This is a genomic window from Corynebacterium sp. ACRQJ (assembly GCF_022346045.1).
Taxonomy (GTDB): domain Bacteria; phylum Actinomycetota; class Actinomycetes; order Mycobacteriales; family Mycobacteriaceae; genus Corynebacterium; species Corynebacterium evansiae.
In genome coordinates this window covers 115,344-173,014 of record NZ_JAKRMT010000002.1, presented here as the reverse complement: position 1 = coordinate 173,014, position 57,671 = coordinate 115,344, and the positions used below count along the sequence as shown (strand labels likewise).

Annotated in this window: 50 protein-coding genes (2 of these 50 cut by a window edge); 15 read left to right on the top strand and 35 right to left on the bottom strand. The window is 64.3% G+C overall.

The genetic code is table 11. The features are described from left to right. From MHX52_RS02175 to lysS, 3 genes are all read right to left on the bottom strand, one after another. Positions 1-1,186, bottom strand: partial view of an acyl-CoA dehydrogenase family protein gene (locus tag MHX52_RS02175; RefSeq protein WP_005296808.1) — the 5' portion only. Its footprint begins 23 nt before the window's first position; 1,186 of the gene's 1,209 nt are visible here — the first part of the coding sequence; its start codon is at positions 1,184-1,186; the stop codon falls past the left edge of the window. A 58-nt stretch (positions 1,187-1,244) separates the two neighbouring features. After that, complete coding sequence (locus tag MHX52_RS02170; protein WP_049049742.1) at positions 1,245-2,663, bottom strand: acyl-CoA dehydrogenase family protein; 1,419 nt, start codon at positions 2,661-2,663, stop codon at positions 1,245-1,247. Between the two features lie 301 nt (positions 2,664-2,964). Next, complete coding sequence (gene lysS, locus MHX52_RS02165; RefSeq protein ID WP_035004699.1) at positions 2,965-4,572, bottom strand: lysine--tRNA ligase; 1,608 nt, start codon at positions 4,570-4,572, stop codon at positions 2,965-2,967. 213 nt (positions 4,573-4,785) lie between these two features. Between lysS and MHX52_RS02160 the strand changes: the two genes are divergently transcribed. Then, positions 4,786-6,003, top strand: coding sequence for a hypothetical protein (locus tag MHX52_RS02160; RefSeq protein WP_080971935.1), 1,218 nt, complete (start codon positions 4,786-4,788; stop codon positions 6,001-6,003). On the opposite strand, the gene panD is transcribed toward MHX52_RS02160, so the two are convergent. The 18 genes from panD to dacB form a co-directional block, all read right to left on the bottom strand. Beyond that, positions 6,000-6,416: an aspartate 1-decarboxylase gene (gene panD, locus MHX52_RS02155; RefSeq protein WP_034965414.1), complete on the bottom strand. Its 417-nt coding sequence runs from the start codon at positions 6,414-6,416 to the stop codon at positions 6,000-6,002. The two genes, MHX52_RS02160 and panD, sit on opposite strands and share 4 nt — an antisense overlap. 134 nt (positions 6,417-6,550) lie before the next feature. Further along, positions 6,551-7,825, bottom strand: coding sequence for a galactokinase (gene galK, locus MHX52_RS02150; protein WP_239316356.1), 1,275 nt, complete (start codon positions 7,823-7,825; stop codon positions 6,551-6,553). Beyond that, positions 7,815-8,966, bottom strand: coding sequence for a galactose-1-phosphate uridylyltransferase (gene galT, locus MHX52_RS02145; protein WP_035004704.1), 1,152 nt, complete (start codon positions 8,964-8,966; stop codon positions 7,815-7,817). Before galT ends, galK begins: the two co-directional genes overlap by 11 nt. A 73-nt stretch (positions 8,967-9,039) precedes the next feature. Continuing rightward, entirely contained in the window at positions 9,040-9,357 is a 318-nt protein-coding gene (locus MHX52_RS02140; RefSeq protein ID WP_035004705.1) for a hypothetical protein, read from the bottom strand. Positions 9,358-9,394: 37 nt separating this feature from the next. Beyond that, the gene (locus MHX52_RS02135) at positions 9,395-11,050 is read right to left on the bottom strand and encodes a sodium:solute symporter family protein (RefSeq protein ID WP_035004706.1); all 1,656 of its coding nucleotides are present in this window, start codon (positions 11,048-11,050) and stop codon (positions 9,395-9,397) included. A gap of 160 nt (positions 11,051-11,210) precedes the next feature. Continuing rightward, positions 11,211-12,179 carry an aldose 1-epimerase family protein gene (locus MHX52_RS02130; protein WP_239316354.1) on the bottom strand — a complete coding sequence of 323 codons (969 nt, stop codon included), beginning with the start codon at positions 12,177-12,179 and terminating at the stop codon, positions 11,211-11,213. Between the two features lie 24 nt (positions 12,180-12,203). Beyond that, entirely contained in the window at positions 12,204-13,124 is a 921-nt protein-coding gene (gene panC / locus MHX52_RS02125; RefSeq protein WP_035004708.1) for a pantoate--beta-alanine ligase, read from the bottom strand. Positions 13,125-13,129: 5 nt separating this feature from the next. Next, complete coding sequence (locus MHX52_RS02120) at positions 13,130-14,035, bottom strand: Rossmann-like and DUF2520 domain-containing protein (protein ID WP_071055965.1); 906 nt, start codon at positions 14,033-14,035, stop codon at positions 13,130-13,132. Positions 14,036-14,044: 9 nt separating this feature from the next. Further along, positions 14,045-15,130 carry a DUF6779 domain-containing protein gene (locus MHX52_RS02115; protein ID WP_071055964.1) on the bottom strand — a complete coding sequence of 362 codons (1,086 nt, stop codon included), beginning with the start codon at positions 15,128-15,130 and terminating at the stop codon, positions 14,045-14,047. Between the two features lie 10 nt (positions 15,131-15,140). After that, positions 15,141-15,635, bottom strand: a complete 495-nt coding sequence (locus tag MHX52_RS02110) for a DUF3180 domain-containing protein (protein WP_035004713.1) — start codon at positions 15,633-15,635, stop codon at positions 15,141-15,143. A 24-nt stretch (positions 15,636-15,659) separates the two neighbouring features. Continuing rightward, the gene (gene folK / locus MHX52_RS02105) at positions 15,660-16,223 is read right to left on the bottom strand and encodes a 2-amino-4-hydroxy-6-hydroxymethyldihydropteridine diphosphokinase (RefSeq protein WP_239316352.1); all 564 of its coding nucleotides are present in this window, start codon (positions 16,221-16,223) and stop codon (positions 15,660-15,662) included. Beyond that, positions 16,220-16,585, bottom strand: a complete 366-nt coding sequence (folB, locus tag MHX52_RS02100) for a dihydroneopterin aldolase (RefSeq protein ID WP_035004717.1) — start codon at positions 16,583-16,585, stop codon at positions 16,220-16,222. Before folB ends, folK begins: the two co-directional genes overlap by 4 nt. Then, complete coding sequence (folP, locus tag MHX52_RS02095) at positions 16,578-17,516, bottom strand: dihydropteroate synthase (RefSeq protein ID WP_370642194.1); 939 nt, start codon at positions 17,514-17,516, stop codon at positions 16,578-16,580. The genes folB and folP overlap by 8 nt, the downstream gene beginning before the upstream one ends. Next, positions 17,513-18,109, bottom strand: coding sequence for a GTP cyclohydrolase I FolE (gene folE, locus MHX52_RS02090; RefSeq protein ID WP_049049731.1), 597 nt, complete (start codon positions 18,107-18,109; stop codon positions 17,513-17,515). Before folE ends, folP begins: the two co-directional genes overlap by 4 nt. Continuing rightward, a complete protein-coding gene (gene ftsH / locus MHX52_RS02085) occupies positions 18,109-20,499 on the bottom strand; it encodes an ATP-dependent zinc metalloprotease FtsH (protein ID WP_035004721.1) in 2,391 nt (796 codons plus the stop codon). Before ftsH ends, folE begins: the two co-directional genes overlap by 1 nt. A gap of 79 nt (positions 20,500-20,578) precedes the next feature. Next, positions 20,579-21,160 carry a hypoxanthine phosphoribosyltransferase gene (gene hpt, locus MHX52_RS02080; RefSeq protein ID WP_005296857.1) on the bottom strand — a complete coding sequence of 194 codons (582 nt, stop codon included), beginning with the start codon at positions 21,158-21,160 and terminating at the stop codon, positions 20,579-20,581. Between the two features lie 105 nt (positions 21,161-21,265). After that, positions 21,266-22,288 (bottom strand): tRNA lysidine(34) synthetase TilS, encoded by a 1,023-nt coding sequence (gene tilS / locus MHX52_RS02075; protein WP_239316350.1) that lies wholly within the window; start codon positions 22,286-22,288, stop codon positions 21,266-21,268. A gap of 3 nt (positions 22,289-22,291) precedes the next feature. Next, entirely contained in the window at positions 22,292-23,626 is a 1,335-nt protein-coding gene (gene dacB, locus MHX52_RS02070; RefSeq protein WP_239316348.1) for a D-alanyl-D-alanine carboxypeptidase/D-alanyl-D-alanine-endopeptidase, read from the bottom strand. A gap of 46 nt (positions 23,627-23,672) precedes the next feature. Between dacB and MHX52_RS02065 the strand changes: the two genes are divergently transcribed. Next, a complete protein-coding gene (locus MHX52_RS02065) occupies positions 23,673-24,155 on the top strand; it encodes an inorganic diphosphatase (RefSeq protein WP_049049743.1) in 483 nt (160 codons plus the stop codon). Here MHX52_RS02065 and MHX52_RS02060 read toward each other — a convergent pair. Further along, positions 24,152-26,584: an HAD-IC family P-type ATPase gene (locus MHX52_RS02060; RefSeq protein WP_239316346.1), complete on the bottom strand. Its 2,433-nt coding sequence runs from the start codon at positions 26,582-26,584 to the stop codon at positions 24,152-24,154. The genes MHX52_RS02065 and MHX52_RS02060 overlap by 4 nt on opposite strands. Positions 26,585-26,708: 124 nt before the next feature. Here MHX52_RS02060 and MHX52_RS02055 point away from each other — a divergent pair, with 124 nt between their 5' ends. Genes MHX52_RS02055 through MHX52_RS02045 form a run of 3 tightly spaced genes read left to right on the top strand, consistent with a single transcriptional unit; the run spans position 26,709 to position 31,406 of the window. Then, positions 26,709-27,020: a rhodanese-like domain-containing protein gene (locus MHX52_RS02055; protein WP_035004725.1), complete on the top strand. Its 312-nt coding sequence runs from the start codon at positions 26,709-26,711 to the stop codon at positions 27,018-27,020. Positions 27,021-27,052: 32 nt separating this feature from the next. Further along, on the top strand, positions 27,053-27,499 hold the full coding sequence (locus tag MHX52_RS02050; protein WP_035004727.1) for a MarR family winged helix-turn-helix transcriptional regulator: 447 nt from the start codon (positions 27,053-27,055) through the stop codon (positions 27,497-27,499). Positions 27,500-27,506: 7 nt separating this feature from the next. Then, the gene (locus MHX52_RS02045; protein WP_239316344.1) at positions 27,507-31,406 is read left to right on the top strand and encodes a Pls/PosA family non-ribosomal peptide synthetase; all 3,900 of its coding nucleotides are present in this window, start codon (positions 27,507-27,509) and stop codon (positions 31,404-31,406) included. Between the two features lie 90 nt (positions 31,407-31,496). On the opposite strand, the gene ppk2 is transcribed toward MHX52_RS02045, so the two are convergent. The 3 genes from ppk2 to groL form a co-directional block, all read right to left on the bottom strand. Next, a complete protein-coding gene (ppk2, locus tag MHX52_RS02040; protein WP_034987296.1) occupies positions 31,497-32,387 on the bottom strand; it encodes a polyphosphate kinase 2 in 891 nt (296 codons plus the stop codon). A 160-nt stretch (positions 32,388-32,547) separates the two neighbouring features. After that, on the bottom strand, positions 32,548-32,679 hold the full coding sequence (locus tag MHX52_RS02035; protein ID WP_161799464.1) for a PorACj family cell wall channel-forming small protein: 132 nt from the start codon (positions 32,677-32,679) through the stop codon (positions 32,548-32,550). Between the two features lie 269 nt (positions 32,680-32,948). Beyond that, positions 32,949-34,592 (bottom strand): chaperonin GroEL, encoded by a 1,644-nt coding sequence (gene groL / locus MHX52_RS02030; RefSeq protein ID WP_035004731.1) that lies wholly within the window; start codon positions 34,590-34,592, stop codon positions 32,949-32,951. Positions 34,593-34,824: 232 nt separating this feature from the next. On the opposite strand from groL, the gene MHX52_RS02025 reads away from it, so the two are divergent. Both MHX52_RS02025 and MHX52_RS02020 read left to right on the top strand, forming a co-directional pair. Further along, positions 34,825-36,252, top strand: a complete 1,428-nt coding sequence (locus tag MHX52_RS02025) for a dipeptidase (RefSeq protein ID WP_239316342.1) — start codon at positions 34,825-34,827, stop codon at positions 36,250-36,252. 169 nt (positions 36,253-36,421) lie between these two features. After that, positions 36,422-37,042 (top strand): hypothetical protein, encoded by a 621-nt coding sequence (locus MHX52_RS02020; protein WP_239316340.1) that lies wholly within the window; start codon positions 36,422-36,424, stop codon positions 37,040-37,042. Between the two features lie 7 nt (positions 37,043-37,049). Here MHX52_RS02020 and MHX52_RS02015 read toward each other — a convergent pair whose 3' ends face one another. The 3 genes from MHX52_RS02015 to MHX52_RS02005 form a co-directional block, all read right to left on the bottom strand. After that, a complete protein-coding gene (locus MHX52_RS02015) occupies positions 37,050-38,228 on the bottom strand; it encodes a glutamate--cysteine ligase (RefSeq protein WP_239316338.1) in 1,179 nt (392 codons plus the stop codon). A gap of 50 nt (positions 38,229-38,278) precedes the next feature. Next, positions 38,279-38,995 carry a LytR C-terminal domain-containing protein gene (locus MHX52_RS02010; RefSeq protein WP_239316336.1) on the bottom strand — a complete coding sequence of 239 codons (717 nt, stop codon included), beginning with the start codon at positions 38,993-38,995 and terminating at the stop codon, positions 38,279-38,281. Positions 38,996-39,059: 64 nt separating this feature from the next. Next, the gene (locus tag MHX52_RS02005) at positions 39,060-39,272 is read right to left on the bottom strand and encodes a DUF3263 domain-containing protein (RefSeq protein WP_035004749.1); all 213 of its coding nucleotides are present in this window, start codon (positions 39,270-39,272) and stop codon (positions 39,060-39,062) included. 25 nt (positions 39,273-39,297) lie between these two features. Between MHX52_RS02005 and MHX52_RS02000 the strand changes: the two genes are divergently transcribed. The 5 genes from MHX52_RS02000 to MHX52_RS01980 all read left to right on the top strand — a co-directional run bounded on the left by MHX52_RS02000 (position 39,298) and on the right by MHX52_RS01980 (position 43,983). Next, positions 39,298-39,879: a peptide deformylase gene (locus MHX52_RS02000; protein ID WP_035004751.1), complete on the top strand. Its 582-nt coding sequence runs from the start codon at positions 39,298-39,300 to the stop codon at positions 39,877-39,879. Continuing rightward, the gene (locus tag MHX52_RS01995) at positions 39,872-40,957 is read left to right on the top strand and encodes a GNAT family N-acetyltransferase (RefSeq protein ID WP_239316334.1); all 1,086 of its coding nucleotides are present in this window, start codon (positions 39,872-39,874) and stop codon (positions 40,955-40,957) included. Before MHX52_RS02000 ends, MHX52_RS01995 begins: the two co-directional genes overlap by 8 nt. A gap of 11 nt (positions 40,958-40,968) precedes the next feature. Beyond that, entirely contained in the window at positions 40,969-41,769 is an 801-nt protein-coding gene (locus MHX52_RS01990) for an exodeoxyribonuclease III (protein ID WP_239316332.1), read from the top strand. Between the two features lie 3 nt (positions 41,770-41,772). Continuing rightward, positions 41,773-43,284 carry a cardiolipin synthase gene (gene cls, locus MHX52_RS01985; RefSeq protein WP_049049719.1) on the top strand — a complete coding sequence of 504 codons (1,512 nt, stop codon included), beginning with the start codon at positions 41,773-41,775 and terminating at the stop codon, positions 43,282-43,284. Positions 43,285-43,440: 156 nt separating this feature from the next. Next, positions 43,441-43,983 (top strand): MarR family winged helix-turn-helix transcriptional regulator, encoded by a 543-nt coding sequence (locus tag MHX52_RS01980; RefSeq protein ID WP_035004760.1) that lies wholly within the window; start codon positions 43,441-43,443, stop codon positions 43,981-43,983. Positions 43,984-44,075: 92 nt separating this feature from the next. Here the strand turns inward: MHX52_RS01980 and MHX52_RS01975 are convergent, their stop codons facing one another. Further along, on the bottom strand, positions 44,076-44,888 hold the full coding sequence (locus tag MHX52_RS01975) for an ABC transporter permease subunit (protein ID WP_035004763.1): 813 nt from the start codon (positions 44,886-44,888) through the stop codon (positions 44,076-44,078). Further along, positions 44,888-46,009, bottom strand: a complete 1,122-nt coding sequence (locus MHX52_RS01970; RefSeq protein WP_239316330.1) for an ABC transporter ATP-binding protein — start codon at positions 46,007-46,009, stop codon at positions 44,888-44,890. Before MHX52_RS01970 ends, MHX52_RS01975 begins: the two co-directional genes overlap by 1 nt. A gap of 76 nt (positions 46,010-46,085) precedes the next feature. Between MHX52_RS01970 and MHX52_RS01965 the strand changes: the two genes are divergently transcribed. The 3 genes from MHX52_RS01965 to MHX52_RS01955 are packed head-to-tail and all read left to right on the top strand — an operon-like array spanning position 46,086 to position 51,098. Then, positions 46,086-47,498, top strand: a complete 1,413-nt coding sequence (locus MHX52_RS01965; RefSeq protein WP_035004767.1) for a hypothetical protein — start codon at positions 46,086-46,088, stop codon at positions 47,496-47,498. Then, positions 47,498-48,583, top strand: a complete 1,086-nt coding sequence (locus tag MHX52_RS01960) for a transporter substrate-binding domain-containing protein (protein WP_239316328.1) — start codon at positions 47,498-47,500, stop codon at positions 48,581-48,583. The genes MHX52_RS01965 and MHX52_RS01960 overlap by 1 nt, the downstream gene beginning before the upstream one ends. Continuing rightward, positions 48,573-51,098, top strand: coding sequence for a serine/threonine protein kinase (locus MHX52_RS01955; RefSeq protein ID WP_239316326.1), 2,526 nt, complete (start codon positions 48,573-48,575; stop codon positions 51,096-51,098). The genes MHX52_RS01960 and MHX52_RS01955 overlap by 11 nt, the downstream gene beginning before the upstream one ends. 615 nt (positions 51,099-51,713) lie before the next feature. Here MHX52_RS01955 and MHX52_RS01950 read toward each other — a convergent pair. The 5 genes from MHX52_RS01950 to MHX52_RS01930 form a co-directional block, all read right to left on the bottom strand. Continuing rightward, on the bottom strand, positions 51,714-52,925 hold the full coding sequence (locus MHX52_RS01950; RefSeq protein ID WP_239316324.1) for an acetate kinase: 1,212 nt from the start codon (positions 52,923-52,925) through the stop codon (positions 51,714-51,716). Between the two features lie 121 nt (positions 52,926-53,046). Beyond that, on the bottom strand, positions 53,047-54,591 hold the full coding sequence (gene pta, locus MHX52_RS01945) for a phosphate acetyltransferase (RefSeq protein ID WP_370642205.1): 1,545 nt from the start codon (positions 54,589-54,591) through the stop codon (positions 53,047-53,049). A 102-nt stretch (positions 54,592-54,693) separates the two neighbouring features. Next, the gene (locus MHX52_RS01940) at positions 54,694-55,707 is read right to left on the bottom strand and encodes a sulfite exporter TauE/SafE family protein (protein ID WP_239316320.1); all 1,014 of its coding nucleotides are present in this window, start codon (positions 55,705-55,707) and stop codon (positions 54,694-54,696) included. A gap of 69 nt (positions 55,708-55,776) precedes the next feature. After that, positions 55,777-56,565, bottom strand: a complete 789-nt coding sequence (locus MHX52_RS01935; RefSeq protein ID WP_239316318.1) for a sirohydrochlorin chelatase — start codon at positions 56,563-56,565, stop codon at positions 55,777-55,779. A 1-nt stretch (position 56,566) separates the two neighbouring features. Continuing rightward, on the bottom strand, positions 56,567-57,671 hold the 3' portion of the coding sequence (locus tag MHX52_RS01930) for a sulfate adenylyltransferase subunit 1 (RefSeq protein WP_239316317.1). The gene runs 155 nt beyond the window's last position; only the last 1,105 of its 1,260 coding nucleotides appear in the window; the start codon falls outside the window, past its right edge — the gene reads right to left on this strand; its stop codon occupies positions 56,567-56,569.

The window sequence follows — 57,671 nt, the reverse complement described above, 5'->3', positions numbered from 1 at the left end:
GACCCAGCTCGCGGCGAGCAACAACCAGCTGCTGAATCTGCTGGGTGCCCTCGAAGATATCCAGGATCTTGGAGTCGCGAGCCCACTTCTCCAGCAGGTCACGCTCGGAGTAGCCATAAGCGCCGGCGATCTCAACCGCACGCAGGGTCAGGTCGGTAGCCATGCGGCCGGCCTTCGCCTTGCACTCGGAGGCTTCCTTGCTGTTCGGCTGCTTGTTGTCAGCCATCCAGCCTGCGCGCAGGGTCATCAGGTATGCAGCTTCCCAGTCGCTCTCCAGGCGAATGTACTCGCTGGCAGCTGCGGGCTGGTTCCACGCGGGGGCGTCATAATCGATCTCTACACCTGCGTCGGTGAGGATCTCGCGCAGCTTCTCCAGGGAAGCGCGGGCAACACCAACGGCCATGGCGGCAACCATCGGGCGGGTGTTGTCGAAGGTGGCCATCACGCCGCCGAAGCCCTTCTTGGTGTCCACCTCCGGGGAGCCCAGCAGGTTCTCCTTCGGGATGCGGACGTTGTCCAGGATGAAGTGCGCGGTGTCGGAGGAGCGGATGCCCAGCTTGTGCTCCAGGCGGACCAGCTCGAAGCCCGGGGTGTCGCGCGGGACGACGAAGGACTTGATGGCTGCGCGGCCTGCGGACTTGTCGACGGATGCCCAGACGACAACGTGGGTGCAGCGCTCGCCGGCGGTGACGAAGATCTTCTCACCGTTCAGCACGTACTCGTCGCCATCCAGCTTGGCGGTGGCGGCGACGGCTGCGGAGTCGGAGCCGAACTGCGGCTCGGTGATGGCCATGGCGGCCCAGATCTTGCCGAAGCGCTCGAGCTGCTCGTCATCGGCGACGGCTGCTACGGCTGCGTTGCCCAGGCCCTGGTAGGGGATGGACAGGGTGAGTCCCACGTCGCCCCAGCAGGTCTCGAGGACGTTGAGGATGGAGGCCATGTTGCCGCCATTCTTGACGCCCTCAGTCTTCTTCTTGTCATCGCCGCGGCCACCGGAGGCGCCAGCCATTGCCTGGCCGGCGTCTGCCATGCCCTCGACCAGGCTGGCCATGGTGTCCAGCTCGACGGGGCGCTCGTGCTCCGCGAGGTCGTACTTGCGGGAGATGGGGCGGAAGATTTCGGCGGCGGCCTGGTGCGCTTGGTTCTGGCCCGCCTTCAAACGCTTGGGGAGTTCCAGATTAATCATGATGTGGTTCCTTCAAGTTCCTTGTGCTTATTCGATATGGATTCGAATTGTGGCGGGGTTAGACGACGACTACGCCCTCGGCGATGCCGATGGCGCGCATGTCGCGGTACCAGCGCTCGACCGGGTGCTCCTTGGTGAAGCCGTGGCCACCGAGCAGCTGCACGCCGTCGAGGCCCATGACCATGCCCTTGTCGGATGCGTAGCGGCGGGCAAGGCCGGCTTCGCGGTTGAAGGACAGGCCTTGATCCAGGCGGGAAACACCGCGCAGCAGGATCAGGCGCAGGCCGTCGAGCTCGATGCGCAGGTTGGCGACCATGAAGGCCACTGCCTGGCGGTGCGAGATCGGCTCGCCGAATGCTTCGCGCTCGTTGACGTACTTCTTGGTGTATTCGAGGATGGCCTCGCCGGTGCCGGCTGCCAGTGCGGCCCAGCCCAGGCGGGAGCGGCGGATGATCTCCGCGTAGTTTTCCTTGCGCTCGTCGGCGGGCAGGTCCTTGCCACCCAGCAGCTGGCTGGCGGGAACGCGGACGTCCTTCAGCAGCAGGCGACCCAGGGCGGCGGCACGCAGACCCATGGACGGGTCAGCTTCGACGACCAGCCCCTCAGTGTCGGACTCGACGATGACGAAGGTGTTCTCGCCGTCGAGGTTCACTGCGATGACGAACAGCTCGGCCTTGCCTGCGTTCGGAACCATGGTCTTCACGCCGTTGATGACGATGTCGTCGCCCTCGCGGACGGCGGTGGTCTGCAGAGTGAACGGGTCGAACAGCGGGCGGGACTCGGAGACGACCACTGCGGAAGCCGGGACGGACTCGCCCGCGAACTCCGGCAGGTAGGTCTTCTGCTGAGAGTCGTCACCGTAGTTGGTGATGACGTTGGCCACGCCGGCCGGTGCCAGGATGGCGACGGCCTGGCCCATGTCGCCGAATGCCAGGGCCTCGGCGATCAGAGCGTTGGTGGTGGCACCGGAGGCGGAGGCGATGCCCTCGTACTCTTCCGGCAGGTTGATCAGGGCAACGCCCAGCTCGGCGGCAGCTTCCAGCAAGCCCTCTGCCGGCTCGGATGCCTCGTTCTGGTCGTGGCCGGTCGGGCGCAGGCGCTCTTCAGCGAACTCGCGCACGGCGGCGACGATCATTTCCTGATCCTCGGTCGGGGTCAGGTCGAACGGTGCCTTGCCCGGTGCCGGTGCCTCGGTCGGGACGGGCTGGTTGTTCTCGTCGGTGGTCTGGTTGGCCAGGCGTACCGGCTTGCCGGAGCCCTTGATCTTCTTGAACTGGCGGTTCACGGCACCGAGGGTGCGCATGCCGGTCTTGGTGGACTGGTAGGCAACGCGGTCCACCTTCTTGCTCAGACCGTACTTCTCTGCCAGGTCGGAGCCGGTGAACTTCGTCAAGACTCCCATGACGGTACCGATTGCGTCTCGCTTGATGTTGTTCAGGCCAGGGGTTGAATCGGCACGCTTGCTTCGGTCGCTCATTTCGTGCGGCCACCTTTCACTGGTTGTCAGCGCAAATCTCATATCTGCATGTGCGGATAATTATGTACGTAGCATAAACCAGGATAATGGCGCGCATCACATCTTGGGCCAAAATATTGATTGAATTACACCCACACGGGCGAGCTGCACGCCAGCTACTCCCCAACTATTCGAGGCACCGGTGCCCGCCTTTCACGCGCGCAGCCCCCGAACCACCCCCGAAGAACTCCCTCTAGCTCCCCCTCGAGCCAACCGGCCCCGGCAATAGATCCCACCGCAATCTACTGCCGGTGTTTGGCCGTTAGTTCTCGCGCTCCGGCTTCACGATCGGGAACAGCACGGTCTCGCGGATGCCCAGGCCGGTCAGGGCCATCAGCAGTCGGTCGATGCCCATGCCGGTACCGGCTGTCGGCGGCATGCCCTGCTCCATGGCAGCCAGGAAGTCCTCGTCCAGGCGCATGGCTTCATCATCGCCGTTGGCGGCCAGGCGTGCCTGATCCTCGAAGCGCTCGCGCTGGATAACCGGGTCGATCAGCTCGGAATAGCCGGTGGCCAACTCAAAGCCGCGGACGTACAGGTCCCACTTCTCAGTGACACCCGGCTTGCTGCGGTGCTGGCGGGTCAGCGGGGAGGTCTCCACGGGGAAGTTACGCACGAAGATAGGGCCTTCCAGCTGGTCCTCGCACAGAACCTCCCAGATCTCCTCTACTAGCTTGCCGTGGCCCCAGCCGCCCTTGGCGGGAACGTCTAGGCCGATAACCTTGGCGATCTCCTTCAGTTCCTCAACGGTGGAGTCGATCGTCACCTCTGGCTGGCCGGGGTACTTGCGTGCAAGCGCCTCGTTCAGCGAGGGGTACATCTCGATTTCCTTCCATTCCCCGCCGAAGTCGTACTCGGTGCCGTCGGCGAGGCGAACCTTGCCGGTGCCCTCCAGGTCGGTGCCCTTGGTCAGCTGGTCCACGATGTACTGGATGGATTCGCGGGTGGTACGGGCGCAATCGTCGTAGTCGCCCCATGCAGCGTAGGTCTCCAGCATTGCGAACTCCGGGGAGTGGGACTTGTCCACGCCCTCGTTACGGAAGTTCCGGTTGATCTCGAAGACGCGGTCAATGCCGCCCACCACGGCGCGCTTCAGGAACAGCTCCGGTGCGATGCGCAGGTACAGGTCGATGTCCAGCGCGTTGGAGTGCGTGACGAACGGGCGGGCTGCCGCGCCGCCGTGCAGGGTCTGCAGCATTGGGGTTTCGATCTCTACGAAGCCCTCGCCCTCCATGTAGTCGCGCAGCGCACGGATGACCTTCACGCGCGTCATTGCGTTCTTGCGGGCCTCCTCGCGCACGATCAGGTCGTTGTAGCGCTGGCGCACGCGGGTTTCTTCGTTCATTTCTGCGAAAGCTACGGGCAGCGGGCGCAGAGACTTGGCAGCCATGACCCACTCGCTGGCCATGACGGACAGCTCACCGCGGCGGGAGGCGATCACGCGACCGGTCACACCGATGAAGTCGCCGAGGTCCACGTCAGCCTTCCAGGCCGCGAGTGCGTCCTCGCCAACCTCCGCCAGGGAGAGCATGGCCTGCAGCTGCGTGCCGTCGCCGTCCTGCAGGGTGGCGAAGCACAGCTTGCCGGTGTTGCGCATGAAGATCAGGCGCCCGGTCACGCTCACTACGTCCTGGGTTTCTTCGCCTGCGGCGAGGTAAGTGACGCCCTCTGCCTCAACCGGCTGCTCTTCAGCTTCACCGTCAGTCTTCTTCACTGCCCACTTTGCGCGCACCTCGGCCAGGGAGTGGGTGCGTGGCACCTCTACCGGGTAAGCGTCCTTGCCGGATTCGAGGATGCGCTGCCGCTTTTCACGGCGGATGCGTAGCTGTTCGGGCAGGTCTTGTACGGGGGTATTTGCTGCGTCAGTCACGCTTACAAAGCCTAGCGCATGAGGGGTACGGGTAATCGATTGAGGCATGCAGGTCGCCCGGGAGTGTTAGCTTTAGGGAACATAAGACGTTTTGTCCCCCTTACTCCTAGGTAACTCCCTCCAGTCATTTAGTTTCACCAGCCACAACCGGTAATGATCCGGAAATAGTCATAACTAGAAATCCATAACTAGAAAACAAAGGAAGCACTCGACATGCCTTCTTCACGCCCCGCTACCCGCACCCGCAGCCACGCTCGTACTTACGCCCGCACCCTGGCAGCCTGCCTAGCTGCGGGCGCTTTGACTTTCACCGCCAGCTGCTCCGCCTTCCAGCGCCCAGAGGGCGCCAGCGAAGAAATCTCCTACGGGGGGCAAACGGGCGGATCCGGTGGTAGCGAAGGGCAGCCCGCTCCGAGCAGCTATTCGGAAGTTTCACCGGAGATCAGCGATGACCAGCTACGGGAGATCTTCGCCGACGGGAAGTTCAACGACTGCAAGCTGGATCAGAAGTTTTACGATAGCGCCTACTTGGATGGCGGGAAGATGATTCCGCTGGATTCGGCCGATGCCTATGTCAATGCGGAGACTTGTTCTGGTTATGTAAAGCCACAGATCAGTGGTGACCAGCCCGAGGAACTCAAAGATACGTCGATCTACATCGGACTGTCCGCTACCAAGTTTGGCTCCCAGCTCGAGGAGTTGGCCAGCAACGATACCGAGCGGAATGAGCTATCCGATGAGGGCCTCAAGGGGTGGCAATCCATCGAGCTGCAAGACATGTGCGTACTTGCCGGCCCGGAGGGCACTCCGCTGGAGTACGCGGAGATTATCTCCACCTACACCTGCGACCCCGTCAAGCCTCTGCTGCGTTCGCTGACTAACCTGGCTAACCGCTACCAGGAGCTAGAGGGCGAGGAAGCGAAGATCGGCGGAGCTGAAGACCCGTTGGAGATCGGCGATCGCGTCGAGATGGATCTCGTGGACGATGGCTTCCGCGAAGCTCGCGACAAGGCCAAGTCCAAGGATGAACCGACCACTGAAGAGGTGGGAATCGGCAAGGTGGAGATGAAGCTGAAGGATTCTGAGATCCTCATCGACAATCCACGGGACTACAGCAAGCTCTGTGTCGAAGTGGAGTATGACTACGAGGACAGGGCCCCGCTCGTTCCCCCGACCGAGATCGGCATGCAGTCTCCCAACGGCGAGTTCGAGGTGATGAAGGTCGCAGACAACACCATCAGGGCTCTTTCCGATGGCAAGGGTAGCCAGCGTTACTGCTCGGAGGTTGGCATACGATTCGGCAACACCGACTTCGTCGTTACCGGCTTGAAGACTCTCTCGGCGACTAAAGAAGCACTAGAGAAAGAAGGAATCCCGCTGTGGCGCATCCACGTAGAGCGCCGCGACGACGGGAAGTACGAGATCAGCTAAGCCTCCGGGTGGCGCGGGTTCTTCAGCCCCGAGCCGTCCGGCACGTGAGCCGGGTCGCCGCCGAGCTCCACCTGCTTGTTGTTCTCGTCCACGAAGACCACGCGCGAGGCGTAGTTCTTCAGGTCTTCCTCGCTGTACTGGGCGTAGCCGATGATGATGACAAGGTCGCCGGGGCTGATCAGACGCGCGGCGGCACCGTTGATGCCGATCACGCCGGTACCCCGGTCGCCGGTGATGGCGTAGGTCGTCAGGCGATTGCCGTTATCGATATCGACGATATCGATCTGCTCGCCCTCGAGGATGTCGGCAGCTTCCATCAGATCAGCGTCGATGGTGCACGAGCCGACGTAGTGCAAGTCGGCCTGTGTGACCGTCGCACGGTGGATCTTTGATTTCAGCATTGTTCGCAACACGGGTGAACACCTTACTCGGGGCTAACCAAATAAGCTATTTAGCTGTTACTTTGCTCGGCGCCAATATGGCGCCCGGGCAACGCGCGAGCGGCGCGCGAGCGCTGCTCGCGTAAGCGTTACTCAATGCGAGCCACTTAAGCATTCCGGTGCGCGCCGTCGCTCGGCAGTGCAACCACGAACTCGGGCTCGTTGAAGCCCTTCTCCGCGAAGGCCCTGGCCACCGCTGCGGCGGTCGCCTCCACCTGACCCTCGCGCAGCAGCGCAATCGCGGAGCCACCGAAGCCACCGCCGGTCATGCGGGCGCCCAGCGCGCCTTCGGCCATCGCAACGTCCACAGCAGTATCCAGCTCCGGAACGGTGACCTCGTAGTCATCGCGCAGGGAGGCGTGGCTGCCCTGCATCGACCGTCCGAAGGCCTCCATGTCCCCGGCGCTGACCTGGCGGATCGCCTCAGCGGTGCGGTCGATCTCGCTGACCACGTGGCGCACGCGGGCGGCCACCACCACCGGATCCATGTTGTTGGCCTTGGCCCAGCCCACGGAGGCATCCTCGGCCTCCTCGGCGAAACGCAGGCTGCTAACGCCCAGGTCGGCGGTCACTCCGTCGATCACGGCGCGCCGCGCGGCGTATTGCCCGTCGTTCAGCTGGTGTGGGGCGTTCGTGTTCATAATGAGGATCGCCAATCCGCGCGCCGCGATGTCGAAAGGCACCTGGGTGGCGCTGTCTTCGGCGAAGTCGATGGCCAGCGCGTGGCCGGCTTGGCCGAACAGCGAAATACGCTGGTCAAGCCCGCCCGTCGAGGCGCCGACTACCTCGTTTTCTGCTCTTATGGACGCCCCCATGAGCCCGTTGCGAGCCGCATCATCAAGGGACTCGCCGCCGTATAGGTCGAAGGCCGCCAGAGCCGCCGAGCACTCCAGCGCTGCGGAGCTGGAAAGCCCCGCACCGACGGGAACGTCGGACTCGATGGCGAGGTCCAGGCCACCGGCGGGCATCAGGCCGGCCTCGGTGGCCGCCCAAATAGCACCCACTGCGTAACCCGCCCAGTTGGCGGGGTTACCGGGACCGACCTCGGCGACGGGGATCTCAAAGTGAACAACCTCCGCGGGGTCGCCGAAGCGGGAGGCCACGCGGTACACGCCGTCTTCGTTCTTGGCGGCTGCCACGTAGGTGCGCTGGGAAAGCGCGAAGGGCAGGCTGATGCCATCGGCGTAATCGACGTGCTCGCCGATCAAGTTCACGCGCCCCGGCGCGGACCACACGCCCGCCGGTCCATAGCCGTAGACCTGCTGGAAAAGGGATTGCACGTCGGCAGTGCCCTGCTCCTCGGAGCGGGTCTGCAGCCACCGCGGAGTACCAGCGTTCTGTGCTGCGTTGGTTTGGTTAGTTGAGGTTTCGTTAGTTGGCATTGTCGGCGACCTCCCGGAAGCGCTCGGCGATCCTCTCCGGGGTGGTGTCGGAGATCCAGGCCTCCTGGCCCGACTCGCTACCGGCCAGGAACTTCATGCGGCCCGGCGAGCGCATCATCGAATACAGCTGCAAGTACAGGCGACCGTTCTCCCGGTCCTCCCCCACCGGCGCCTGGTTCCAGGCGGCGATGTAGGGGGTGCGCTCCACACCCTCGAAGAAGCGATCCATGCGCCCCAACAGATCCAGGTAGAAGCGGGTCAGCTCGTCCTTTTCCTCGTCGCTCAGCGCCGCGAAGTCTGGAACCGCCCGGTTAGCCATGAGGATGACCTCCACCGGCCACTTCGCCGCCGCCGGCACATAGGCCGTGAAGTGCTCACCGGCCAAAAGTACACGGGTGCCGGATGCCTTTTCGGCGGACAAGGTGGCGTCAAAAAGATCCTTTCCGGTTTGCTCCCTAAACGCCCGAGCGCGTGCAGCTACCTCGGCGGCGCGCGGCGGGACGAAGGGATAGGAGTAGATCTGACCGTGCGGGTGCTGCAAGGTCACGCCGATCTCCTTGCCGCGGTTCTCGAAGGGGAACACGTAGCGGATGCCTTCGATGGCGGAGAGCTCGGCGGTGCGGTGCGCCCAGGCCTCAACAACCGTGCGGGCGCGCTCGTAGGGCAGATCCCTAAACGAGGAATTCACGTCCGGGGTGAAGCAGACAACCTCGCAGCGGCCGATAGCGGGCTTGCGGGGGAAGAGCTCCTGGCCGTCGACGTTGGTGGCGAAGTCCTCCGGCACCTCCATGTGGACCGACAGGGACGGGAAGCGGTTCTCGAAGACCACCACGTTGTAGTCGTCGGCGGGCACCTCGGTGGGCAGCTCGCCGGGCTTGGTGGGCGCCAGCGGGTTCTCGTTGGCCGGGGGCATGAACGTGCGGTTCATGCGGTGTGCGGCGTAGACGTACCACTGGCCGGTCAGGGGGTCCTGGCGCATCTCAGATTCCGTGGTGGCCTGCGGCAGATCGCGGGAATCGTGCAGCTCGCGCTGCTTCTCCCCCGCAACGTAGGCCGGCTCGTCGTCGAAGTACAGCAGCTCGCGGCCGTCCGCCAGCGTGGTTCGGGTTACTTTGAATTCGTGCTGCACAGCGTGGATCACTTCCTAAAAGGTCCTTGGGTGGGATGGTGCTTAGGTTGAAAATGCCCGCCTCCGGGTGGGGCGGGCATGTGCGTTATTTAGCTTGCGAAGCTGGTGAGTCAGCAGAGTCGGCAGAGTCCACAGTGTCCGCAGGTTCGTCGATCTTGATCGGATCCAGCTTGGTCCACAGGAAGAAGACCGCCGCCACAGCGACCATGGCAAGCCCGCAAACCAGGTTATACGTTTCGTTCTTCGGCTCGCCGGTGGTCACATCCATGCCCGGATCCAGCAGGAAGTAGCTGATCAAAAGCACAAGTCCGTACAGGCCCATGAGGGAACCGATGACATTGCGGATGTCGAAAGCGCCGGCCATGTGGGAACGCTTGGTTTTCTTAGCCGTGTTGTTAGCCATTGTGTCCGTTCACTCCTTTCTGAAAGTTTAAGCGCTCTTAGGCGAACACGATGTTGAGGACGAGTGCCATAGCCAGGCAGAGGATGCCCAGCGGAACCGTGCGGCGGTACCACGGCAGGGTGGCCTCGGCGGCGTCCGTGAGGTTCTCCTTCGGGGTGACGGACTTGACGAAGCCCACCAGCTCCTCGTCCGGCTTCGGCTCGGTGACCAGGGAGACCAGGACGGAAACGATGATGTCCGTGACGAACGCCAGGGAGGCGGCAACGAAGGCCGTACCCTGCCCCGGCAGGTTGAAGAAGGTTGCGTCGGTGCTGCCGAAGGTGGCCACAGCCCAGTAGACGATTGCCACACCCGTACCGGAAACCAGGCCCACCCAACCTGCTGTGGGCGTCATACGCTTCCAGAACATACCCAGGATGAAGGTGGCGAACAGCGGCGCGTTGAAGAAGCCGAACAGCGTCTGCAGGTAGTCCATGATATTGCCGAAGTTGGATGCCAGCAGGGCGGTGAACACGGCAATGACTGTAGCGCCGACGGTCGCGATACGTCCGACCTTCAGGTAGTACTCGTCGTCGCGATCCTTGACGATGTAGGACTCCCAAATGTCGAAGGAGAACACGGTGTTGAAGGCGGAAATGTTAGCCGCCATGCCGGCCATGAACGCTGCCAGCAGACCCGCGATAGCCACGCCCAGCAGGCCGTTCGGCAGCAGGTCGCGCATCAGGTACAGGATCGCGTCGTTCGGCTCGGCGGAACCATCCATGATCGGGGTGACGGTCGCACCTGCAACCATGCCCGGGATGACCACCAGGAACGGAATGAACATCTTCGGGAACGCACCGATGATCGGGGTCTTGCGCGCGGACGACAGCGAATCAGCCGCCATGGAGCGCTGCACCTCTACGAAGTTGGTAGTCCAGTAACCGAAGGACAGCACGAAGCCCAGGCCAAAGACCAGGCCGATGGCGGAGACGATCGGGTTTTCGAAGCCCGAAATCTCAGTACCCGGCCAGGTGTGGAAGTGCGACGGATCCGCGACCTTCTCCTGCAGGCCGGACCAACCGCCGACCTGGTGTAGGCCGATCATCGTCAGCGGCAGCAGGGCCGCGATGATCACGAAGAACTGCAGAACCTCGTTGTAGATGGCGGCGGACAGGCCACCGAGGGTGATGTACGACAGCACGATGGCCGCGGCCACCACCAGCGTGACCCACAGCGGCCAGCCGAGCAGGGAGTTAACCACCTTGGCCAGCAGCAGCAGGTTCACGCCGGCAATCAGCAGCTGGGCTACGGCGAAGGAAAGGCCGTTGACCAGGTGTGCGCCCTTGCCGAAGCGGCGGAGCATGAACTCCGGTACGGAACGCACCTTGGAGCCGTAGTAGAAGGGCATCATCACGATGCCGAGGAACACCATCGCTGGGATCGCGCCGATCCAGAAATAGTGCATGGTCTCGAAGCCATACTGCACGCCGTTAGCCGAGTGGCCCACGATTTCTACGGCGCCCAGGTTGGCGGAAATGAAGGCCAGGCCCGTCACCCATGCGGGTAGCGAGCGGCCGGAGAGGAAGAAGTCGATTGAGCTGGACACTTTGGACTTTGCTGCCCAACCGATGCCCAGGACGAACGCGAAGTAGAGGGCGACCAGCGCGTAGTCTACCCAGCTCGCGTCCAGGCGTAGTCCTTCAGCCGTCATAGCTGCGAACCTCCAGGAACGTCATGTTCCCGTCCCAGGCGCCAACGGTCACGTTTTCCAACTACCAGCGACGAGAACTATTGGATATATATGCGTCGCTAATTTTAACGCCGCGGGGTGCGTTAAAGGAAATTTTTTTCTATTTCCAAACGTACTTATTCTAAGATGTGACGCCCTCACTCGAAGCTAGGGAAATCCCACATTCGAAACTGCGCTCTTCGCCCGCATTCAGGCGAATGAGGTCTCGGCCGGAGCGCAGTGCGTCCGGCGGGCACGTCATCGGTTCGACGGCCAGGGCCCGCCCCACACCGGGGTAACCCTCGCGGCGGGCTGGGTCGGCAGTGAACACCTGAAACCAGTTGAAGCCCTCGCCTACCCATAGACGCACGCCCTCGCCGTCCGGGTTGAGCAGGCGCGCCTCGGACGGCGCATCCTCCTTCGCATCGATCTCGCCGAAGCAGTGGTCCAGCCACACCCCGGCCATACGCTGGCCGAATTCCACATCTGGCAGCACCCGGCGAGCCGGAAACTCCGGCCCGGCGGGCAGGTTACGCACGGAATCCAGAGGCAGATTCGTACCGACAGGCAGGTGTAGAACGCAGTCGTCCAGTGGAGCGCCCAGGGCACTCAGGTATGGGTGCCATCCCAGGCCGAAGGGGCAGGAGGCATCGGCCTCGTTGCGGACGTCGAAGGTGGCGCGCAGACCCTCATTCGCATCGAGCGACCACGTCATCCGCATGCGCAGCGGCCACGGCCACCCTTGGCGCAGGCCGGTGGACAGCTCCAGCGCCACGAAGTCCTCCCCCTGGTCGGCGACGTGCCAGGCCATCTGCCCCACGAATCCGTGGATCGCGGTGGCGCGGGCCGGCTCCGTGATGTCCAAACGGTGCAGCACGCCGTCGTGGGCGAAGACCCCGTCGGCGGTTCGGTTCGGCCATGGGGCCAGCACAATTCCGGAGGATAGCGGCGGGTAGGCGCCCTCTGGGTAGGAAACCACCAGGGGCTTGCCCGCGTACTCCAGGCTGCGCAGCCCGCCGCCGAAGGTGGAGATGCTGGCGCGGTACTCCCCGGCGGAGATGTCCACGAAGGAGTGCGAGTGTCGCTTCAAAGTTTCGAGTTCGTCGCTCATGGTCCTACTCAGCTCTACTCAGTTCTACTCACCGGCGTTTTCGGCGGGCTCGCCGCCCTCGCCGCCGTCGTCCAGCCCCTTGAAGCCGGTGCCCAGGGGCACGCCCACGTTGTCGATCAGGCGCGTGGTTCCAACGCGCGCCGCCACCAGCAGGCGGGCCTCGCCGTCCTCCGGGGTGTCGGAAAGGTCCGTACCGCGCAGCTCAAGATAGTCGACGTCGATGCCCGAGGCGGCGTCCAGAATAGATCCGGCAGTCTGCAGCACCACCGCGGGGCCCTGCTCGGCCACGAAGGCGCCGGCGGTCAGGGCGGCGGACAGGGTGAGGGCGAGCTCGCGCTCCTCATCGGAAAGGTAAACGTTGCGGGAGGACTTCGCCAGGCCATCAGCCTCGCGCACGATCGGCACGCCGTGGACCTGCACCTCCATGTTCAGGTCCGTGACCATCTGCTGGATCAGCAGCAGCTGCTGGTAGTCCTTCTCCCCGAAGAAGGCGTGATCGCAGTGCGTGATGGTGAAGAGCTTGTTCACGACCGTCAGCACGCCCGCGAAGTGGGTCGGGCGGTGGGCACCCTCCAGGATGCGGCCGGCCTCGCCCGGGTGGATAGTCGTGCGCGGACCGTTGGGGTACATCTCGCGGGGGTTGGGGGCGAATACCGCGTCCACGCCCGCGGCCTTCAGCTTCGCCACATCCTCGTCGAGGGTGCGCGGGTAGGCATCCAGGTCCTCCCCTTCGGCGAATTGCAGGGGGTTCACGAAAATACTGACCACAACCAGCGCGCCCGGAATCTGCTGGGCGGCCTGCACCAGCGAGAGGTGCCCCTCGTGCAGCGCGCCCATCGTGGGCACCAGCGCCACGGGGCGGCCCGCCTTGCGCATGGCGCGGGTGAGCTGCCCGATCTTCTCGATCTCGGTGAAAACCTCTGCTTGGCCAGGTGTGAACGTCATGGCTCTTACTCTAGATCCAGCAGCCTTTCGACCTCAATAGCCCCCGCTTTAAGCGCAGTGCGGCGGGCCATCGCGGTGTAGGCGGCCTCAGCTGACCCTTCCTCGGCTGAGTCTGGCCCGTCCTCCAGCTCCCGCAGCGCTGCACGGTGGCGCATCACAGCCTCCGCGTCGTCGCGGGCTACTGGGCCGGTCAGCCCGTCCATGCGTTTTTCCAGCGCGTTATCCACCGCGGCGTGGGCGATACGGCGCAGCAGCAGGGCGCTATCGGGGCTCTCCCCCGGCGCTTCCAACACGCGGTCCAGGATCTCCTGGGCATCAGTCAGCAGGGTCACCAGGTGGTTGGCCGCGTGCGCCATCGCCGCGTGGTAGGCCGCCCGGCGGTGTTCGGGGATGGCAACGGGAACCCCACCCAGGCTGGCCACTAGGGTTTGCGCGACCACATCGCCGACCTCGGAATCGCTAGTCACACCCCATGCGCAGCCGTCCAGCCGCTCGCTATCTGCCGGGGTGCCGGTGAAGGTCATCGCCGGGTGCAGAGCCAACGGCAGCGCGCCAGTATCGGTGATCGGCTGCAGGATCTCGCAGCCAAACGCCCCGGAGACGTGCGCCACGATCTGCCCGTCGCGCGTGTGCTGCGCGACTTCCTCCACCACCTCGGGCAGCTTCGGGTCCGGCACCGCCAGCACCACGAGCGCGGCGTGGGCGGTGCTGTCTAGGTTGATGCGGGGTATGTTCGGGATTCTTTCTGACGCCAACTTTTCCGAACGTGCCGAATGCGCATAGATGCCATGCACGTGGTGGCCGGCGCGTGCAAAGGCCTCCGCCAAAGCCACGCCTACTTTCCCGGCGGAGATGATGCCGACGGAGAGGCGTGGCTGTTGAATGTCCGAGTTGGTTGTCGGGCCTGTCACAGGTGGTTTTTACTTCTCTCGATTCTTGAAGCGCTGCATCAGCTCTGCGACAGTGAGGCCGTTTTCCACCTCATCGGCGCGACGGCGACCGTGGGTGGTTGCCGTTGCCTCAGTCTGCTCGCCCTGCTTCGCGGCAGCGTCCTGGGCGCCAGCGTCCTGGGCGGCGCCAGTGCGGGCACGGCTGGGGCGAACGGCCTCGGCGCTCGGCATCTGCGCGCGGCGCTTCTGGGCGGGCTTGGGCTGAGTGGGCTTTTGCTGAGTGGCCTTGTGCTCTGCACGCTTGGCCTCGTCCATCGCCGTTGTGTCCACGACCAGTGGCAGCTGGGAGGTCTCCTCGGAATCCTGGCCGGTCCAGTTCACGGCAGCGAAAGTGCCGGTGTTGAACTTCGGCTTACTGCGGTGCTGTGCCTTGTGCGGCTGGGCTTCCTGCTGGCCCGCCGACTGCTGCTGTCCTGCGGTCTGTCCGGCAGAGCTGCCTGCAGCTTGCGGCGCCTGGCCACCCACGCTGTGCCCCAGCTCGCGGACTCGCTCGGCAGTCGCGCGCACCGCGCGCTGCTCGCCCTCGTCGAAGTTCTCGCCGGTCAGCTCCGCCAGCTGCTTGCGCATGTGAGCCAGCTCCGCACGCAGCTCCTCCAGGTGCTTATCGCGCTGATCCTGGGACTTCTTGGCCTCTGCGGCGTACTTCGCCTGCGTCGCAGCCTCGCGCTTTTCCAGCTGTGCGCGCTCGTGTTCCAGCTGCGACTGGAAGTAGCTCTCCTGGTTCTCCGCCTGCTCGCGCGCCAGCTTCAAGGCGCCTGAGTAGCGCAGCACCAGCACCATGCCGAAGAAGGCAGCCCAGAGGGCGGCGATAAGCGCCACCTTCAGCCAACCATCGGAATCCATGAACAGCATCAGCACGCTGGCCAGCAGCGCCAGAACCACCAGGCCGAACATGAGGAAGCGGGAGAGTCCCGAAGGCTCGTTGGAAGCCACGGAAGATCCCTGGAAGTTGGAGTCGTCCTCGTACCCCAGGGATTCCGGGGACTGGTGCCCGTCGAAGGGCTGCGACTGCGGCTGGTGAGACTGCTGTGGCTTAGGAGACTGCTGGAAGCTCATGGACAACACACTACCCAACGTCGAGCCCGTTGGGCGTTAATGGCGCATCCGGCGGTGGCGCTTCGCAGCTGCGTTCCAGCCAAACCCCGGCCACGACGGCCGCCAGAGCTCCCAGCGCTCCGGCGATCACGCCCGGCACATCGGCCTCCGCGGCCATAAGGTGCCCCGCGTTCGGCAGAACATAAATTCCCACCCCGACAAACATTCCCAGGAACACCGCCCCGGCCCATGCCGTGGCCTGGCCAAGCGCCAGCCACTGAACCACCGTCGTCGGCTGCATCTGTGTGCGATCCATCCCCACCCCGCTGCTGCTGCCGATGCGCTTGCGGATCACCCAACCCGCCACAGCGCACACGATTGCGAAAATCCACAGCAGCACGGAGCCGGTGGTCTTAATTGGCGGGAAGCTTCCATAGAAACTCAGCGTGCTGACCCAGGCGATGAGGGCGCCCACGATCGCCACGACAGCCAGCGTGGAGATCTTCGTGCGCTTCAGCGGGCTCATGTGCTGCCTCTTTATCCCTCGTCTTTAGTTCTCGCCAGGGCCCGAAAGTTCGGATGGATCCGCCGGGACGATGGCTTCCCGTTCGGCGGGATCAACCTCTTCCAGCCATTCCAGGATGCCTCGTCCGCCCAAGGTACACCAGGGTTCCCGGGCCAGCTGCAGGTCGCTCAGCGGCACCAGCACAAACGCCCGCTCGTGGGCGTAGGGGTGCGGAATAACCAGCTCAAACCCCCACTTTCCCTGGGATTGCAGGGGCTGGGACTGGGCGTCAAAACAAAAAAGAATGTCCACATCGACGGTGCGCGGGCCCCACCGGACCTCGCGCTCCCGCCCCGCGACGGCCTCGGCAAATTGGCAGTGGTGCAGCAGCGCGAGCGGATCCAGCGACGTGCGCACGGCCACCACGGAGTTGCGGAACTCCTGCTGCTCCACCCCACCCCATGGCGGGGTGACGAAGATCCGCGACTTCTCCACAATCTCGATGGCCGGGTGCATCGCCAGCAGCTCGTAGGCGCGTTCGATCTGTGCGGTGGGGCTGCCCACGTCGCCGGGCATGTTCGAGCCGATTCCTAGGAAGGCCGTGATCATCGCTTGGACCTCCGAGCTACCACCCGCACGTCGCCGAATGGGTGGGCGATCGGCGCCTGCGGCTTGTGCACCGTGACCTCCACGGCGTACACCCCGCCCAGCTCCGCGATCTGGTCCGCGATGTTCGAGGCCAGAGTTTCGATCAGATCGTGACCCTCCTGCACCTCGACCGCGTTCACCGCGATGTCGGCCAGCTGCACGTAGTTGATCGTGTCTTCCAACGAGTCCGAATCCGCCGCAGCGCGGAAGTCCGTCCACACCACCATGTCCACGATGAACTTCTGGCCGGTGTCCTTTTCGTGCGAAAACACGCCGTGGTGGCCGAAAGCCTCCACGCCGATGAGCTCGATGCGGTCAGCCACGTCGCGCCCTCCATTGCTCGTCGATGTCGGGGCCGCGTCCGGTGGCCATTGCGTGTGCGACGTCCACTGCGGCCCGTGTCGGGGCTACTTTATGCACCCGGACGGCCCATGCGCCAACTGCCGCCGCCAGCGCGGAGGTGGCCGCCGTCGCATCGTCCGCCGATTCTGGGGTGCCGGGGTTGCCGTCGCTCGCGGGGCGCAGCGCGGTGAGGAAGCGCTTGCGCGAGGCCCCCACCAGCACCGGATAGCCCATCTGCACCAGCCGGTCGGTGGCGCCGAGCAGCTGCCAGTTTTCCTGCGGAGTCTTCGCGAACCCGATGCCGGGGTCCAGGTAGATCTGTTTCTTTGTGACGCCTACCGCCTCCGCCGCTTCGATCCTCTGCTCTAGCCAACGGATGACGTGGCCGACGATGTCCTCGCCGTGGTCGTGGTAGCCCTCGGCTCCGGCGAAGTCCGCGGCGTTTCCCTTGTTCCAGTGCATCAGAATGATCGGCAGTCCGGATTCTGCAGCCAGCGGGAGCATGTCCGGGTCCGCCAGGCCACCGGAGACGTCGTTGAGGTAGGTGACGCCCGCTTTCCAGGCGGCCCGGGCCGTGGATGCCCGCATCGTATCGATACTGGTGGCGATGCCCCGGCGGGATAACTCCTCGATGACGGGGGTGACGCGGGAGGCCTCGACCTCCGGGGCGACGCGGGTGGCGCCCGGACGGGTGGATTCCCCGCCGACGTCGATGATGTCCGCGCCGTCGGCGACCATCGCCTCGGCGTGCGCCAGCGCGGCCGCGGTGTCCGGGTAGGCCCCGCCGTCGGAGAAGGAATCCTCGGTGACGTTGAGGATGCCCATCACGAGGGTGCGCTGGGGGTTGGTCGCGCTGGGCTTGTTTGCGTTGGGGTTGTTTGCGCTGGGGTCAGTCACAGCAGAACCCGTCACGGCCGAATCAGCGCCATTGCCTCTGCACGGGAGGCCGCATTGCTCTGGAAACCGCCACGGACCGCGGAGGTCACCGTGTTGGCACCGGGCTTACGGATGCCGCGCATCGCCATGCACAGGTGCTCGGCTTCCAGCACAACGATCACTGCGGAGGGATCCAACTTGTCCACCAGCGCGTCGGCCACCTGCGAGGTCAAGCGTTCCTGAACCTGCGGGCGCTTCGCCAGGCCGTCGATCAGGCGGGCCAGCTTGGACAGGCCTGTGACCTTGCCGGATTCACCGGGGATGTATCCGATGTGCGCCTTGCCGAAGAAGGGCACCAGGTGGTGCTCACACATGGAGTAGAAGGTGATGTCGCGCACGAGCACCAGCTCGCGGTGATCCTCGCTGAAGGTCTTGCTGAGAACCTCCGTGGGGTCCTCGTACAGCCCGGCGCACGTCTCGCGGTAGGCGCGAGCCACACGGGCCGGTGTTTCCTGCAGACCTTCGCGGTCGGGGTCTTCGCCGATGGCGAAAAGGAGTTCGCGGATGGCCGCCTCTGCCCGCTCCTGATCGAAGGAGCCAGGGTCGAGCGGCTGCTGTGGGTTATTCACTACTTGTCTTCCTGCCTGTGCTGGCCACCGGACTCGTTGCCGTTGTAGCCACCGTTGTGCTTATCCCAAGGGAACGTCTGCTCCGGCATCTCGCCGCGGCGGTAACGCACCTGCGATTCCTGTGAGTCTTGCGGACGCTGCTGCTCTGCCTGCGGCTCCTGCTCGGGCTGCACAGCTTGCTTCTGCTGCGCGGGCTTCTCCGGCTGGTGATCCGGCTGCTCGTTGTCGGGCAGGCGGAAGCCGCGCTCCTCCTCCGGCGGAACCGGGCCGGCGGTGCCTTGACCCTGCTGGCCGTGCAGCGCCTGCTGGGCGTGCTGGCCCTGCTGGGTCTGTGGGAACTGCTGCTGGCCCTGCTGCAGGCGCTCGGCCTGGCGCTGCTCGTTCTGCGCCTTGCGCTTTTCCATGCGGGCACGGCGGGCAGCGGAGAAGAAATTGGTCTTCTCCGGTGGCTCCTCGCCACGCTCGCGGGCCAGCTCGACCGGGGTCTTCACCGGCTCGCGGTGATCGCACGGGCGATCCAGATCCTGCATCGGGAAGATGTCCGAGACCTCGCGGGTATCGATGCCCTCGAAGATGGCCTCCAGGTCCGGGCGGCGCAGAGTCTCCTTCTCCAGCAGCTTGGAAGCCAGGGTATCCAGATAGTCCCGGTTCTCGCGCAGCACGTCGTAGGCCACCTGCTGGGCCTTGTTCATCAGCATGCGCACCTGCTCGTCGATCTGGTTGGCCACATTCTGGGACGGCTGGTTGCCGCCCTGGCCGCCACGGCCGACAAACGGGTCGCCGTCGTCCTGGCCGTACTTCACGGCACCAACAACGGGGCTCATGCCGTACTCCACCACCATCGCGCGGGCGATGTTCGTGGCCATCTCAATATCCGCAGAAGCACCAGTGGTCGGGTTGCCGAAGACCAGTTCCTCAGCGGCGCGGCCGCCCATGGCGAAGACCAGGCGGGCGAACAGCTCGGAGCGGTTGTACATGCCCTTGTCGTCCTCGGGGGCGGTCATGGCGTGGCCACCGGTGCGGCCGCGCGCCAGGATCGTCACCTTGTAGACGCGGTCGATGTCCTTCATCGCCCAGGCAGCCAGCGTGTGGCCGCCCTCGTGGTAGGCGGTGACCTTCTTCTCGTGCTCAGAGATGATCTTCGAGCTACGGCGCGGTCCACCCACCACGCGGTCGGTGGCCTCTTCCAGCGCGTCGGCGGTAATCACGTTGCCGTCCACGCGGGCGGTCAGCAGGGCGGCCTCGTTCAGCACGTTCTCCAGATCCGCGCCGGACATGCCCGCAGTGCGCTTGGCCAGCGACTTCAGGTCCACGTCCTTGGCTAGCGGCTTATTCTTCGCGTGCACGTTCAGGATCTGCTCGCGGCCCGCCAGGTCCGGGTTGGTCACCGGGATCTGGCGGTCGAAGCGGCCCGGGCGCAGCAGCGCCGGGTCCAGAATGTCCGGACGGTTGGTGGCGGCCATCAGGATCACTCCGTCGCGGTCGCCGAAGCCGTCCATCTCCACCAGTAGCTGGTTCAGGGTCTGTTCACGCTCGTCGTGACCGCCGCCCATGCCGGCACCACGCTGGCGGCCGACCGCGTCGATCTCGTCGACGAAGATGATGCACGGCGAGTTCTCCTTCGCCTGCTTGAACAGGTCGCGCACGCGGGAGGCACCCACGCCGACGAACATCTCCACGAAGTCGGAACCGGAGATGGTGAAGAAGGGCACGCCTGCCTCACCGGCCACGGCGCGGGCCAGCAACGTCTTACCCGTACCGGGCGGGCCGTACAGCAGCACGCCGCGCGGGATCTTCGCTCCCAGCGCCTCGTAGCGGCTCGGGTCGGTCAGGAAGTCGCGGATCTCGTCCAGCTCCTCCACAGCCTCGTCGGCCCCGGCGACGTCGTCGAAGGTCGTGTCCGGGTTGTCCTTATTCAGCTGCTTGGCAGTGGACTTACCAAAGCCGAAGGCGCCCATGCCGCTGCCGCCCTGCATGCGGGACAGCATGAACATCAGCAGGCCGAAGATCAGCAGCATCGGCAGCAGCATCACCAGCAGGCTGCCCAGGAAGCTATCCTCGGTGACCTTGGTGTTGTACTTCTCCGCCTCGGACTTCTTCACCGCGTCGAAAATCTCGGGCGCCGCCCGGCCGGGGTACTTCGCGATAACCTGCTCGATGTCCTTCTTGCCTTCGACCTCGATAGAGTCCTTCAGCTTCAGCTGTACCTGCTGCTCACGATCGTTGATCTGAGCTTCCTTGACGTTCTTGTCTTCCAGCTGCTTCAGCGCTATCGAGGTCTCGACCTCGTCGTAGCCGCGGGCGTCATCAGTTAAAACACCGAACGCATAGATCGCGATGAGGATCACAGAGACAATGCCCGCGATCCTCAGTACCTTCTTCTTGTCCATATTTCCTAGAGTGTTGTTGGTTTTGAATGCCGTGCGAACAGCGCTGCCATTTGGAGCTTATTGGATTGGGGCCAGCGCTTTACTGGTAAACGCGCGGGTGCAGGGTGCCCACATAGGGCAGGTCGCGGTAGCGTTCGGCAAAGTCCAGGCCATAGCCCACAACGAACTCGTTGGGGATGTCAAAGCCGACCTCGGCCAGGTCGATCTGCACCTTCTGCGCCTCCGGCTTGCGCAGCAGCGTAACGACGGACAGCGACTTCGGGTTGCGGTTGCGCAGGTTCTTCAGCAGCCAGGAAAGGGTCAGGCCGGAGTCGATGATGTCCTCGACGATCACCACGTTGCGGCCCTCGATGTCGCGGTCCAGGTCCTTCAGGATGCGCACCACACCAGAGGAGCTGGTGGAGTTTCCGTAGGAACTCACGGCCATGAACTCCAGCTGCGTCGGAATGTCGATCGCCCGCGCGAAGTCGGTGATGAAGAACACCGCGCCCTTCAACACGCAGATCAGGATGAGGTCGTCTTCCTCGTCGCGGAAGCGGTCAGCGGTGGCCTTGGCCAGCTCGTTGATGCGGGCGTGCAGCGTTTCCTCGTCGATGAGGATACTTTCTAGATCGTCGCCGTATGGGTTTTCCGGGACATTGAAGTTCTTCTCGCTGTGCATCGCAGACCTCGTTTTCCTCGTTTGTTTCGCTGTTCTGGCTTCGCTGTCTTGGCTCCGCTGCAATGGCTTCGCCGTTTTGTGCCTGCCTGGCATTCTAGCGCGCAGCTACGACCTGGGGACAGTCGCTAACTGCAGGTACCCATCGCGACGTTGCACGACCAGGCGGTGGGTACGCCGTTGCTCGGTGGATGCAGGTAGGTTCTGGGGCCACGGCACTGCTGCCCCTCCCTGCCCCTTCCATGCGATGACCAGCGCGTCTATCGCGTTGAGGTGCGCGCTCGTGAGGGGTCCGGCTTTGTCTGCCAGCCATTGTTTGAGCACCCTACGCCGCAGTGCCGCTGGTTGCTGTTGTAGTTCGGTGCAGTTTAATGACGCCCCCTCCTCCGCCGCCTGCAGCTCCCGTCCAGCGAGCTCGTCGAGTAGCTCGACGTCTTCGCGGAGCATCCGCGCGGTGCGGGCCATGTTCGCACCGATGTGCTCCCCGAGCACATTCTGCAGGTAAGGCAGCACGCGGGTGCGGATGCGGCTGCGCAGGTAAGCATCGCTGGAGTTGTGCGGATCCTCCCACCAGCTAAGGCCTGCGGCACGGCACTCGGCCTCTGTCTCCGCGCGGGTGCAGTTCAGCAGCGGGCGACCGAGCCACGCGGCCCCTGCGGCCACGGCCGCGTGGTCGGTGTGTACGGATCGCATCCCGGCGATGGCTTCCGCCCCGGATCCGCGGACCAGCCCGATGAGCATCCCTTCTGCGTCGTCATCCGCCGTGTGAGCCACCAAGAGGGGCCGCCCGGCGGCTGCCGCACCGAGGGCTTCGTAGCGCGCCTGGCGCGCCGGCCCCTCCCCTGAGCCTTCCACTTCGACGGTGCGGATCTCCGCCGTCGCCCCTAGGGACAGCGCGGTATCCGCGGCCTGCCGCGCCACCTGTGCGGAGCCTTCCTGCAGCTGATGGTCCACCACCACCGCGTGTACCTTCACCCCGCAGCGCAGCAGGCCGTGCACCAGTGCCAGGGAGTCCGCCCCGCCGGAGAGCCCCACTGCCACCCCGGCGCGAACCTGTTCCGCGCACGCTGCGGACTCGGGGCCGGTTTCCAGCTCTCGCAGCCAGGCTCGGATCTGCGACTGCACACTCATGGCCTACTTGGCTGAACGCACCGCGTTCGCCAACCGATCCAGCGCCGGACGGGCGGAGTTGGGGTCAGACTCATTGGAGAGGAACGCAAACGTCAGCGCTCGCCCCGAGTCCGTCATAACCGTCCCGGCCAGGGCGTTCACGCCGGAAAGAGTGCCGGTCTTGGCACGCACCCAGCCGGCGGAGTCTTCCGCGCCGGAGCCGGAACCATAGCGCGCCTCCAGTGTGCCCTCCACGCTGGATACCGGCAGCATGTCCAAGATGTCGCGCACCTCCTTATTGGAGAGCACCCCATCTAGCTCGTGGGCGGTCAGGCGATTCTTCTCGCTCATGCCGGAATTGTCGAAGAGGGTCGCATCCTTGGTATCGATGCTGTGCTCCTTCAGCACGTCGAGGGTCGCGCTCGTGGCGCCCTCGAAGGTCTGCGGCTTGCCCTGGGACTCCGCAATCTCTCGGCCAATGGCTTCGGCCATGATGTTGTCGCTGTGCACCAGCATGTCGCGCAGGCGCACGTTCAGCGGCGCAGACCTAACGCTTGCGATGGGGTCTTGGTCACCGAGACTGGGCGTCACTTCCTTAGAAACAGTGACCTCCGCATCCGCGCCGAGCGCATCGGCTAGAGCGTGCCCCACATCCTCGCCCGGGTTGTGGGAGCGGGCGGAGTCGGAGGTATAAGGATCGAGGCGCCCAGCATCGAGCATGACGGCATCCAGGTTGGCGACATTGCCGCCGTCGATATCCTCGCGATCCCAGGTCTTGTTGAAAAGGTCGCCGGAACGGATCGAATTGTCCACGACGATGGAGGTCACGGCCTGGCCACCCAGCTTCTTCTTCGCCTTCTCGGCCAGCTTGGCTACCGAAGCTGCATCGGTGAAGAAGCCCTCGCCATCGCGGGACAGCGACACATCGCCATCGCTGCGCAGGATCAGCCGACCCGGATCGTTCGGATCCTGCAGTAGGTCGGTGGACCAGCGGCTATCTTCGTCCAGCGCCAGGATCGCGGCGGCCGCCGTGTACAGCTTGGTGGCAGAAGCCGGAGTGAGCTTCCGGTTCTCATCCTTCGCCCACAGCACCTCGCCGGTCTCAACATCGGTGACGGAGGCGGACAGCACCCCCAGCGCCGGATCCGCCGCGGCGCGCTGAATAGCGGCCTGCACGTCCGGCACATCCCCCTCGGGCGCGTGCATCACCGGGGTGGGCTCCGCCAGCTGCTCGGCGGCCTGCACCTCGTAGCGGCCATTCATCGACCACACCACAGCAGCCCCCACTACGACCGCCACGACGATCACGAAGGCGAGGATGCTCCACAGCCATACTTTCAGGGACTTCTGCTCACTCACTCGTTTCACCCTAGCCGAAAAAAGGCGCTCGGTTAGAATGGTGCGCATGAGCAAAAAAATCGAAGTAACCGTTGAAATCCCGAAGGGTTCCCGCAACAAGTACGAGGTCGACCACGAGACTGGCAAGGTCTACCTCGACCGCTACCTGTTCACCCCGATGGCATACCCAGCCGACTACGGCTTCATCGACCACACCCTGGGCGAGGACGGCGACCCGCTGGACGCACTGGTGATCCTGCCGGAGCCGGTCTTCCCCGGCGTGATCGTTGAGGCCCGCCCGGTTGGCGTGTTCAAGATGACCGACGAGGCCGGCGGCGACGACAAGCTGCTGTGCGTGCTGGACGACGTGCGTTTCGAGCAGTTCCAGGACATCGAGGACATCGACCAGTTCACCAAGAACGAGATCGAGCACTTCTTCGTCCACTACAAGGACCTGGAGCCGGGCAAGGAAGTCAACGGCTCCGGTTGGGGCAACGCCGAGGAAGCAGTGAAGATCCTCGACGAGGCCATCGAACGCTACAAGGGCTAACTCACAGCCGCTTGCCGGCGGGCGGCGATCTGGTGCACAACCTCAATGAGCACCGCCCCGCCCGCACCCACGGCCAACCCCGTAAGCATCAGCTTCAGGTTGCCCGTGTGCAGAATCAACAACTCACGTAGCGGCGGCACCAGGAAGATCACCAGGTAGCCGCCCACACAGCCGGCCAGCAGAAGCACCTTCCACCAATTCAGCGGCCGCGCCACAATCCCCAGCACCCACAACCCCATGACGATCAGCGCCAGCAGCACCGCAGTACCGGCCTGTTGCCGCTGAATTTCCGGCACCTCCGCTCCGGGGTAGATGATGATCCACATCGTCACGCAGATGCCGCCGATGAGCACACCGGAGGGAATCGCCAATGACAGCACGCGCCTGACGAAACCGTCCCGCGGACGTTCCGTGTTCGGAGCCAGCGAAAGTATGAACGCCGGAATGCCGATGGTGAACCAACCGGTGATCGTCACGTGAATCGGCTGGAACGGGAAAGAGATTCCCAGCACCGCCACCACCAGCGCCAGCACCACCGAGTAGACCGTTTTCGTCAGAAACAGGTGCGCCACGCGCTCGATATTGCCGATCACCCGGCGCCCCTCGGCCACCACGCGGGGCAACGCGGAGAACTTGTTCGTCAGCAGCACTAGCTGCGCCACGCTGCGCGTTGCGGGTGCGCCCGAGCCCATGGCCACGCCAATGTCTGCCTTTTTCAGTGCCAACACGTCGTTGACGCCGTCGCCGGTCATGGCCACCGTGCGGTTCTGACGGTGCAAAGATTCCACCATCTGCTGCTTTTGCTCCGGGCTGACCCGCCCGAAGACATTTCCGCGTTTGATCTCCGCATCGAAGGCTTCGTCGTCCAGGCCGTTCAGCGTGCGGGCATCCACCGCCACGAGATCCCGGTCGGTTGCCTTGCGCGCGACCGCCGCCACGGAATCCGAGTTGTCGCCGGAGATCACCTTGATGTCCACGTTCTGCTCGTCGAAGTACGCGAGCGTTTCGCGGGCGTCGGAGCGCAGTTGCTGGCGAAGCACCACGAGCACCGGTTCATTCAGTTGCGGGGCGGAATCCATGCTGAGGTCGTCCGTGTTGGCCCAGGCCTCCCCATCGGCGCCTTCGAGCTTGCCGAACACCAGGATGCGCAAACCCTGATCGCCCAGCTCCTTGGCTGTTTCTGCAGCACGACCACCTTCGCGCAAAAGCACGTCGGGGGCGCCCATGATCCAGGCGGTGGCGTCAGAGCAGGCGAACCCAGAGAACTTGTAGCGCGAGTTAAAAGGAATCTCGTGGCCCTGCCACTGTTCGGGTTCCACGCCGCGCTCGCGTAGCCCGGCCACGATAGAGCGGGCGGTGTCGTTCAGATCGTCCTGAGCGTTCAGCATGGAGGCGAGGTTGCGCGCCCAGGTTTCGTCCTCTTCGCTCCCGTCAGCAGGGCTTCCGTCGGCGGCGACGATGGAATCCAGCTCCATCTCATTGGTGGTGAGGGTGCCGGTCTTGTCGGTGCATACCGTATCGACGCGCGCGAGCCCTTCGATGGCGACGAGCTCGTTGACCAGGGCTTTGTACTTGCCAAGGCGGATCACGCCCGCAGCGAAGGCGATGGAGGTCATAAGAACCAGCCCCTCCGGCACCATCGGGACGATCGCCGCAGCCATGGAAAGGATGGATTCGCGCAGACCCGTATCGGAGCGGACCAGCTGGGTCCAGATCGTGAGGATGCCGGTCGGGATAAGCAGCCAGGTGATTACCTTGAGGATGCTGTTGATGCCGTTCATAAGCACGGAGTCGGTCAGCGAAAACTCGCTGGCCTGGGAGGCCAGGCGTGCGGCATAGGCCTCATCGCCGACCTTATCTGCGCGGAAAACGGCGGAGCCTTCGTTGACGAAGGATCCCGAGAGGATCTCGTCGCCCTCGCCCTTGCTCACAGCATCGGCCTCGCCGGTCAGCTGGGATTCGTCGACGCGCAGCGAGCCGGCCACCACCGTGCCGTCCACCACGACCTCGTCCCCGCTGCGCAGCTTGATGATGTCCCCGAGGACGACTTCGTGCTGCGGGATGGTTTTTTCCTCGCCATCGCGGATGACGCTGGGTTCCGATTCGCCGACGATACGCAGCTTGTCGAGGGTCTTCTTGGCGCGCAGCTCCTGGATCACGCCCACCGCGGAGTTAGCGATGATGAGCAGGCCGAAGGCGGCGTTGATGACCGAACCGGTGGACAGGACGATCGCGCACAGAACGCCGAGGATGGCATTGACGCGGGTGAAGATGTTGGCGCGCAGAATCTGTGCCACGCTTCGGCCGGTTCCACGGCTCTGCGCATTCACCTCGCCGCGCTGCGTGCGCTCCTCTACTTCGGCGGCCGTGAGGCCTCGCGAAGGGTCAGCCTGCACTTCGGCGCTAGCTTGCTCGCTGGCGTGCGCCACTTCAACCTCCTGCGTAAACGGCCCGGCAGGTCCCCACCGGGATGCCCCATCTATTTAACTCCACGTTATTCAACTCCACCTCGCTGGCTGCCCACCTTTGCCACCTTGCCTACAATGGGGCGCCATGAGTGATTTCGAAACAGTACAGCCCACCGATGTTCCTGCTGGCGCCCAGCTGATCGACATTCGTGAGGTGGATGAATACAACCAGTGGCACGCCGAGGGCGCGACCAACCTGCCACTCTCCGAGCTGCAGGCCCGCTACGGCGAGCTGGACCTGAACGAGGATATTTACCTGATCTGCCTCTCCGGTGGTCGCTCCGCGCGCGCCTGCCAGTGGCTGGAGCAGAATGGCATCGACGCAATCAACGTTGCTAACGGCACGGCCGGCTGGCGAGACGCCGGACTACCTATCGTGGGGCAACCCCACAATTAGACAACCCCCATAGTCAGCGTTATATTTATGGCATGTCCGAAAACACGCCGCTACCCGCTGACTTGTTGTCTTCGCCCTCATTCCAGCTTGAGCGCCTACGCCGCCGCACCCGCGACTTCGTAGAGACCGCGCTCGCGGAGAAGGGCTTCAACCTGCGCGAATTCTGGGTTCTTGCCTGCCTCGTCGATGGCGATGCAGCAAGCCAGGCCACGCTAGGCGAAATTCTTGGGGTGGACCGCTCCGACATGGTTCGCCTGGTCGACTCCCTGGAAAAGCGCTCCCTCGCCAAGAGGGTTAAGGATCCGAAGGATCGTCGCCGCCAGATCATTTCGGTGACCAAGAAGGGCACTAAGACCTACAACAGTCTCTCCCCTCTGGTCGCCTCCGCAGAGGATAAGGCGCTAGACGAATCCACTTCCAAGCAGCTTAAGCACTTGAGCAAGCTGGCCAAGGCCATCATCTCTACCGAGGAGGCCTAGGCGAAAAGTGCAAATCCCTTCCCGGTACCTCCGTTCCCACGAGGCACCGGAGCCGCGCACGCTCATCGACATTGTGCGTGCGACGGCTTCGGCGTGCCCAGAAGCCCCCGCCATCGACGACGGCAAGGGGGTTATTACCTATTCCGAGCTGCTCGACGAAATCAACGAAACCGCCGAGTGGCTGCATAACCGTGGCCTCGGGCGCGGCGACCGCATCGGCATTCGTATGCCCAGCGGCAATCGCTCGCTCTACATCGCTATTTTGTCCACCCTGGCCGTCGGTGCTGCCTATGTACCTGTTGACGCCGACGACCCCGAGGAACGAGCTTCCCTCGTCTTCGGCGAGGCGGGCGTGGCCGCAATCTACGGCGCTGACGGACTGCAGCTAGTCGATGCCAACCTGCAGGCAGATCCCGGGGCAACCTCCAACAAAGCATTCGGCCCGGACCTGGAGACCGATGCGTGGATCATTTTCACCTCCGGTTCCACCGGCAAGCCGAAGGGCGTGGCAGTCACCCACCGCAACGCGGCTGCCTTCGTGGACGCGGAAGCGGAGATGTTCCTGCAGGACGAGCCACTGGCCCCGGGGGACCGCGTGCTGGCTGGCCTCTCCGTGGCCTTCGACGCCTCCTGTGAAGAAATGTGGCTGGCATGGCGCCACGGAGCCTGCCTGGTGCCCGCCCCGCGCGCCCTGGTCCGCTCTGGCGTGGACCTGGGTCCTTGGCTGGTTTCCCGCAGCGTCACGGCCGTTTCCACTGTGCCGACCCTAGCCGGTCTCTGGCCCGATGAGGCTCTGGATGCCGTGCGTCTGCTGATCTTCGGCGGCGAGGCCTGCCCGCCGGAGCTGGCCGCCCGCCTGGCCACCGATTCCCGCGAGCTGTGGAACACTTATGGCCCGACCGAGGCCACCGTCGTGGCCTGCGGCACCACCATGGATGGGGTGCGCCCGGTTTCCATTGGCACTCCCCTGCGCGGCTGGGACCTGGCTGTCGTTAACGAAAACAACCAGCCGGTGGGCTGGGGTGAGACCGGCGAACTGATCATCGGCGGTGTCGGCCTGGCCCGCTATCTGGATCCGGAGAAGGATGCGGAGAAGTTCGCGCCCATGCCGGAGCTCGGCTGGGAGCGCGCCTACCGCTCCGGTGACCATGTGCGCCTCGAGGAAGATGGCCTGTACTTCGTCGGTCGTATCGACGACCAGGTAAAGATCGGTGGGCGTCGAATCGAACTCGGTGAGGTAGACGCCGCACTGTCCGCCCTCCCCGGAGTGCGCAGCTCCACCGTCGTGGTGCAGACCACCGGCGGCGGGGACAAGGTGCTGGTGGGGTACGTCTCCACCGAGGGCAACGTCGAGGACTTCGACCAGCAGCAGGCGCTAGACCAGCTGCGCGATTCCATGCCCGCTGCCATGGTTCCGCGCCTGTGCGCGCTGGACGAGCTGCCGGTGACGACCTCCGGCAAGGTGGACAAGAAAGCCCTGCCATGGCCGCTGCCTTCCAGTGGCAACGCGGAGTTCGACAACCCCACCCAGCAGTGGCTGGCGGGGCTGTTCGCCGACGCGCTCGGCACGGCAGTAACCAGCCCGGATGCGGACTTCTTTAACCTCGGCGGCACCTCCCTGGGTGCGGCCACGCTGATCAGCCGCGTGCGCCAGGAGGTTCCCACCGTCAGCGTGCGTGATCTCTACGATCACTCCCGCCTGGGTGCACTGGCCGAGCACATCGACTCTCTGCGCGAAAAGACCGGCGGCACGGGCTCCGGCCAGGCCGCACAGGCCAAGGACGTCACACCCGCCAAGCCGGTGGGTATCGGCACCCGCCTTGCACAAGCCCTGATCCAGGTTCCGGCGCTCACCCTCGCGGGCGCGCAGTGGGTCACCTGGATCCTGGTGTTCAACGCGATCCTGTTCCACGGTTCCTCGTGGGCAGGCGACCTGCCGTGGGTGGTCGACGTGCCTTGGGCCGTGGTCATCGCCGCGGTGATCGTCTTCGCCACCCCGCTGGGCCGCCTGCCACTGTCCGCGCTGTTGATCCGCCTGATTACGGCGGGCATCGGCGAGGGCGACTATAGGCGCGGCGGCTCTGTTCACCTGCGCATTTGGGCTGCAGAGCGCGTGGCGGATTCCTCCGGCGCGCGCGATGTCTCCGGTGCTGCATGGATTACCACTTATGCCCGTTGGCTGGGCGCGAAGGTCGGCAAGGGCGCTCAGATGCACACCCTGCCGCCCGTCACTGGCCTGCTAACCCTGGGCAAGCACTGTTCCATCGAGCAAGAAGTGGACCTTTCCGGCTACTGGCTGGAGGGCGATGTGCTGCATGTCGGCAGAATCGAGGTTGGCAAGGACGCCTCCGTCGGCGCCCGCTCCACCCTGTTCCCCGGTGCCCGCATCGGCGCCCGCGCTCACATCGAGCCCGGCTCAGCCGTCACGGGAGCCAAGAAGGTCAAGGCCGGTTCGCAGTGGGCAGGTTCGCCTGCGGTGAAGGTCGGCAAGGCCCGCAATCGTTTCCCGGAGCACGCCGCCCCGCGCCGCACCATGTGGTTCTGGCTCTACGCGCTGAGCGCCATCGCGATGTCGTTCCTGCCCCTGGTGGCTCTGTTCGTCGCTGCAGCGTTTGTGCTGTGGCTCGTTCCTGTTGACGCCCCCTTGCTGGCGCTTCCCATCGCCGCAGCTGGTGGTCTGGTGGCATTTGCAACGTACGCAGCACTGACGTGGCTGTCCGTCCGTCTCCTGTCCGCAGGCCTGAAGCCGGGCGTGGTGGCCGTGCGCAGCCTCAGCGGCTGGCGCGTGTGGGCGGTCGAGCGCCTGATGGATAGCGCCCGTACGCAGCTGTTCCCGATGTACGCCGCACAGCTGACTCCGGTGTGGTTCCGCAGCCTGGGCGCCAAGGTGGGCAAGGATGCGGAGATCTCCACCGCCGTGATGGTGCCGCGCTTCGCCGAGGTGCGCGAGGGCGCGTTCCTGGCGGACGACACGATGGTCGGCGGCTACGAGCTCGGCGGTGGCGGCTGGATGCTCACCGGTAACACGAAGGTGGGTAAGCGATCCTTCCTGGGCAACTCCGGCATCGCCGGCCCGGATCGCACGCTGAAGAAGAACTCTCTGGTGGCCGTGCTCTCCTCTACCCCGGTGAAGACGAAGTCCGGCAGCAACTGGCTGGGCTCCCCGCCGGAGCGCCTGCGCCGCGTGGCCGTGGAGGCCGGCGGAGAGTCCCGCACCTACAACCCGGGCTTCGGCCTGAAGGTGGCTCGCGGCATCGTGGAGACCCTCCGCTTGCTCGCCCCGATGACCTCCGCCGCGATTGCCGCGGGTGTGGTACTGGCGCTGCAGTGGATGCTGGTAAACCAGGGCATCTGGCAGACCTTCGCGGTTTCCGGCCTGGTTCTGGTCGGCGCTGGGTTCGTGGCTGCGGCGGTGACGGTGCTGATGAAGTGGCTGTGTGTGCAGCGCATCAAGCCGGGCGAGCACGAACTATGGTCGGCCTTCGTGTGGCTCAACGAACTGCAGGATCAGTTCGTGGAGACCGTGGCCGGCCCCTGGTTCCTGGCGCACACGATGGGCACTGGCAGCCTGAACATGTTCCTGCGTGCACTGGGCGCGAAGATTGGCCGGGGCGCTTGGTTGGATTCCTATTGGCTGCCGGAGGCGGACCTGGTCAGCATTGGCCGGGGTGCCAGCGTGGGCCCGGGTTGTGTGGTGCAGACGCACCTGTTCCAGGACCGCGTGATGAGCCTGGATACCGTCACCCTGGGAGACGGTGCGACAATGGGCCCCCACAGCGTGGCTCTGCCCGCCGCCGCAATCGAGCAGGCGGCGACGGTCGGCCCGGCGTCACTAGTTATGCGCGGCGACCACGTGCCCGCCGCAACGAAGTGGCAGGGCAACCCGATCGAGATCGTGGAGAGTTAGCCTCCAAAAACTCAAGCCCCAGTCGCCCTTGTAGGGCAGCCGGGGCTTGTTCGCGTACTGGCTCGGTCCGGCCAGTCCGAATGGGTTCTATTAGTCGCCGATCTGGTCGCGGCCGCGCTTGACGATCTTCGGATCCGGCTCGCCGACGACCTCGTGGTCCTTGTCCGCGTACTCGAACTTGGACAGGACGTAGCGCATCGCGTTGATGCGGGCGCGCTTCTTGTCGTTGGACTTAATGGTGATCCACGGGGACTCGTTGGTATCCGTGTAGCGGAACTGCTCTTCCTTGGCGCGGGTGTAGTCATCCCACTTGTCCAGGGAGGCCAGGTCCATCGGGGAGAGCTTCCACTGGCGAACCGGGTCCACCTGGCGGATGGCGAAACGGGTGCGCTGCTCCTTCTGAGTGACGGAGAACCACAGCTTCGTCAGGGAGATGCCCGACCCCATGATCATGTTCTCCAGCATCGGAACCTCACGCAGGAACTCTGCGTGCTGATCGTTGGTGCAGAAGCCCATCACGCGCTCCACGCCGGAGCGATTGTACCAGGAGCGGTCGAAAAAGACGATCTCGCCGCCGCACGGGAAGTGCTGGACGTAGCGCTGGAAGTACCAGGAAGTGGACTCGCGCTCGGAGGGCTTCTCCAGGGCCACGGTGCGGGCACCACGGGGGTTCAGGTGCTCGTTGAAGCGCTTGATGGTGCCACCCTTACCGGCAGCATCACGACCCTCGAAAATAATGATGTGCTTCTGGCCGGTGTCCTTGGTCCAGTTCTGGAACTTCAGCAGCTCGATCTGCAGGGCGCGCTTGGTGGTCTCATACTCGTCGCGGCTCATGCGCTCGTCGTAGGGGTATTGGTCGCGCCAGGTATCAACCCGATGGCCGTCCGGAGTGATCAGTACCGGATCGTCTTCATCCGAGTCGTCCACCAAGTAGCCCTCGGTAGCGGCAAGATCAACCATGTGGAATTCTTCTTCGGCCATGTGCCTGGGTTCTCCTTCGCCTGAAGATTTTTCAATTCTAGTAGCACTTTCCAGTCTAGTGGTTTTGGCCCAGCTATACAGATGTGCCGGAACCATACGGGGTAGGAAAGGCATGAAAAAACCCCGGCCGAAGCCGGGGTTTTAGCTGTTAAGCGGAAGCTTACTTCTCAGCCTTGCCGTTAACCCACTCGTTGATAACGCCGGCAACCTTGCCCAGGCCCTCGAAGATGCTCTTGAAGCCGCCGAAGAAGTCGGTCAGCTGGGTGAAGATGTTGTTGATCTGCTCGAACATACTAGTTTCTCCTCTTGTAGAGATTGGGGGCGCCAGTTCCTCTGAGCCCGATAATTTTCTTGTGGTAGTGACGCCCCCTCTAGGCCGTCTGGAGAATAGAGTAGCGGATCTGCGAAAAGCCACAACCCCTGGGCGAGACCTTCTTTAAATCCACCCCCCACCAGGGGGTAACGATTCAATAAAGATCCAGCTCAGGGGTTGTTTTTACGGCGAGTCCACCTAGGTTAAATCTAGGAAAACCAGCTATTTTTAACTGTTTTACACGGGGCTTAGAAGCCGCCCATGCCGCCCATCTCGTCAGCACCCGGCATTGCCGGTGCCTCCGGCTCCGGCTTGTCCGCGACGACAGCCTCGGTCGTCAGGAACAGTGCCGCGATGGAAGCAGCGTTCTGCAGCGCGGAACGGGTGACCTTCACCGGGTCGGAAATGCCAGCACCCAGCAGATCGACGTACTCGCCGGTTGCAGCGTTCAGACCCTCGCCTACCGGCAGGTTGGCAACCTTGTCCACGACTACGCCCGGCTCTAGGCCAGCGTTGTGAGCGATCTGCTTCAGCGGGGCTGCCAGGGCCGCGCGTACGATCTGCACGCCGGTAGCCTCGTCGCCTTCCAGGCCCAGGTTGTCGTCCAGCACGTTGGCGGTCTGCAGCAGGGCTGCGCCACCGCCGGCGACGATGCCCTCTTCCGCGGCTGCCTTAGCGTTGCGCACAGCGTCCTCGATGCGGTGCTTGCGCTCCTTCAGCTCCACCTCGGTGGCGGCGCCGACCTGCAGCACTGCAACGCCGCCGGACAGCTTAGCCAGGCGCTCCTGCAGCTTCTCTGCGTCGTAGTCGGAGTCCGCGTTCTCGATCTCCTGGCGGATCTGCTTGATGCGGCCAGCCAGCTGCTCTGCGGAGCCTGCGCCGTCGACGATGGTCGTATCGTCCTTGGTCACCACGACCTTGCGGGCGGTGCCCAGCATCGGCAGGTCTGCGGTCTCCAGGGAGAGGCCAACCTCTTCGGCGATGACCTGGCCGCCGGTCAGGATCGCGATGTCCTGCAGCTGTGCCTTGCGGCGGTCGCCGAAGCCCGGAGCCTTCACAGCAACGGACTTGAAGGTGCCGCGGATCTTGTTAACAACCAGGGTGGACAGAGCCTCGCCCTCGATGTCCTCGGCAACGATCAGCAGCGGCTTGCCGGACTGCATGACCTTCTCCAGCAGCGGCAGCAGATCCTTCACGTTGGAGATCTTGGAGCTAACCAGCAGGATGTACGGATCCTCCAGCACAGCCTCGCCGCGCTCCACGTCAGTAGCGAAGTAACCGGAGATGTAGCCCTTGTCGAAGCGCATACCCTCGGTGACCTCGAGGTTCACGCCGAAGGCGTTGGACTCCTCGACGGTGATTACGCCGTCCTTGTTCAGCTGGCCGTCGCCAACCTTGTACATAGCCTCGGCGATCAGCTCGCCGATCTTCTCGTCAGCAGCGGAGATGCCGGCGGTAGCGGCGATCTGCTCCTGGGTCTCGATCTCCTTGGCGTGGCTCAGCAGCTCCGCCGTGATCTTCTCCACGCCAGCCTGGATGCCGCGCTTAATGCCCATCGGGTTGGAGCCAGCAGCAACGTTGCGCAGACCCTCGCGCACCAGGGACTGCGCCAGGACGGTAGCGGTGGTGGTGCCGTCGCCAGCGACGTCGTCGGTCTTCTTGGCAACTTCCTTAACCAGCTCGGCGCCGATCTTCTCGTAGGGGTCTTCCAGCTCGATTTCGCGAGCGATCGTCACACCGTCGTTGGTGATCGTCGGGGCGCCCCACTTGCGCTCCAGGACGACGTTGCGTCCCTTCGGGCCGAGGGTTACCTTAACCGCGTCTGCCAGGGTGTTCAGACCCTTTTCCAGTCCGCGGCGTGCTTCTTCGTCGAATGCAATCATCTTAGCCATGAGGCTTTTCGATCCTCCGTTTAGAGTTGGCGACACATACGGCTCAGATCAAGCGCCCGCGACGGCACGGGTGAATGAATGTCGCGACATTCACCCTCACTTCATCTGACGGTTATTTTCTGGCACTCCCTTAGTTCAAGTGCTAACCCCGTTTTTAGCACTCTCCCCCATCGTCTGCAAGGTGCCGTGCACGCACATCGCCTGTCCCGTCCGGTCGCTACAGTAGTTACCTATGAGCGATACCAACAGTGAGTCCAACCGTGAATCCAACAGCGCATCCAACACCTCGCAGCTAGACCTCGCCCGCACCGCCATCGCGGAGCAGATGCCGCAGCTGAAGGAAGACCTCACCACCCTCGTCTCCTTCGAGTCGGTCCACTCCACCCCGGGTCTGGAGGAGGCCAATGCCGCCGCCGCGCAGTGGGTCATCGACGCATTCACCAGCGTGGGCATCCCCGTCGAAGGCCACGTCACCACCGACGGCTCCACCTCCGTCATCGGCCTGCGCGAGCCCGCCGAGGGCTACCCCACCATCCTCCTGTACTCCCACTTCGACGTGCAGCCCGCCGGCGACATCGAGGCGTGGACCGATGACCCGTGGACCCTCACTGAGCGCGATGGCCGCTGGTATGGCCGCGGCACCGCCGACTGCAAGGGCCACGTCGCCATGCACGTTGCTGTGCTGCGTGCTCTTTCTATCCTTTCGGACGCCCACTTCCCCGCCGCCAAGAATCTCGGCATCCGGATCGTCGTCGAGGGCTCGGAGGAGCGCGGTGGTTATGGCCTGGAGGACCTGCTGGCCGAAAAGCCGGAGCTTTTCGCCGCCGACACTTTCCTCATTGCCGACTCCGGCAATGACGCCCTGGGCGAGCCGAGCCTGTGCACCGCGCTGCGCGGTTCCGCGCCGGTCACGGTGCGCACCCGCACGCTGGCGCAGCCGATGCACTCCGGCCAGTTCGGCGGCTCGGCTCCGGATGCACTAGTCGAGCTGGTGCAGCTTCTTTCCACTCTCCATGACGAAAACGGTTTGGTGGCCGTCCCGGGATTGGAGCCGAAGGAGCGCTGGGGTGGCGTCGGACCAACAGAACAGGAATTCCGCAACAACGCCGGGGTAACCGACGGCGTGGAGCTGTACGGCGCCGGCGAGTGGCAGCCGAACGACCTGACGGTGATGAATCCGTCCATCACGATCACAGGCCTGGATGCGCTGTCGGTGGCGGATTCGGTGAACTCCGTGCCCGCGACCGCCGCGGCCGTGGTGAGCCTGCGCGTGCCGCCGGGACGCGAGCCGCAGGAGTGCCAGGATCTGCTGGTCAAGCACCTGGAGAGCCAAAAGACGAACGCGCTGGTGGAGATCGAGCGCGGCTCCCTTGCCGAGGCATTCCAGGCGGATACTTCTGGTCCGGCGCTGCAGCGACTCGGCGAGGCGCTGGGCGAGGTGTACGGCAAGGAGACGATGGAGGTCGCCTCCGGCGGGTCGATTCCGCTGACCAACAAGCTGCTGGGCGCGTACCCGCAGGCGGAGCTCGCGCTGTACGGCATCGAGGAGCCGAAGTGCGCCATCCACTCCGCGGACGAGTCCGTGGATCCGGGCGAGATTGAGGCCATCGCGACGGCCGAGCTGCTGTTCCTGCTGCGCACCGCAGAGGAGCACAGCTAGCCGCCCAGAATCTCACCTAATGAGAAATAGGCAACAGTTTGAATCTCAGAGTGAGACGGATTACATTATTTAACTAGCAGTACTTTATATAGGTACCCAACTTTATTTGAGCACCCATTCAGCGGGTGCCCAAGGCCAACTAGATCTTGTTCCAGAAAATCGAGTCATCATGAACGTTTCCTCTACGAACACCACGACCCTGATCCGCTTCGCCAGCTCGGACCAGGACCTGGATCTAGACGCGCCTGTGTACACCCCGCTACCCAGCGGTCGCCGTTCCACCGCGAAGACGTACAGCGAGCCGGTGCACACCCGCATCGAGAAGCGCCGCAAGCGCACCCGCACCTTCGCGGAGGATCCGTTCCGCGCCCGCTTCGGCCAACGCCTGCCGGTGGGCATGCGCCAGGAAGCACGCGGCATGGAGTGGAAAAAGTTCATCCGCACCTACGCGCCCGGCGCGATCCGCGTGGACTACCTGAAGGCCACCCGCCTTTCTCTGGGCCGCCACGACTTCGACATGCAGGTCAGTGGCCTGCGCGCCGATGGACAGTCCACCCGCGTGGAGATCACCGCGATGGGCGCCTCCTCGGCAATGACGGAAACCCTGGCAGACCACGGCTTCCCCGTGGAAGTCGCAGAGTTCCACCAGTACGACATCTTCGAGGCCACCGTGACCTTCATCTACGCGGTGCACAAGTCCAAGCGTGTGTGGGCAGTTGGCTTCGGCGCGGACCGCGATACCTCCATCGCTAGCGCCCTGTGCAACGCGGCTGCCCGCCTGCACTTCTAGCGCGAAGCTACAGCGACTTCCGCAGGGACTCGACCGTCAGGTCCACCGCGGCGATCCACGCCTCCGGCTGTGTGAAGCCGCCCTCTACCCCGTCGTCTCCACGGGTGCGGGTGCCGGGCTCCGGCGCCGCACCGTGCTCGCGGGCCGCGGCGCGCTGCAGCGCATAGTCTCCGCCACGGGCGATCAGCTTGCGCACATCCTGCAGCTCTGCTGCGCACCCCAGCTCCTCGGACAGCGGGGTGAGCCTATCCACCCAGGCGTCCAGCTCGTCGGTGACCAGCGCTTCGTTGGTCTGCCGATCGGTAATGATCAGCGCGTCCAGGCCGTAGCGGGCCGCGCGCCACTTGTTCTCCGCCACGTGCCAGGGCTGCAGGATCGGCAGCTCGTGGCCGGCGTCCAGGCGGCGCTCGAAGTACACCACCAGGCAGTGGGTGTAGGCGGCGATGGCGGCAAGCTCCCACAGCTCCATGGTGGCATCCGCGAAACGGGTTTCCACCGTGCCGTACTTGGTGGGGCGCACGTCGAAGTGCATGGAGCCGGTGTGGTTGATCACTCCCGATAGGTCCTGATCCCGGTTGAATTCCTCCCACTGCTCCCAGTTTTCAAACTGGTAAGGCATGCCCGCAGTCGGCAGCTGTTGGTACAGCAGGGTGCGGTTGGAGGAGTAGCCGGTATCCAGCCCCTCCCAGGCGGGCGAGCTGGCGGACATGGCCAGGATGTGCGGGTAGTGCGTCATCAACGCATTAATGATGGGCCACACTTTTTCCTTGGAGCCCACGCCCACGTGCACGTGAATCCCCCAAATCAGCATCTGACGGCCCCAGTACTGGGTGCGCTCGATGATCTCCTGGTAGCTCCCCTTTTCGCTGAGCTGCTGATCCCCCCAGTGCGCGAACGGGTGCGTGCCTGCGGAAAACAGGTTCACGCCGATGTCGTCCGCGCATTCCAGCAGCTGCTTCGCCTGCACGTGCAGGTCCTCGACCGCCTCCGGGATCGTGTCGTGCACGCTGGAGACCATTTCCACAGTGTTGGCTAGGAACTCGCGGACGACCTTGTGGCCGGGGTGCACCTCGTCCATCCGCTCTATCAGTTCGGCGGCGCGCGGAACCAGGTCACGGGTTTCGGGGTCGACGAGGGCGACTTCCCACTCAATGCCGACGGAAGGTGCGGAACCCGGGAAGTCCATTGCGGCCCCTTAGAAGATATGTAGACAGAAGTTAAAAGAACGCTTTTACTTTAGCGGGGCATGTCATTTGTTGTCACAACCACAACACCCGCGGGGCGCTCCCCCTCCAGCATCTCTACGCCTTCGATGGCTCGGTCGGTAGCCTCGTCACGCTCGCGCGCCTGGATCCCCAGATCCTTGGCGAGCTGCTCGGCCAGCTGACGCTCGGCGTCATTACCCTTCGGGTAGAGCACCACAGACGTCGGGAAGACACCCGACTCGTCCGGTAGGTTGCCCACGCCGGTCTTGTTCCACTGCTGGTCGCGCATCTTGTTGGCGACGTCGCCGGCAAGGCCGTTGATGGGACTGTTATTGAGTACGGCTACGTAAGTGTCTTCTTTATTGACGCCACCTTCCGCCGCTGCCGCATCACCATCGCGACGCTCGTCAGCGCGATCGCCCTCCCGGTTATCACGCTCGCCTTCCGGCTTCGGCTTCTCGGCATCTTCCGCGTCCGGGCGCTTGGGATCTTCGCCCTCGGGGGCGGAGGGCTTCTCACCCTGCTTAGCTTGCTCGCCCTGCTGACCCTGCTGACCCTGCGTCTGCTGGGTCTGGCTGGCCTGCTCGGATTCATCGGAATCATTGCCGGACAGGGAGAATACGCCCCAGCCAATCAGCAGAACGGCTACGGCAATCAGGATCATGGCTAGGCCGCGCAGCGGGAGGCCGAGGTTCTCATTATCCGCGTCGTCATCGAGTGCATGGCGTGGTCGATTCGGTTCAGTCACGCCACAAAGTTTAACTTCCGTAACATCGGTAACAAACCTGACACGCGCTGTGCCTTACACTTCGTCAGAGCTCTTCGTCACGGCGGCGCAACAGCATGCGTACCAGGACGGGGTCGAAGTCCAGCGCCTCCGGGCGCTCGATCAGCCGGTTGAGCTGCTGAAAGTAGCGGACCGGATCCACCCCAAACTCGCCGCGGATGTGCTCGTTCTTCGCGCTGGCATCCCGCCACCAGCGGCGCTCAAACTCCAAAATGGCGATCTCTCGGTCTGACAACATGGAACTAGATTCTAGACTGTCTGTTATGACCATCATGCCTATCGTCATCTGTGGCGACCCTGTACTGCACAACCCCACCACCAAGGTGGACCCCAGCGAGATCGCCGACCTCGCCCCGCTGATCGCGGATATGTACGAAACGCTCTCCGCCGCCAACGGCGTGGGGCTGGCAGCCAACCAGGTGGGCGTAAACAAGCGGTTCTTTGTCTACGACTGCCCCGATACCGAGCGTGGCGAGATGCGCCGCGGCTGCGTGATCAACCCCGTGCTCGAGACCAGCGAGATCCCGGAAACTATGCCGGACGAGGAGGAAGACGAGGAAGGCTGCCTGTCCGTCCCCGGCTACTCCTTCCCCACCGGCCGCGCGGATTGGGCGCGGGTAACCGGCCTGGACGAAAACGGTGAGGAGGTCACCGTCGAAGGCACCGGCTTCTTCGCCCGCTGCCTGCAGCACGAGGTCGGCCACCTGGATGGCTTCCTGTACACCGACACCCTGATCGGCCGGTGGAAGCGCAAGTCCAAGAAGGCCATCAAGGCCGAGGGCTGGGATCACGCGGGCAACACCTGGACCCCCGGCGTGGACGAGGATCCTTTCGGGCATGAATAAAGACACGACGTTCTCCGCCGCCCACGCAGGTGCCCGGCGCGTGGAGGGCTTCGGGTTCCCCATCAGCCGCCGCACCGACCCCGTGAGTATCCGCCCGGGCACGCGAGTGGTCGTGCGCTACCGTGTGCCGGGCGATGCCGCTTCCGGCCACGGGGCAGGCTCCGTCACCGACGCGATCGGCGTGCTGCGCAACATAAGCCCGCTGCAGGTGGACGACCTTGTGATCGCCGACGAAGACGTTGTGGTGCTGAAGACCCTCAGCGCCAAGCCAGTGCGCAATAGCGACATCCGCGCCCTCGAAGCCGCCAAGGCCGCAGCCTTCCCCGGCATCGAAAACCAGATGATCGGCGGATGGCTGGCGCGCGCGGGCGATGGCATCACCGAGCGCAGTAACTCCGCGGTGCCCATCGGCCCGAGTGCTGGGTTGCAGGAGGTTCCGCTGGCGCAGCTGGAGGAGTTCTACCGCTCCCACAATCTGCCCTGCCAACTGATGATCCCCGACCGGATCGGCCGACCTGCCGAACACCTGCCGGGCGAACGCGGCCCGGAGATCCTGGTGATGAGCAAGGAGCTCGGCGACTCGGCGCGGCTCTCGGCGCAAGACTCGCCGCAGGCTCCGGCTCCGGCTCTGGACACGTCCCAGACCGACGCGCTGGACCCATCCCTGGCCGACGCGCAGATCGAGCTGGCCGTCGACGAGACCCCGGATGCCGACTGGTTCTCCATGTACAAGTTCCGCGGCCAACCCCTGCCGAAGAAGGCCCTGGACCTGCTGTGCCACCGCATCGACGGCCAGCTGGGCTTCGCCCGCCTCACCGTCGATGGCCAACTCGCGGCCATCACCCGCGCCACCATCACCGACGGTTGGCTGGGTTACTCCGCCGTGGCGGTGGCTCCGGAATTTCGCCGCCGCGGCCTGGGTACCCTCCTTTGCCAACACCTGCTTAGCTGGGGCGCGGACAACGGCGCGGAGCGCGCCTACCTGGACGTTATCGATTCCAACACCGCCGGAAAGGCGCTATACCACAAGCTGGGTTTCAGCGAACACCACCGCAGCCGTAGTCTGCGCACGCGCTAGAATGCTTAACCATGCGCATCGCCACCTGGAACATCAACTCCGTACGCACCCGCGAGGAGCGGGTGCGCGAGTTTTTGCAGCGCAGCGACGTGGACGTGCTGTGCCTGCAGGAGACCAAATGCACGGACAAACAGTTCCCCGACTTCACTGACACGGGCTACGAGCAGGCTCACTTCGGGCTGCACAGCTTCAACGGCGTGGCCATCCTGTCGCGCGTGGGCCTGGCGGACGTGCAGACCGACTTCGGCCAGCCCGGCTTTAACAAAGACCTGGATGCCGAACAGGCGCTGGAAGCCCGCGCGATCGGCGCAACCTGCGGCGGCGTGGAGGTATGGAGCCTGTACGTTCCGAACGGCCGCGAGATCGCGGATCCGCACTACTCCTACAAGCTGCGGTGGCTCGACGCCCTCGCGGCGTATGCGGCGGGTTCGGGCGTGGGGGCGTCCCAAAGAAAGAGCAGCGAGAAGCTGTGCCTGGTCGGTGACTACAACATCGCCCCGCGCGACGAGGACGTGTGGGATCGCAGCTTCTTCGACGGCCGCACGCACGTGACTCCCAACGAACGCGCCCGGTTGCGTGCCCTGGAGGATGCGGGAATGACCGCCGCAACGGACCTGATCGCCGACGAATACACCTACTGGGACTACCAGGCCATGCGCTTCCAGAAGGGCGAAGGCATGCGCATCGATCTGCAGTATGCCCGCGGAATCACTCCCACCGCCGCGCGTGTGGATCGCGACGAGCGCAAGGGCAAGGGTGCCTCTGACCACGCGCCAGTGATCGTGGACTACAGCGTGGATGGCGAGGCCTAAATCATGCCCTTCCCCGACCTCCTCGGCCTGTTTAGCGAGTTCACGGACGATTTGCAGTGGTGGCAGGTCACACTGGTCGTCCTGGACTACGCGCTGAAGATCTTTGCGCTGGGCTGGGTTCCTAAGGAACGACGCCCAACGTCCGCCATGGCCTGGCTGCTGGCCATCTTCCTGATCCCCTTTATCGGCATCTTCCTATTCCTGCTGATGGGATCCCCAGCGATCAACCGACGGCGCCACCGCATTCAGAACCAGGCGAACGAACTGATCCGCACGATGAGCGCCGACGAGCCCGACGTCCCCGAGGGCAGCGAGCTCAGCGACGAGCTGCGTTCGCTGGTGCGACTCAACCGGGAGCTCACCGCACTGCCCGCCGTGAACGGCACCATGCAGGCCCTGCATTCGGACTACGAGGAATCGATCGCCGCGATGACCCGCGCGATCGACTCGGCCGAAGACTACGTAAACGTCGAAATTTACATCATGGCCTGGGACGATACGACCGAGCCCTTCTTCGAAGCGCTCGGCCGGGCCGCGCAACGCGGAGTGACCGTGCGCGTGCTGTGGGACCACATCGGCGCGCACAAGTACAAGGGCAACAAGAAGCTGGGTAAGAGGCTGCAGGCCATGGGCGTGGACTGGCAGGTCATGCTGCCCCTGCAGCCGTTCAAGTGGCGCTTCCGCCGCCCCGATCTGCGCAACCACCGCAAGCTGGTGGTCGTGGACGGCCGGGTGGCCTTCATGGGCTCGCAGAACATGATCGAGGCCCCGTACCAGAAGCCGAAGAACCACAAGATCGGCCGCGAATGGGTGGACGTAATGGCGGAGCTAACTGGCCCCATCGTCAGCACCATCAACTCGGTGTTCGCCGTGGACTGGTTCACCGAAACCAACGAGGAACTGGACCTCATCAACCCCACCGATGCCAAGCAGTGGCTGGATACGCACGACCAAGATACCGGCGCGGACATCATGCAGATCGTGCCCTCCGGCCCCGGCTTCACCACGGAGCCGAACCTGCGTCTGTTTACCTCCATAGCGCACCACGCCAAGCACACGCTCAAGCTGATTAGCCCGTACTTCATCCCCGATGAGTCCCTCATGGAAGCCGTGACCACCGCCTGCTACCGCGGAGTTCGGGTGGAGCTGTACGTATCCGAGAAGTCGGACCAGCCGATGGTGGGCCACGCGCAGGCCTCGTACTACTCGGAGCTGCTGAAAGCCGGGGTGCACATGTACCTGTACCCCTACCCGAAGGTCCTGCACTCTAAGTTCGCCATCGCCGACGGCGAGATAGCCGTGATGGGCAGCTCCAACATGGATATGCGCAGCTTCGGCCTGAACTACGAGATTTCGCTGATGGTCGGCAAGGGCGAGCTGCTGGATGCGCTGCGCTCCCTGACCGATGACTACCGGCAACGCTCCGCCCTTTTGACCGAGGAGCAGTGGAGCACCCGCCCGCTGTACAAGCAGTATGTGGATAACGTCGCGCGCCTGACGAGCGCGCTGCAGTAACACGCCGCGATAGCGCTGCAGGAGCGCTGCAGTAACACGCCGTGTTGGCGAATTGATTGTTTTCATTATCGCCGATTAGTGCAATAGCACTTTTGCCGTCATATAGGGTGAATCACAAGTTACTTACATACGCACACCAAAAGAAAGTTTCGCCCGATGACCCCGTCACCCCAGAAGTCGCCGCAGACGCCTTCCCACCCCCCGGTACGCGGCCGTAAGGCACCCGAAATCCTGCCGGAGATCGACGTCGCAGAGATCGCCACGGCAGTGTATGACTTTCTTTCCGCCACCCGCCGCCTGATGGAGCGACCTAACCAGTCGCTGGAGATCTCCCAGTCGGAGATCGAGGTTCTGCAGTTCATCTCCCAACACCCGGGCTGCGGTGTGTCGGATGTCGCCCGCCTGCGCTTCCTCCGCGCCTCTAACGTCTCGGCGACCGTGCGCCGCCTCATCAACGGCGGGCTGATCCGCCGCCAGGCCAACCCGGAGGATAAGCGAGCCCAGGATCTGTATCTCACGGACGAGGGCGTGGACATGATGAACTCCATCACCGACGAGTGGGCGCTCATCATCACTAAGGCCACCGACCGAATGGATGCGCGCGACATCGCAAAGCTGCGCCGTGGCGTGCCCGCCTTGCGGAACCTCTCCCTGGCTGCGGAGTCCCTCGTCGACGATTTGCAGCGCAACCCGGACTAGCCCCGAAGACGCCAAACCAGCCCCAAAGCTAAAACGCCCCACCTGGCATCTCAAGGCCGGTGGGGCGAAGGGGGCGTCACTAAGAAAAGCGCTTAAGCGTCCCGCTTCTTCAGCGTCACTACGCCGACGATGAAAAGCACCAGACACCAGGCGGCGAAGTACAGGATCGAGCCCGTCTGGCCCCACGGCGCCTTGTCGAGGTCCCGCATGCCGACATATGCCTCAGCGTTGGTGAACGGCATGTACGGCGGCAGCCAGTCGCGAACCTTCGGCACCAGCTGCACCAGCGTGCCCTCGATCACCAGGTTCCACAACAGCATGATTGCAATGCCGCCGGCGGTGTTACGGACCAGGTAACCCACGCCGATGGCGGCGGCGATGGTCAGCAGCAGGTACAGCTCGATACGCCCGATCTGCTCCCACAGGCCATCGGCGCCGAGGCCGACCTTGCCCAGCAGCTCTTCATCCTCCAGATTCCAGCCGAGCGACCACTTGGCGAGAACCGTGCCCACCACGTTGGAGATCAACGCGAGGATCGAGGCGATCACGCCGTAGACCAGGAACTTTGCGATCGGCACCTGCCAGCGCGTCGGGGTGGCCAGCAGGGTGGTTTTGCTGGTGTTTGCGCCGTATTCGGTGGTCACCAGCATCACGGCCTGGATCATCACGATCATCATGCCGAAGGAGAGGAAACCGCTTAGGCCCATGTCAGCGCCGACGCCCGCGACGACGGACATGTACAGCTCTGGGTCCTTCTGCGCCTCCTCGCTCGTCAGCAGCGAGCCGGTCATGCCGCCGTTAAGCAGCGCGAAGCCGAGCGAGAAGAACAGGATCAGCCCGGAGGTCCACCACAGGGCTTTGGTGCTGCGGAGCTTAATCAGCTCCGATTTGATCAGGTTCACCATTACTTGTCCCCTTCCTTCTGCACGCGCACGGCGTTGCCGGTTGCCTCGCTGCTTTCTTTAGCGCTCTTTTCTGGGGCGCCCTTTTCTTTATGACGCCCACCTGCGGACTCCGCCGCTTCCGGCACCACCTTGGGAGCGGCCTTTTCCGCCGCCTCGGTCTTGCCAGGCTTGGCCTCAGCCTTACCGGCCTCGAGCTTGTCGGCCTCGACACTGGCGTGGTACTCCACGTGCTCCTGAGTCATGCGCAGGTATGCGTCCTCCAGGCTCGGGCGCTTCTCCGACAGCTCGCGCAGGCGCAGCCCGTAGCTATAAGCCAGGGCACCGATCCAGTCGCTTTCCTGCTGCGGGATGGTGAGCGTCGGGCGGCCGTCCAGATCCTTCCCCTCCTGGAACGCCACCGATTCCTCCGTCAGCGCGGCCTTCATCTCCGCGATGTGGTCGGTGCGCACGACGGTGGATACCTCGGAAGTGGACTTAATAAACTCGTGGGTGCTCTGGTTTGCCACCAGGCGCCCCTTACCGATGACGATCAGGTGGTCGGCGGTCTGCGCCATCTCGCTGAGCAGGTGCGAACTGATCAGCACGGTGCGGCCCTCCCGCGCCAGGGCCCGAACGAAATCGCGCACCCAGCGGATGCCCTCCGGGTCCAGGCCGTTCACGGGCTCGTCCAGGATCAGCACCTCCGGGTCGCCCAGCAGCGCGCAGGCCAGGCCCAGGCGCTGCCCCATGCCCAGGGAGAACTTGCCGGCCTTGCGGCCCGCCACATCGCTTAAGCCCACGATGCCCAGGACTTCATCCACGCGCTTTTTAGAGAATCCGTTGGCAGCGGCGACCCAGCGCAGGTGTGCCGCGGCGCTGCGGTTGGGGTGGACCCACTTGGCATCCAGCAGCGTGCCGACCTTCTCCAGCGGGCGCTTGTACTCGGCATATGCCTTGCCATCAATGCGGGCAGTTCCCTTGGTCGGCTCATCCAGTCCCACGATCATTCGCATCGTGGTGGACTTGCCGGCACCGTTGGGCCCCAAGAACCCGGTGACGATTCCGGGTGAGACCTCAAAATTCAAATCGTTGACTACCGTGTTGCCTTTATAGGCTTTGGTTAGGGAACTGACCGTAATCATGCGTTCTAGTCTGCCACAATAAGGGGAGTTTAAGCAGACTTTGTGGGCACACAATTACTTAGGCTGTATATACTTTATGGCTATGCCCCCAGTGACTGCGTTCGAGGCAGACCGGTGGATGGACAGCGATGAGCACCCCACCGGTCGAGGCAGCTCGTTCAAGGGGTTTGTGAACCCGGCGCTCGAAGCCCCGCGCCGGTTCCTGAAGTTCGCCTCCACCTCCCCCGGCCTTCTCACCATCGTCTCGACGATCCTGGTTTTGGCCATTCTCGCCGCGGGCGGGGCAATGGTCTACAGCTCGCAGAACCGCCAGGCGCAGCTGAACACCTTGGTCAGCCAAACCGAGCCGCTATCGGATGCGGCGCAGGAACTCTTCAACTCCCTTTCCGTGGCCGATTCCGTGGCCACCACCAGCTTCCTGCGCAAGTCCACCACCGACGCCGCCACCCGGGACTACGACGCGGCAATGTCCAGCGCCTCGACCTCCCTGATCCGCGCCACCAGCGGCATCGACAACATCGAGTCCCGGGAAATGGAACTGGTACTGCAGATCCAGAACTCCATGCCGGAGTACGTGAAGCTGATGTCCAACGCGCAAACCCACGACCGTCTGCGCAACCCCGTCGGCGCCTCCTACCTGGCCCAGGCCTCCACGCTGATGCAGGACACGATGCTGCCGGCCGCCCAGGAGCTCTACTCCCGCACCTCAGAGGAGGTCTCCACCCAGCAGGCGAAACTCTCCGCTCCCCTGTGGTTCCCACTGTCCGGCATCGTGGCGGCGATCATCATGCTGGTGATAGCCCAATTCTGGCTCGCAGCATTGACCAATAGGCGCCTCAACCTGGGATATGTGGCGGCTACTGGGCTTATGCTATTCGCCCTCGTATGGGCGTCAATAAGCGCTGCCCTGACGTGGCACGCGGGTAACCAAGACGTGCAAGGCACCGTGCGACCACTCGAGCAGCTCACGGCAGTGCGCATCTCGGTGCAGCAGTCGCGCACCCAGGAAGCGCTGGGGCTGATTCAGCGCGACTACGGCGAAGATCGCCAGCAGGAGTTCTCGGATGCCATGGCGGACATCGACAGCAAGCTGGAAGGCCTGCGCAACCAAGTGAGCCACCCCGAGCGCATCGATACCGCCCGGGAAGCGCTGCGCTCGTGGGACGAATCGCACGCGAAGATGGTCTCCGAGCTGAAGAATGGCCGTTACACCGAAGCGCTGGCCGCGGCGCTGGACACGAAGGTCAGCGAGGAAAAGCAGGATGGAAAGAAAGACCTGCGCGCCGCCGATGAAGATACGTCCGACTACACCGTCGTGGACAACGAAATGCAGGAGCTCATCAGCAGCACCCGCGAAGAACTGCGCGACATCCTGGTGGAAGGCCGCACCGCCGCCGGCCGCGTGACCAACCTCGTACTGGCCCTGACAGTGCTCTCCGCACTGTGCGTCTTCTTTGGCACTAGGCCCCGACTGCAGGAGTTCCTCTAATGAGAAAGCAAGCGTTCAAGCCTGTAGTCGCCGCGCTGACGGTCGCGGCCATCGCCCTCACCTCGGCCTGCGCCACGGAAAACCCCAGCCTGCCGGAATGGCCTTCCGTACAGCACAATTCCAGCGACGATCTGCCCTACGGCGCGACGTATGTACAGCCCGACGAGGTTCCTAGTGACGGTGACGCCGCATCGGATTCGAATGAAAACATCGACAACACTGGCGACGAAGAGCCGTTTGGCTCTATCAAGCCGGATACCCGCGAGCCGAAGGAGCGCGTGCCGCAAATCATGCGCCGGGGTCGTCTGGTGGTTGGCGTGGCCCAATCCCTGAACCGGCTAGGCTTCCGCGACCCGGTCTCCGGCGACGTCGCGGGCTTCGAAGTGGACCTGGCGCGCGAGATCGCACGCGACATTTTCGGCGACCCGAACAGAATCGAGTTCCGCTACGTAGAAAGCCGCGAACGCGCAGAGGCGCTCAAGAGCGGCGACGTGGACATCGTGGTGCGCACAATGTCGCCGACGCTTTCCCGCCAATCGAAACTGGAGTTTTCCATCCCCTACCTGCAGGTTCATTCGCGCCTGCTGGTGTTGAGCGACTCGCAGATCCAAAGCTTCGACGACCTGCAGAATAAGACAGTGTGCGTGACGCGCGACTCGACCTCCGCGGTGCGCATCAAGCAATACGACGTGGGGCGGCTGCTGCTGACGCAGGCATGGACTGATTGCCTCATGGCCATGCAGCGCTTCCAGGCCGATGCGATCTATACGGATGACGCGATCCTCACCGGCCTGCGAGCCCAGGATCCCTACACAACCCTGGTGGCCGACGCGCCGGAGACGAGCTACTACTCGGTGGCGATCTCCCCGCCGGGATTCCCAAAGCATACGACCGGGCTGGTGATGCAGGTGAACTCCACCATGGAGAGGATTCGGCGCGACGGAACGTGGAGGAACCTCTATGACACGTGGCTGGCGGACTACTTAGGGCCGGCGTCATCACTACCGATTAAGTACCGCACCGAGGAAGAGACGAAGGAACTCAACAAGATCCGGCGAAGGGAGGCGAACGGCAATGCAGAATAACGACAGCGAACCAGAAGAACACACCGAGGCCGTAGAATTCGACCCCTTCGCCGACAGCGAACCAGAAGAACACACCGAAGCCGTAGAATTCGACCCCTTCGCCGACAGCGAACCAGAAGAACACACCGAAGCCGTAGAATTCGACCCTTTCGCCGACGACGAAGACACAGACGCGACGGTGCAGCACACCGAACCCGTGGGTAACCCGGCGAACGCCGTGGACTCCGGCGAGCGCTCGCGCATCGAGGCGCTATCGACGTTCCGCAAGAGGCGCGGCACGTACCGCTCCGGCGCCTCCGTGGCCGACGGCATGGTGCAACTTCCGTTCATCCCGCCGACGAACCCGGAAGACGCAGTCATTGACCCCAGCGCGGCGATCGAGAAAGGCGTGGAAGCACCGACACTGAAGGCCGGCGACATCATCGCAGGCCAGTACGAGATCCTCGGCCCCATCGCGCACGGCGGTCTGGGCTGGGTGTACATCGCCATCGACCACAACGTCGCCGACCGCTACGTGGTGCTCAAAGGCATGATGGCCACGGAAAACGAGCAAGAACGCGCGGTCGCGGAATCCGAGCGGGCGTTCCTGGCGGACATCACGCACCCGGGAATCGTGAAGATTTTCAACTTCATCGACGACCCACGCTCCCCCGGCGGCTTCATCGTGATGGAGTACGTCGGCGGGCCATCGCTGCGCGGGCAGCGGCGGAAGCTGTCGGCCGGGGTGCTGGATCTGGACGTGGCGATTGGCTACATCCTGGAGATCCTGCCCGCACTGGACTACCTGCACTCCCGCGGCGTGGTCTACAACGACCTGAAGCCGGACAACATCCTGATCACCGAGGACCAGGTGAAGCTGATCGACCTGGGTGCGGTGACAGGCATCGGCGCGTTCGGGCACATCTTCGGCACCAAGGGTTTCCAGGCCCCGGAGATTGCCAAGACCGGACCGACCGTGGCCAGCGACATCTACACCGTCGGCCGCACCCTGGCCGCACTGATCGTGAACCTGCCGGTGGAAAACGGAGTGTATGCCTCGAGGCTGCCCACCCCAGACGAAGAACCGCTGTTCCGCGAGTATCTGTCCCTGTACCGCCTGTTGCTGCGGGCCACGGACGAGGATCCGGAGGCGCGCTTTAGCTCCGCCACCGCCATGGCTAACCAGCTGATCGGCGTGCTGCGGGAGATCCTGGCTATCCGCGACGGCCGCCACTACCCGCACCTCTACACCCGGTTCACCGCGCAGCGTAGTACGTTCGGCACCAAGCACATTGTGTTCCGCACCGACCAGCTGGTCGACGGCGTGGTGCGCTCCGTGGAGATCTCCGTGCCGGAGGTTGTCAGCGCCCTTCCCACCCCGCTGGCCGATTCGCAGGACCCGGGGTACGGCCTGCTTTCCGCCACCAGCTTCACCGAGGCCGGGGACCTGCTGGATACCCTGCGCGCTGCTTACGCCCAGCCGGAGCTGAAGCACTCCGTGGAGATTCCGCTGACGATGGTGCGCGCGCTGCTGGACGTGGGCCAGACGCGCGAGGCCCACAATCTGCTGGACGAGCTGAAGCCGCGGTTGGAGAAAGACTGGCGCTTCCAGTGGCACTCCGGGGTGGCGGCGCTGCTGACGGGGCAGTTCGCGGACGCGCAGAAGTTCTTCAACCGGGTGCTGTACATTCTGCCTGGTGAGCCCGCCCCGAAGCTGGCGCTGGCCGCCACCGACGAGCTGTTGCTGCAGCAACAGGGCGTGAACTCTACGAAGCTGCTGAGCGAGCACGTCTCCCGCGCCGCTTCTGCCCTGGCTTATGCGCAGAAGTTGCCAGTTAAGGATTACACCGGGGTGCCCAGCTGGGAGCACGTCACGCTGGATCCGGTTTCCCTGCGCTTCCACGCCATGCGCCTTTACGGGTTGGTGTGGGCTACGAACCAGTCCACTGTTTCCAGCGCGTTTGGCCTGGCCAGGCAGTTGCGCGCGGAGGGCATGGTCGATTCGGCGGTGGCTGCGTTGGACCGGCTGCCGCAGGCCTCGCGGCACAATCGTCTGGCACGGTTGACGTCTATCTTGTTGCTTATTTCTGACGCCAACAGCCTCACCGAGTCCCGCATCCGCCGTGCGGCTAGACGTTTGGAGACCCTGCCGACTAACGAGCCGCGCCTGCCGCAAGTTCGCATCGCAGTGCTGAGCGCGGGTCTGAATTGGCTGCGTGGCGCTAGCGATGGCCCGGACGGCGGGGCGGGCTCTCGCAAGTCCAAGGACAAGCGCAAGCTCGGTGCCGTGACCAGGGCAAATCGTGGTTCTACAGCCAGGGCAAACGAAGCTTCTACATCCAGGGTAAGCGAAGGTTCTCAGGTCAAGCGGCAGGCAGCAGCGGCTCCCCTGTTCGATGTGCAGTTTACCGAGCGTGGCCTGCGGACCGGCTTGGAGAAAAGCCTGCGCCATCTGGCTCGCCAGGCTCCTTTCGCCCGCCACCGCTATGACCTGGTGGACATGGCCAACCAGATCCGCCCCCGCACCTGGTTCTAGCTGCGCACCCGACTTCCCATTCCAGCTGCGCGCCTGGTCGCAAGGCCCGCCTGCCCTCCCATTCCAGCTGCGCACCCGACTTTCCATTCCAGCTGCGCGCCTGGTCGCAAGACCCGCCTGCCCTCCCATTCCAGCTGCGCGCCTGGATCCCACGCCACGCCCCGCACTCCGCCCCTCCCCTGAGCGGCAAATGTCGCTAGAACGGGAATCCATGAAGCCGCAAATACAGTCTCCACAAAGCGCAAGCTCCTGACCTGCACTTTTACATTAATGCAAATTATCTGCATTAACGTATTCCCGTTCTAACGACATTTCAGCCCCAGCGGGCACAAAACCCCGCCCGGCGAGCCTGCGTTTTCGCCCGGCGAGGCACGCATTCCCGTTCTAACGACATTTCAGCCCCAGCAGGGGCACAAAGCCCCGCCCCGCGAGCCTGCGCTTTCGCCCGGCGAGGCACGCATTCCCGTTCTAACGACATTTCAGCCCCAGCAGGGGGCAGGGGCAGCAAGGAGCAACCCAGCGCCCAGGCAGGCCCCTACCGCTGCTCGGCCAACCCACCCCTACCGGCCAATGCCAGCTGGAGCAGGCCCCTACTGCTGCTGGGGCAGCCCCCCTCTACTGCTGCTCGGCCAGCTCCGTCGCCTGGCGCGCAATCGCCAGCTCCTCATTCGTCGGAACCACGAACACCTTCACCTTGGAATCATCGGTAGAGATCTCCCGCGCGCCGACGATCCCCTCGGAGTTCTCATTCCGCGCCTCGTCAATCTCAATACCAAAGTTCTGCAGGTCAGCCATCGCATCGCGGCGCACCTGCACCGCGTTCTCGCCCACGCCCGCGGTGAACACAATCGCATCCACGCCACCCAGGATCAGCATGTAAGACCCAATAAAGCGACGCAGCGCGTGGATGTACACGTCGTAAGCTAGCTGCGCATTCTCATCGCCGTCCTCGATCAAGGCCTTCAGCTCGCGGAAGTCGTTCACGCCAGCCATGCCCTTCAGACCGGACTCGCGGTTCAGCAGCTTATCCGCCTGATCCACCGTCATCCCGCCGGAGCGCGCCAGGTGGAAAATAATGCCCGGGTCAATGTCGCCGGAACGGGTGCCCATCACCAGGCCGGCGAGTGGCGTCAATCCCATCGTCGTATCAACAGCCACACCGCCACGAATCGCGGCGGCCGAGGCACCGTTACCCAGGTGCAGGGTGATCTGGTTGACCTCCTCGGCGGGCTTGCCCAGCAGGTCCGGAACCTTGGAGGAGACGTATTCGTGGCTGGTGCCGTGGAAGCCATAGCGGCGGATGTCGTACTCGTCGGCGATGTCCTTCTTGATGGCGTAGTTCGCCGCGTGCTCCGGCAGCGTGGAGAAGAACGCGGTGTCGAACACGGCCACGTGCGGGACGTGTTCCAGCAGCGCGCGGGCGTTTTCAATGCCGTCGATGTTGGCGGGGTTGTGCAGCGGCGCCAGCGGGATGAGCTCCTTGAGCTGCTCAATCACCTCGTCGTCGATGAGCACGGGCTCTGTGAACGTCGCGCCACCGTGGACCACGCGGTGCCCTGCTGCTACCAGGTCTAGGTCTTGGGGTCCGACGCCCAGTAGCGTCATCATGCCGAAGGCGCGTTCTAGGCCAACAGAGTGGCTGAGGATAGGGCGATTGTCTTCCATCTTCGACGTTTCCGTCTGAATCTGGATGTGCCCCTTCTTCTCACCGATCTTCTCGACAATGCCGGAGACGAATGGGTCCGCCGTCGCGTTTGCTTCCGGGTCGAGGACTTGGAACTTGATAGAGCTGGAGCCCGAGTTGAGGACGAGTACGTACTTGGTCACTTTTCTTCTCTGTTCTTTTCTCTTCTTCTGTTGGTGCCGTTTGCCGCTCGGCCGGCGGTTTGGCTTCCGCCGGTCAGCGCCTGCACACTCTCGGCCCGCGCCACGGCCGCCGGCCTTCCGGCTAGTTGGCCTGGATCGCAGTGATCGCCACGGTGTTTACGATGTCCGGCACGGTCGCGCCACGCGAGAGGTCATTCACCGGCTTGTTCAGGCCTTGCAGGATCGGCCCCACGGCCAGTGCATCGGCGGTGCGCTGGACCGCCTTGTAGGTAATGTTTCCGCAGTTCAGGTCCGGGAACACGAACACGGTTGCCTGCCCGGCCACGTCAGAGCCCGGCAGCTTCTTCTGACCGACGGATTCCACCACTGCGGCGTCGAACTGCAGCGGCCCGTCGAGTGGCAGGTCTGGGTTGTTCTCCTGGGCCTTCTTCACGGCGGCGGCCACGGCTTCCACGTCCGCGCCCGCACCGGAGGTGCCAGTGGAGTAGCTCAGCATCGCCACCTTCGGCTCGATGCCGAACTGCGAGGCAGTCTGCGCGGACACGGCGGCGATCTCCGCCAGCTGGTCGGGGGTGGGATTCGGGTTCACGGCGCAGTCGCCGAATGCCCACAGCACGCCGTCCATGACCATCAGGAAGATGGAGCTAACCACCGACGCACCCGGCGCGGTCTTGATGATCTGGAACGAAGGCTTAATGGTGTGCGCGGTCGTGTGAGCCGCGCCGGAGACCATACCGTCGGCGATGCCCTTGTGGACCATCATCGTCGCGTAGTAGCTGATGTCCTGCATGGTCTCGCGCGCCTGCTCCAGCGTGATGCCCTTGTGCTTGCGCAGCTCGGCGAACTCGGCGGCGAACTCCTCCAGCTGGTTGCCCTCGCTCGGGTCGGTCAGCGTGGCACCGGAAAGATCCAGCCCCAGCTCCTTGGCACGGCCGGCGATGTCGTCCGGGTTGCCCAGAATGGTCAGTCGGCATACCTTGGCGCGCAGCAGCTGGTCGGCGGCGGTGAGGATGCGATCGTCGTCACCTTCCGGCAGCACGATGTGCGCGTTCTTTTCGCGGGCCTTGATCAGCAGGTTGCGCTCGAACAGCTCGGGGCCGATCACGGGCTCCTTCGCGGCGCTCGCCCCCGCGGCATTCCCAGCCCCGCCAGCCCCCGCACCAGCATCAGCCCCGCCGGCTGCTGCCTGCGCGATGTCTTCCAACGCGATGTGGCGAATCGCCTGCCCCTCCGCCTCGACGGCGTTGGCTGCGGCGGCAGCTGCGGAGGCGGTGGCGTCAATAAAAGAAATACCGGCGGGCTTGCGACCAGAGCGCACGAGCTGCCCGGACGCCAACTGCAGCGCCGTGGCGTCGGCCGGGCTGCCCGCGAGCAGGTAGTGGGAGGCACCCGCGGCGGCGGCTAGGCGCGAGTCGAAGTTGATCTCGCCGGTGCCGAGCAGTACGGCGCCAGCACCGGCAGCGGCTCCGGCGCCGACCTTAGCGTCGTAGGCCGCGTCGAGGGCGGCGGCGAAGTCGGGCGCGGAGGGGCGAATGGTGTCGAAGATGTCGACTGCCTCTGCCTCCCCCAGTGCGTCCAAGATGCCGGAGCGGCGCGCGGCGGCGCTCGCTATCGGCGAGATGACGGCGTTCGTGCCAGTTCCTTGGGGCGCGATAGACGACGCGATAGACACAGCTCACATACCTTCCTCAATGGAGTTCCACTTCACTTCCATTGTGCCTTGGCAGCCCCGTACTAGCGAGGCGCGCACGGAAGGTTCGCCCTCGCTCTACCCCCTGGCGCGCTCTTTCTCGCGCTGTTGTACGTTCGTTCCTTCTTCTTCGTAGTGACGCCCACTTGCCCGCCTCTCGGCGGACTCCGCATCGCTGTCCGCGGCGGCTTGCTGGGGGTCTTCCGGTACATCGTCGCCGGTCAGGGAGCGTTCCAGCAGGGAGCGCTTGCGCACGACGACGAGGGCGACGATCACAGCCAGGCCGATCAGGATGACGGCGACCACACCGAGGAAGCCGAAGTAGTTCACCAGGCGGCTGGAGTTCAGCAGCATCAGCAGGCCGCCGACCACGCCGCCAAGTACTTCTGGCTTCATAATGGTTACGATCCAAGCGGCGATCGGGGCGGCAATGGCTCCGCCGACCAGCAGGCCGACGACTGGCTGCCAGTTTTCCGCCAATTCCGAGCCCATGCCTGCGACGAAGCCGGCGGTGGCGGAGATTGCGACCAGGAACTCGGCGGTGTTTACCGTGCCGATGATGCGGCGCGGTTCGGCCTTGCCCACACTCATGAGGGTGGAGGTGGTTACAGGTCCCCAGCCGCCCCCGCCGGAGGCATCCAGGAAGCCACCGGCCAGGCCCAGGCCCGCCAGGCCGAAGCGGGAGCGGCGGGTGGTGGATACCGGCTGGGTGTTTTCATTCTTCTTCCACGGCACGGCCACGCTGCGCACCAGCACATAGGCTCCGAGGAGCACGAGCAGGGTGGACACAACTGGCTCGGCTGCCTCGGTGGAGAGGTTACTGAGCACATAGGCACCCGTGAACGCGCCGATGGCGCCCGGTACGCCGAGGGCCAGGACGGTCGGCCAGTGGACGTTCTTCAGCCGCCAGTGCGACAGGCCGGAGAACAGCGTGGTGCCAACCTCCGCGAGGTGAATGGCGGCGGAGGCGTGGGCGGGGCCCAGGCCGGAGAAAATCAGCAGGGTGGTTGCCGTGATGCCGAATGCCATGCCCAGCGCGCCGTCGACCAACTGGGCGACCACGCCGACGAGGGCAAAAATCAAGATCTTCATGAGGGGTTAGTCCTTGCTGTCTGTGAGGGGCTATCCGTGAGGGAAAACTTGTTGTGAGGGGTAGAAGGGCTAGTGCGCTTGTTGCAGGGCGCGACAGGCGCGGTTGATGACGACCGGGGCGATAGCGTCACCGAGGTGGCGCGTACACTTCCGGCCGTTAGGCATTCGGATCTTGGCCTTGTCCCAGAGCAGGCCGGGACTGACGAACAGCGGGACGGTGACGGTGCGTTCGTCTGCGAATTCCAGCAGCGCCTCCGTGTCCCGGCCCGGGTTGTCCCCGGTGGCGACGAAGGCGCGGGTGCTGCGCATGTTCAGGCGGGCGCCAACGCGGCCGGCGAACTCGGCGACGGCCTCGTTCGCGCCCGGCTGGCTGGAACCCACGGAGTACAGCGCGAGCTTGTCCACGCTGCTGTCTACGGCGTTCGCGGCGTCAGCGTTCTCAGCGCTCGCAGTGCCAGCAATCGCGGGAACTTCAGCGAGGTACTGGGCCGTGAAGTCGGCGACCAGCTCCTCCATGTCCGCACCGGTTCCCAACCCGTCCGTGAGGTGGAGGGTCAGGCCGGCGGACGAGGTGGCGTCAATAGACTCAACGGCTTCGGCAATCGCGGCGGGAACGTCGTAGCGAGCGTGGAAAGCCTGCGTGAACAGCAAAGGAACCACAACCGCCTCCGTGTAGCCCGCTGCGACGACGCGGTGGGCGACCGTCGTGAGGGTGGCGGGGTGGAAGTCCAGGAAAGCGGCGAAGGCCGGCAGCCCAGTGCTCTCGGAAATGCGCTCGGCGATCTCGAAAACCGCCTGGTCCGCCTGCGGGTGGCGGGATCCATGCGCCAAGCAGATGATGGGTGCCGGCCAAGTCATGCTAGTTCACCAAACCTGCGGTCAGGGTGTCGCCACTACCTGGGTTAATCAGCAGCAGCGAACCAACGCGGCCACCACGGCGGTAGGTTTCGACGGGCAGCGGCTCGGCCACCGTCACGCGCACCTCCGCGATGTCGTTGAGAGCCAGCTCGTCGGCGCCACCGTGGGCAATCTCCTCCTCGCTGCGGTTCCGGCCGGAGATGTCCACGCGGCGGATGACCTCGTCCACGCGGCCGCGCACCAGCGCGGTGCCGTAACGCACCAGTACATTGCTGCGCAGGCGCACCGGGGACTCGGAGAGGTGGAAGACCGTCGCGGTGAAGGACTGCTGCGGCTCCGGCAGGTCCGGGGCGGCGATGATGTCCCCGCGGGACAGGTCGATGTCGCGGTCCAGGCGCAGGGAGACGGACTCGCCGCGGGTGGCGGTCTGCTGCTCTCCTGCCGGGCCGTCGATGCCCTCGATGATCGCCTCGCGGCCATCGGCCAGCACCTTATCGCCGACGGACACCTTGCCCGCGGTAATGCGGCCGGCGTAGCCGCGGTAGTCGGTGGCGTGGTCGCGGATGACGATCTGGATCGGGAAGCGCAGGCCGCGCTCCACGTCAGCGATGTTCTTCGCCGGCTCGGCGGTCTCCAGGATCTCCAGCACCGACGGACCCGTGTACCAGGGGGTGTTCTGGCTGCGCTCGACGACATTGTCGCCCAGCAGCGCGGAGGTCGGAATCACGTCGACGTGCGCCAGACCCAGCTCGGAGACCAGCGCGTCCACGTCGGCCTTCACGTCGTTGAAGACCTGCTCGCTGAAATCGACCGCGTCGATCTTATTGACAGCCACGATCACGTGGGAGATCTTCATCATCGCCGCCACGGTCAGGTGGCGACGGGTCTGCTCGATCACGCCGTTGCGGGCGTCAACCAGAACAATGACGAGCTCCGAGGTGGACAGGCCGGTGACGGTGTTGCGCGTGTACTGCACGTGCCCCGGGGTGTCGGCCAGGATGAAGCTGCGCTTGTCGGTGGCGAAGTAACGGTAGGCCACGTCGATGGTGATGCCCTGCTCGCGCTCGGCGCGCAGGCCATCGACCAGCAGCGACAGGTCTGGGTTC

What these genes read in the sequence shown, in the direction of transcription:
- MHX52_RS02170 (WP_049049742.1), bottom strand. Translation starts at nt 2,663, where the DNA reads ATGAGCGACCGAAGCAAGCGTGCCGATTCAACCCCTGGCCTGAACAAC.
- MHX52_RS02160 (WP_080971935.1), top strand. Translation starts at nt 4,786, where the DNA reads ATGCCTTCTTCACGCCCCGCTACCCGCACCCGCAGCCACGCTCGTACT.
- galK (WP_239316356.1), bottom strand. Translation starts at nt 7,825, where the DNA reads ATGCCAACTAACGAAACCTCAACTAACCAAACCAACGCAGCACAGAAC.
- MHX52_RS02140 (WP_035004705.1), bottom strand. Translation starts at nt 9,357, where the DNA reads ATGGCTAACAACACGGCTAAGAAAACCAAGCGTTCCCACATGGCCGGC.
- MHX52_RS02135 (WP_035004706.1), bottom strand. Translation starts at nt 11,050, where the DNA reads ATGACGGCTGAAGGACTACGCCTGGACGCGAGCTGGGTAGACTACGCG.
- MHX52_RS02130 (WP_239316354.1), bottom strand. Translation starts at nt 12,179, where the DNA reads ATGAGCGACGAACTCGAAACTTTGAAGCGACACTCGCACTCCTTCGTG.
- panC (WP_035004708.1), bottom strand. Translation starts at nt 13,124, where the DNA reads ATGACGTTCACACCTGGCCAAGCAGAGGTTTTCACCGAGATCGAGAAG.
- MHX52_RS02115 (WP_071055964.1), bottom strand. Translation starts at nt 15,130, where the DNA reads ATGAGCTTCCAGCAGTCTCCTAAGCCACAGCAGTCTCACCAGCCGCAG.
- MHX52_RS02110 (WP_035004713.1), bottom strand. Translation starts at nt 15,635, where the DNA reads ATGAGCCCGCTGAAGCGCACGAAGATCTCCACGCTGGCTGTCGTGGCG.
- folK (WP_239316352.1), bottom strand. Translation starts at nt 16,223, where the DNA reads ATGATCACGGCCTTCCTAGGAATCGGCTCGAACATGCCCGGCGACGTG.
- ftsH (WP_035004721.1), bottom strand. Translation starts at nt 20,499, where the DNA reads ATGGACAAGAAGAAGGTACTGAGGATCGCGGGCATTGTCTCTGTGATC.
- hpt (WP_005296857.1), bottom strand. Translation starts at nt 21,160, where the DNA reads ATGCACAGCGAGAAGAACTTCAATGTCCCGGAAAACCCATACGGCGAC.
- tilS (WP_239316350.1), bottom strand. Translation starts at nt 22,288, where the DNA reads ATGAGTGTGCAGTCGCAGATCCGAGCCTGGCTGCGAGAGCTGGAAACC.
- MHX52_RS02065 (WP_049049743.1), top strand. Translation starts at nt 23,673, where the DNA reads ATGAGCAAAAAAATCGAAGTAACCGTTGAAATCCCGAAGGGTTCCCGC.
- MHX52_RS02055 (WP_035004725.1), top strand. Translation starts at nt 26,709, where the DNA reads ATGAGTGATTTCGAAACAGTACAGCCCACCGATGTTCCTGCTGGCGCC.
- MHX52_RS02050 (WP_035004727.1), top strand. Translation starts at nt 27,053, where the DNA reads ATGTCCGAAAACACGCCGCTACCCGCTGACTTGTTGTCTTCGCCCTCA.
- ppk2 (WP_034987296.1), bottom strand. Translation starts at nt 32,387, where the DNA reads ATGGCCGAAGAAGAATTCCACATGGTTGATCTTGCCGCTACCGAGGGC.
- MHX52_RS02035 (WP_161799464.1), bottom strand. Translation starts at nt 32,679, where the DNA reads ATGTTCGAGCAGATCAACAACATCTTCACCCAGCTGACCGACTTCTTC.
- groL (WP_035004731.1), bottom strand. Translation starts at nt 34,592, where the DNA reads ATGGCTAAGATGATTGCATTCGACGAAGAAGCACGCCGCGGACTGGAA.
- MHX52_RS02025 (WP_239316342.1), top strand. Translation starts at nt 34,825, where the DNA reads ATGAGCGATACCAACAGTGAGTCCAACCGTGAATCCAACAGCGCATCC.
- MHX52_RS02020 (WP_239316340.1), top strand. Translation starts at nt 36,422, where the DNA reads ATGAACGTTTCCTCTACGAACACCACGACCCTGATCCGCTTCGCCAGC.
- MHX52_RS02015 (WP_239316338.1), bottom strand. Translation starts at nt 38,228, where the DNA reads ATGGACTTCCCGGGTTCCGCACCTTCCGTCGGCATTGAGTGGGAAGTC.
- MHX52_RS02005 (WP_035004749.1), bottom strand. Translation starts at nt 39,272, where the DNA reads ATGTTGTCAGACCGAGAGATCGCCATTTTGGAGTTTGAGCGCCGCTGG.
- MHX52_RS02000 (WP_035004751.1), top strand. Translation starts at nt 39,298, where the DNA reads ATGACCATCATGCCTATCGTCATCTGTGGCGACCCTGTACTGCACAAC.
- MHX52_RS01995 (WP_239316334.1), top strand. Translation starts at nt 39,872, where the DNA reads ATGAATAAAGACACGACGTTCTCCGCCGCCCACGCAGGTGCCCGGCGC.
- MHX52_RS01990 (WP_239316332.1), top strand. Translation starts at nt 40,969, where the DNA reads ATGCGCATCGCCACCTGGAACATCAACTCCGTACGCACCCGCGAGGAG.
- cls (WP_049049719.1), top strand. Translation starts at nt 41,773, where the DNA reads ATGCCCTTCCCCGACCTCCTCGGCCTGTTTAGCGAGTTCACGGACGAT.
- MHX52_RS01980 (WP_035004760.1), top strand. Translation starts at nt 43,441, where the DNA reads ATGACCCCGTCACCCCAGAAGTCGCCGCAGACGCCTTCCCACCCCCCG.
- MHX52_RS01975 (WP_035004763.1), bottom strand. Translation starts at nt 44,888, where the DNA reads ATGGTGAACCTGATCAAATCGGAGCTGATTAAGCTCCGCAGCACCAAA.
- MHX52_RS01970 (WP_239316330.1), bottom strand. Translation starts at nt 46,009, where the DNA reads ATGATTACGGTCAGTTCCCTAACCAAAGCCTATAAAGGCAACACGGTA.
- MHX52_RS01965 (WP_035004767.1), top strand. Translation starts at nt 46,086, where the DNA reads ATGGCTATGCCCCCAGTGACTGCGTTCGAGGCAGACCGGTGGATGGAC.
- MHX52_RS01960 (WP_239316328.1), top strand. Translation starts at nt 47,498, where the DNA reads ATGAGAAAGCAAGCGTTCAAGCCTGTAGTCGCCGCGCTGACGGTCGCG.
- MHX52_RS01955 (WP_239316326.1), top strand. Translation starts at nt 48,573, where the DNA reads ATGCAGAATAACGACAGCGAACCAGAAGAACACACCGAGGCCGTAGAA.
- MHX52_RS01940 (WP_239316320.1), bottom strand. Translation starts at nt 55,707, where the DNA reads ATGAAGATCTTGATTTTTGCCCTCGTCGGCGTGGTCGCCCAGTTGGTC.
- MHX52_RS01935 (WP_239316318.1), bottom strand. Translation starts at nt 56,565, where the DNA reads ATGACTTGGCCGGCACCCATCATCTGCTTGGCGCATGGATCCCGCCAC.